The sequence below is a fragment of the Streptomyces sp. NPDC005202 genome, from assembly GCF_040608235.1.
Lineage (GTDB): Bacteria > Actinomycetota > Actinomycetes > Streptomycetales > Streptomycetaceae > Streptomyces.
On sequence record NZ_JBEXHW010000034.1, the window covers coordinates 1 to 55,796 of the forward strand.

Sequence of the window (55,796 nt, forward strand, 5' to 3'; positions counted from 1 at the left end):
GACACCGAACGCTGGCTCCGCGGCATGCGGCGCCTCCGCCGGCGCATCGACGAGGCCGCCAGCGGCTGAGCCGGAGCCGGCCGCTCACTCGTCCCCCGGGGTCCCGGGGTCTGCCCGCGGCGGGGGTGCGGGGTGGGGCGGGGATCAGCTCAAGCCGCTGTTGATGGCGCTCACCAGCTCGCCGTTGCTGGTGTCACCGCTGAACTCCCAGAAGAACGCGCCGCCCAGACCCTGGGTCTTGGCCCACGCCATCTTCGTCCCGATGGTGGCCGGGGTGTCGTAGGACCACCAGTTGCTGCCGCAGTGCGCGTACGCCGTGCCGGCGACGGTGCCGGTGGCCGGGCAGGACGTCTTGAGCACCTTGTAGTCCTCGATGCCCTGCTCGTACGTACCCGCCGCCGGGCCCGTGGCCGTGCCGCCCGGGGCGTCCTGGGTGACGCCGGTCCAGCCGCGGCCGTAGAAGCCGATGCCGATGAGCAGCTTGCTCGCGGGCACGCCCTTCGCCTTGTACTTGGCGATCGCGTCGGCCGTGGTGAAGCCGGCCTTCGGGATGCCGGTGTACGAGGTGAGCGGGGAGTGCGGGGCGGTCGGGCCCTGCGCGTCCCAGGCGCCGAAGAAGTCGTACGTCATCACGTTGTACCAGTCGACGTACTGGGCGGCCCCGGCGTAGTCGGCCGCGTCGACCTTGCCGCCGGAGGAGCCGTCAGCCGTGACGGCGGCCGTGACCAGGGCGCTGGAGCCGAACTTGGCGCGCAGCGCGGCCATCACGTTCTTGAAGGCCGCCGCCCCGCTGGTGTCGCAGCTCAGCCCGCAGGCGTTCGGGTACTCCCAGTCGATGTCGATGCCGTCGAACACGTCGGCCCAGCGCGGGTCCTTCACCAGGTCGTAGCAGGACTGCGCGAAGCCCGCCGGGTCCTTGGCCGCGTCGGGGAAGCCGCCGGACCAGGTCCAGCCGCCGAAGGACCACAGCACCTTGATGTTCGGGTACTTGGCCTTGAGCTCGCGCAGCTGGTTGAAGTTGCCGCGCAGCGGCTGGTCCCCCAGGTGTCGGCGACGCCGCTGACGGACTGGTCGGCGGTGAACGCCTTGTCGTAGTCGGCGTAGGAGTCGCCGATCGCGCACTTGCCGCCGGTGACGTTGCCGAAGGCGTAGTTGATGTGCGTGATCTTGGCTGCCGAGCCGGACGTCACCAGGTTCTTGACGTTGTAGTTGCGGCCGTAGATGCCCCACTCGGTGAAGTAGCCGAGCCTGACCTTGTTGCCGGAGGGCGGGGGAGTGGTCGTGCCGCCGGTGGTGTGCACGGCGACGGCGCCGCTGACCGGGCCGGTCTGGTCGGCGGTGTCGCGGGCCTGGACGGTGTAGGAGTAGTCGGTGCCGGCGGTCAGGCCGGTGTCCGTGTAGGACGTCGTGGTCACGGTCGCGACCGTCCTGCCGTCGCGCAGGACGTCGTAGTCCTTGACGCCCTTGTCGTCGGTGGCCGCGGCCCAGGAGAGCTTCACCGAGGCGTCGGTGATGCTCGACGCGGTCGGGGTACCGGGCGCCGAGGGCGGGTTGTCGCCGGGGACGGGCGTACTGCCGTCACAACCGGCGCCGTTGAGCTGGCAGTTGCTCGGGGATCCGGAGCCGGAGCCGTTGAAGCCGAAGGAGACGGAGGCGCCCGGGGCGAGGGTGCCGTTGTAGGACTTGTTCTTGGCGGTCCAGTGAGTGCCGGAGGACGTGACGTCCGCGTCCCAGGCCGAGGTGACGGACGTACCGGAGGGGAAGTCCCACTCGATCGTCCAGGAGTTGATGGTGGTGGTCCCGGTGTTCTTGACGGTCCACTTGCCTTCGAAGCCGGTGCCCCAGTCCTGGGTCTTGGTGTAGGTGGCGGTGGCGGTCGAGGCCTCTGCCGCGGCCTGGGCGTGGCCGGTGAGGCCGACCAGTCCGGCCAGCGGGAGCAACAGGGTCGCGAACCCTGCCGCGGCTCTGTGTCTGAAGCGCATGCTGCGCCTCCTTGTGGGGTTGTCGGGGGCATGACTGAGCCATCAGGCCCACAGTGCTGCGAGAGTAGAAAGGTCTGGACCTTAGGTCAATAGGTCTGGACCACTGCCCTTGTGGCTGGGCGGGATACCCAACTCCCGTGCGAGTACGGCCGCTTGGACCCGGCTGCGCAGCTCCAGCTTGCCCAGGAGACGGCTGACGTGCGTCTTCACCGTGGCCTCCGCCATGTCCAGGCGGGTGGCGATCTCCGCGTTGGACAGGCCCTCGCCGAGGCACGACAGCACCTCCCGCTCGCGGCGCGTGAGGCTGTCCAGGGCCGCCGGGGCGGCCCTCGTCTCCCGTACGGGCCTGGCGGCGAACTCGGCGATGAGGCGCCGGGTCACGGCCGGAGCGATCAGCCCCTCTCCGCGTGCCACAGTCCGCACCGCCGTGAGCAGATCTTTCGCGTCCGTGTTCTTGAGCAGGAACCCGGCGGCTCCGGCGCGCAGCGCCCCGAAGACGTACTCGTCGAGGTCGAAGGTGGTCAGCACGAGCACGTCGGCGAGGCCTTCGCCGACCACCTGCCGGGTGGCGGACACCCCGTCCAGCCGCGGCATCTGCACGTCCATCAGCACCAGATCCGGCCGCAGCTCCCGGGCCAGCGCCACCGCCTGCTCGCCGTCCGCCGCCTCGCCGACCACCTCGATGTCCGGTGCGCTGCGCAGGATGAGGACGAGGTCGGCGCGGAAGGCGGACTGGTCCTCGGCGACGAGGACACGGATCATGCCCGGTCTCCTTCGGTGAGGGGGAGGACGGCGCGGACGGTCCAGAACGCCCCGTCGGGCCCGGCGTCGAACGCGCCGCCCAGCAGCGCGGCCCGTTCCCGCATGCCGACAACTCCGGCGCCGGAGCCGGGGACGCGCGGGGCCTGCCGGTGCTCGTACGGGCTTCTCACCCGGACGTGCAGGGCGCCGTCGCGCTCGCCGACGAGGACGTGGACATGGCCCCGCGCGGCGTGCTTCAGGGCGTTGGTCAGCGACTCCTGCACGATCCGGTACGCGGCGAGCTCGACCGGGGCGGGGACGTCGCCGTGGTCGGTGACGAGGCAGACATCCAGGCCGTTGGCGCGGGCGCCGTCGACCAGGGCGCCGAGGTCGTCGAGGGTCGGGGTCGCGGTGGGGGCGCGGTCGGCGGCGCCCTCGCGCAGGATGCCGATCAGCCGGCGCATCTCGGCGAGCCCCTCGACGCTGTTCTCGCGGATGACGGCGAGAGCCTCCCGGGAGGTCTCCGGGTCGTCGAGGGAGAGCGCGGCGGTGGAGTGGAGGGAGATCGCGGACAGGTGGTTGGCGACCATGTCGTGCAACTTCCGTGCCACCCGGGCCCGCTCGGCGGTGACGGCCTGGGCGCGGTCCGTCTCGGCGAGCAGCGCGGTCTGTTCGGCGCGCAGCCGGGCGGCCTCGGCCACATCGCGGTGGTTGCGCACGACCCAGCCGGTGGCGGCGGGCGCGAGCGCGACCACACCGACCCCGACACCGATCAGCAGGGCCTGGGGGTCGCGCCACAGCGCGGCGGGCACCACCCCGCCAATCACGGTCAGCAGCCCGGTGACCCAGGGCAGGCGCCGGGCGGAGGCGGGGGTGCCGTACAGGACGGCCGCGTACATGAGGTCGGTGAACATCACGACGGTGACCACACTGCCCACGGTCACCGTGTCCGCGGCCAGCGCGGCCGTGCCGATCAGCGGGCCGCCTTCGGGCGGGTGCGGCGCAGCAGCTCGCAGCCCGCCGTCACGGCCAGTGGCACCAGCAGGGCCCAGTGGGCCGGCCACAGGACGAGGCTGTCCTCGGGGCGCCGGGGACTGAGCCCGAGGCCCCACAGCAGCAGCCCGCCGAGCAGGCCACCCGCCGCGATGCGCACGTCGTCGCGGTGCGGGCGGGGGAGTCGTACGGCCATGCCCCCATCCAACACGGCGCACCGGCCCGCCACATGCTCCCCGGGACGGGTCCCGAACTGCCTCTTTCGATGTACGGCGACTACGGCGACTTCGTCATCAGCGACGACGATGCGCGCGCCCCGGGAGGCGAGCCTGGAGAGGAGACCGAGGGGAGCGAGCCGTGATCGTAGGACTGGTCGTCGCGTGCGAGGTCGGCTTCTGGGTGCTGCTGGCGGCGGGACTGGCCGTCCGGTACCTGCTGAAGTGGCGCCGCACGAGCGTGGCACTGCTGCTGTGCGAGCCGTTACTGGAGGTGGTCCTGTTCGTGGCGACGGCGATCGACCTGAAGAACAGCGCCGACCCGGGCTGGGAGCACGGCCTGCCGGCCCTGTACATCGGCTTCACCGTGGCCTGTGGCCACTCCACGATCCGGTGGCTGGACGGCCATGCGGCCCACCGCCTCGCGGGCGCGCCGAAGCCGGCCGGACCGCCCCGCCAGGGCCTGGCGCGCGCCCGCCACGAGGGCCGCCTGTGGCTGCGCACCCTCCTCGCGGCCGCGGTCGCCTGCGCCCTGCTCCAGGCCGCGATCCGGTATGTCGACGGCGCCGGCGACACCTCCTCGCTCCGGTCGTTCCAGTGGACGGCGCTGCGGGCCGCCGGGATCCACGGCCTGGTCGCGCTGACGTATCTGCTGTGGCCCAAGAAGGCCCCGGCCGGCGCTGCCGACCGATCGGAGGAGAGTCGTACCCTGACCAGGCGGTGACCGGGGACGCGAGGAGGGGCGCATGAGCGAAGCGGGAGCGGTGCTGGTCGTGGACGACGACGCGGCCATCCGGCGCTCGCTGGAGCGCGGGCTGCGGCTGAGCGGCTTCGCGGTCCGCACCGCAGACAGCGGGTCCGAGGCGCTCACCGCGATCCAAAACGCCCCGCCGGACGTGCTCGTCCTCGATGTGTCGATGCCCGGCATGAGCGGCATCGAGGTGTGCACACGCCTCCGCGACGACGGCCAGGACCTGCCCGTCCTCATGCTCTCCGCGCTCGACGAGACCGCCGACCGCATCGCCGGGCTCCAGGCGGGCGGCGACGACTACCTGGTGAAGCCGTTCGCCCTGCAGGAGCTCGTGCTGCGGCTGCGCGCGCTGCTGCGCCGCAGGCCGCCCGCCGGCCGGGAGGTGCTGCGCGTGGCGGACCTGGTCGTCGACCCGGCGGCCCGCACCGCCCACCGGGACGGCAGACAGCTGGAGTTGACCCGGCGCGAGTTCGAGCTCCTCGAAGTGCTCGCCCGCAACGCGGGGCTCGTGCTCACCCGGGACCAGCTCCTGGAGCGCGTGTGGGGCTACGACTTCGACGTGCGCACCGACGCCGTCGACACGTTTGTCAGCTATCTACGCCGCAAGCTGGAGGCGGACGGCGGCTCACGCCTGGTCCACACCGTGCGCGGGGTGGGCTTCGTCCTGCGGGACGCGCCGTGAGACTCTCCGCCCGCATCGGCCTCGCGGTGGGGTGCACCGTGCCGCTCCTCGTCCTGGCCTGCGGTTGGCTGCTGCTGCACCTGGTCGCCCGCGATCTGCACCGCGAGGAGGACGACCACCTGCGGCAGCGGGCCGCGGCCGTGGTCCCGGACGCCCGCGCCCTGCTCCGGGCCAGTGCCGCCGACCGGCCCAGGGCGGCCGACACCCGGGAGCGCCGGCTCTACAGCGCGGCGCTCGACGTCGGCATCCGCGTGGCCGGCCCGGCGGCCACCTTCAGCGGCGGCCCGCAGCCCGCACCCTCGGTCCCGCTGCCGGACCGGGCCGCCGGGCCGGTCACGGTCCGGGACGACGACGGCAGCAGCTGGCGGGCGCTGCGCGTCCCGGTCCGAGGCACCCGCGTCTCGGGCACCCTGTGGGTCTTCTCGCCCGACACCGCGGACCAGGCCCAGGTGAAGCTCGTACGGCGGCGGGTCTTGATGACCGCGCTGCTCGCCGCACCCCTGTCCGGCCTGCTCGCCTGGGGCCTCGCCACCGGCGCGAGCGCCCCCCTGCGCCGCCTCACCCGGCGCACCGCCGGACTCGATCCGCGCACCAGCACCGCCCGGCTGCACCAGGAACCGACCGGAGTGACCGAGGTCGACGAACTGGCCACGACCCTGCAGACGGTCCTCGCACGCTACGACGAACAGGCCGCGCGCACCGCCGAGGCACTGGACACCGCTCGCTCCTTCTCGGCGGCCGCCTCGCACGAACTGCGCACCCCGCTGATGAGCATGGGCACCAACCTCGACATCCTCGCCGCCCACCCCGACCTGCCGGAACCCGACCGCACGGAGGTCCTGGCCGACCTGCGCCGCGAGCACGGGCGCCTGCTCGGCCTGCTGGTGATGCTGCGCGAACTGGGCCGCGGGGACCTGGTGGAGGCGGAGGCCTTCCAGGCACTGGACGTGACAGAAGCCGCCGATGCGGCGGTGGCCGAGGCCCGCCGCCGTGCCCCGGACGCCCGGATCACCCTGGACGCGGCTCCCGGGCTCGGCGTGCACGGCTGGGAGCCCGGCCTGCGGCTGCTGCTCGACAACCTGCTCGCCAACGCGCTGGCGCACGGCCGGGACCCGCAGGGGCGGGCGACGGTGACGGTCGGGGTGCGTCCGGCCGGCGATCAGGTCGTGATCACGGTGGACGACCGCGGACCGGGCGTGCCGGCCGAGGCCCGCGGCCGGATCTTCGAGCGCTTCCAGCGCGGGCCGGACAGCTCTGGTTCCGGTCTCGGCCTCACCCTGGTCGCCCAGCAGGCGGCCCTGCACCGGGGCAGCGTCACCGTGACGGACGGGCCGGGCGGCGTCGGGGCGCGTTTCGAGGTGCGGCTGCCACAGGCCGGCGGGGCGCTGCCCGACCGGCGGAACTGGCTCATCGGCACAGCCGGGACAAACCGGTCACAGAGTTCCCACAAAGACGGTTCCTAGCCTCCGTCGCGTCGGACGGACGACGAGACCGTCCGGGAACGGAGGAAGCGAAGATGTACGTACGACGGCGACGGCGCACGCTGCTCGTGGGGCTGGCCGCGGCCGCCATGCTCGCAGGCGGCACCGGAGCGGCGGCGGCCGACAGCACTCCCGCGGCCGCGCCCACCGGCGACGGCGCCAGGGCGCTGTGCAAGCGGGTGCCGAAGATCGACCGCAGGATCGACCGGGCGCTGAAGCGACTGGAGGCCGGCGCCGACCGGCGCGGCTCGATCGCCCGGCTGCAACAGCGCGTGGACAACGCAGAGAAGGCGGGCCACGCCGAGATCGCCACCTACCTCAAGGACCGGCTGGCCTTCCGCAAGTCGCTGGTGACGACGCTCAAGCAGCGGCAGAAGGACCTGGCCGGCGTCCGGACGTGGTGCAAGGACAACGACAACGGCGCGGGGGAGAGCTGATGCGCGGGCTGCGCGCCATGGCAGTGGCGGTGGCCCTCGTCGCGGGGCTCGCCGCGGGCTGCGCGCGGGACGACGGCTCGGCCGGTACGGCTCCGTCGTCGTCCGCGACTCCCTCCGGGCTCACACAGATGCAGAAGAAGGTGGCCGCCGCCGAGTCCGCGCTCGCCCAGGCGGACCGGGACGCCGCCCAGGACGCGGACCGCTGAGTGGGGCAGCGCCGGGCGGGGAGAAACGGTCAGCGCTCTCCGCCCGGTACCCACAGGACGTCGCCCATGTTCTTGTTGGCCGTCCGGGCCGGGATGCTGCGTTTTCCGGGGGACAACCCCCGGACCCCCGGCCGGGGGCGTTTCATGCGCGTTCGCCGCCCGGTACCCACAGGAGGTCGCCCACGTTCTTGTTGGCCGTCCGGGCCGGGACGCCGCTCAGGACGCGGACCGCTGAGTGGGGCAGCGCCGGGCGGGGAGAAACGGTCAGCGCTCTCCGCCCGGTACCCACAGGACGTCGCCCATGTTCTTGTTGGCCGTCCGGGCCAGGATGAACAGCAGGTCCGACAGCCGGTTGAGGTAGGTGGCCGTGAGCGGGTTCATCGTCTCGCCGTGCACCTCCAGGGCGGCCCACGTCGACCGCTCGGCCCGGCGGACCACCGTGCACGCCTGGTGCAGCAGCGCGGCACCCGGCGTACCTCCCGGGAGAATGAAGGAGCGCAGCTTCTCCAGCTTCTCGTTGAAGCGGTCGCAGTCCGCCTCCAGGCGGTCGATGTAGAACTGCTCGACGCGCAGCGGCGGGAACTGCGGGTTCTCCACCACCGGCGTCGACAGGTCCGCACCCACGTCGAACAGGTCGTTCTGCACGCGGGTGAGGACCTTGACGATCTCCTCCTCGAGGCCGCCCAGCGCGATCGCCGTGCCGATCACCGCGTTCGCCTCGTTGGCGTCGGCGTACGCGGCGATGCGCAGGTCGGTCTTGGTGACCCGGCTCATGTCGCCGAGGGCAGTCGTGCCCTGGTCGCCGGTCCTCGTGTAGATGCGCGTCAGATTGACCATGCGGCCAGCCTAGTTACGCTCCGGACGTCCGGAAGACCCGTGTGCCCACCGTCACGGCCAGCGCGGTGAAGCCGAGGGCCACCAGCACGCCGTAGAGCATGTGCGCCGTCGTGTACGAGCCGACGTACGCGTCCCGCACCGCGTCCACCAGATAGCGGAACGGGACGAAGTGGGAGAGCACGTTCAGCCAGGTGGGCGCCAGGGTCATCGGGAGCATCAGGCCGGACAGGAGCATGGACGGCATCGTCAGCGCGTTGACCGCCGGGCCAACTCCTGCGGGGTGCGGACCTTCATCGCCAGCGCATACGACAGCGAGCCCAGCGAGACCGTGAGCAGCGCGACGAACGCGAAACCGATCAGGATGCCGGCCAGCGGCGCCCGCAGGCCCATCGCCACCGCCGCCAGTACCAGCAGCACCGCCTGGAAGACGAAGACCGTGGCGTCGCGCAGCACGCGGCCGAGCAGCAGGGCGAGGCGGCTCACGGGCGTCACCCGCATGCGCTCCACCACCCCCTAACTGTTCTCGATGATGATCGTGAAGCCCGCAAAGGCGGCTCCGAACAGGCCGAGCTGGAGCAGCAGCCCGGGGACCAGGACCTGCCAGGAGCTGCCCCGCGCGCCGAGCGGCAGGTGCGTCAGCAGCGGGCCGAAGAACAGCAGGTACAGCAGCGGCATCGGCACACCGAAGAGCAGCGCGAAGCGGGAGCGCAGCGACTGGCGGATGTAGCGGCCGTAGAGGAGTGCGGTGTCGTGGAGGAGCATCTCTTCGTCTTCGTCCGGTTTCCTATACGGCTACGGGGGCGGCGTCGGCCGGGGCGGGGCCGCGGCCGGTGATGGCGAGGAACGTGTCCTGGAGGGAGGCGTCGATCGAGCCGCCGTAGCGGAGCTTGAGCGCGCTCGGGGTGCCCTCCGCGACGACCACGCCCTTGTCCACGACCACCAGCCGGTCGGAGAGGGCGTCGGCTTCGTCGAGGTAGTGGGTGGTCAGGAAGACCGTCGTGCCGTGCTCGTCGCGCAGGCGGCGGATCAGGTCCCAGAGGTCCGCGCGGCTGCCGGGGTCCAGGCCCGTCGTCGGCTCGTCGAGGAACAGGACCTTCGGGCGGTGGGTGAGGGCCATCGCGATGTCCAGGCGGCGTCGCTGGCCGCCGGAGAGCGCGGAGGTCTTGCGGTCGAGCAGTTCGGTCAGGTCCAGGTTTGGAGCACGGCTTCGGGACGGTGACGATCGCGGACGTCGCGGAGGCCGCCGACGTCTCCGTGAACACCGTCTACAACTACTTTCCGGCCAAGGAGGACCTCTTCTTCGACCGCTCCGCCGGGGTCGTCGACCGGCTGGCGCGCTGGGTGCGCGGCCGGGACGCGGGGGAGTGGGCCGCGCGGGCCGTGCTGCGCGAACTGCGCGAGGAGGTCGAGGCGGTCTCGCCGCGGGTCGGCCTGATGGAGGGCTACGACCGCTTCATGCGCGTCATCCACGAGGCGCCGGCCCTCCGCTCCCGGCTGTGGAGCATGCAGCAGGAGATCCACGACAATCTCGAGGCGGCCCTGCGCGAGGAGACGGGCGCGGCCGCGGACGACCCGCTGCCGGGTCTGATCGCGGGGCAGATCTGCTGGATCCACCAGACGGTCTTCGTCACCATCGGCCGCCGGATGATCGCCGGGCACAAACCGGCCGAAGTGTCACGAGAGGTACTCACGCTCCTCGACGACATAGAGGAGCTGTTGAGTGAAAAGGTACTCAACTACGCCGTCCGAGGCGCGGACTGACACTTGCCGGTGTGATGTCCGTCAATTGAGACGTGACGCGCATTACTTACCGGTCACACAGCCCCTCACGAGCGCTAGTGTCCGCCGAGAGGCTCCCCCGAACTCTCGGCTTCGCTCGAGCAGGGGGACCCCCGCGTAAACAGTACGCAATCGCTCGTGCAGTCGTTCAAAGGGGAGTCGGAGTGGCACGGAAGCTCGCCGTCATCGGGGCCGGTCTCATGGGGTCCGGCATCGCCCAGGTCTCCGCGCAGGCGGGCTGGGACGTCGTCCTGCGTGACGTCACCGACGAGGCACTCACGCGTGGCACCGACGGCATCAAGGCCTCGTACGACAAGTTCGTCAGCAAGGGCAAGCTGGAGGCGCACGACGCCGACGCCGCGCTCGCCCGCATCACCGCGACCACCGACCTGGACGCCGCCTGCGACGCCGACGTCGTCGTAGAGGCCGTCTTCGAGAAGCTCGACGTCAAGCACGAGATCTTCCGTACCCTCGACAAGCTCGTGCGCGAGGACGCCGTGCTCGCCTCCAACACCTCCGCCATCCCGATCACCAAGATCGCGGCCGCGACGGAGCGCCCGGAGCGCGTCGTGGGCACGCACTTCTTCTCGCCGGTCCCGATGATGCAGCTGTGCGAGCTCGTACGCGGCCACAAGACCAGCGACGAAACCCTCGCCAGGGCACGGGAGTTCGCCGAGTCCGTCGGCAAGACCTGCATCGTCGTCAACCGGGACGTCGCCGGCTTCGTGACGACCCGCCTCATCTCGGCCCTCGTCGTCGAGGCGACGAAGCTGTACGAGTCGGGCGTCGCCACCGCCGAGGACATCGACCTCGCCTGCAAGCTGGGCTTCGGCCACGCCATGGGCCCGCTCGCCACGGCGGACCTGACCGGCGTCGACATCCTTCTGCACGCCACGAGCAACATCTACACCGAAACCCAGGACGAGAAGTTCGCTCCGCCGGAGCTGATGCGCCGGATGGTTGACGCCGGTGACATCGGCCGGAAGAGCGGGCAGGGCTTCTACAAGCACTGAAACCGCACACGCCCCACTGACATCACCCTTCGGGGTGAATTCGGTATCGGTTCGCTTACAAGCAGCAACCGCGCTGCCACTCCAGCAGTCAGACGTTGCACAGCCACCGTCATGGAGCACGCCACCGCACTCACGGGGAGCGCATATGCACATCAGGGGCGACCACGCCGAGCTGGTCGTCGGGGGCCGCCTCGACGTCCGCAGCGCGGCGGACGCCCGTACGGTCCTGCACTCGGCCGTCGACAACGGTGTCGGCGACCTCGTGCTCGACCTGTCCGAACTCGACTCCTGGGACGCCACCGGACTCGGCGTCATCATGGGTGCCCACCGGCGAGCCGGCCGCTGCGGCCGGCGGCTGGTGCTGCGCGGCGTGCCGCCGCAGATGCAGCGCCTGCTGGTGGCCACCCGGCTGCACCGGATCCTGGCCATCGAGGGCGGCATCGGGGTGGAGTCCCTGCCCCGCGTGTGAGCCCTGGCGCGGATGCCCCTGGGTGCGCTCCGTACGGGTGTGAACCGGGCGACGGGGGAGACCCGGGCCCACATCCCCGAAACGTACGTCGCGTGCAATCCTCACGAGACCGTGACGTCTCGGACGGGGCGGTACCCCGGGCTGTCGTAGATACTGTGCGAAGGTTTAGGGTTCGGTCGCCCGCTGGCATGCAACCCTCGAGCGGGCCCGGACCAGAAGCGACAGCGCGGTGTGCGGCAAGGCCGGGAGGGGCTGGAAGAGCACACGACGCTTTTGGGGGGCTTGGAACCTATGGACTCGAACACCCGGGGACCCGAGGGCATGGGCCATGATGGCGACGGCAACGCGCCGCGCCAGCGCCCGCCCAGGGAATCCCTTTCACCCGACTTCGGACAGCACGCGCCCGCACTGGCCCGCACGGTGCAGCTTGTCACGGGCGACTTCCTGCTCACCGTCAACCCCGTCGACGGCAGCGAAATAGAGGCCTGCCCGCCCGGTGAGCGCCCCGGCCGGCCGCAGAAGTACACGGCTGCCGAGCGCGCCGAGACCGACCGCGCGGCCAAACCGCCCGTCCCGCCCGGCCCGGCACAGCCCGCGCTGCCGCTCCTCGAGCGCCAGGACGAACGCGAGCGGCTGGTACGGCTCCTGGCCCGCGGCCGCTCCGTGCGCCTCACCGGTCCCGCGGGCTCCGGCCGCACCAGTCTCCTCGACCTGGTCGCCGACGACTGCGCGGACCTCGCCCCGGACGGTGTCGTCCGCCTCACCGGCTACCGCCGCACGGCGACCGACCTGCTCCACGACCTCTTCTACGCCGTCTACAACGCGCCCCTGCACCGGCCGGACCGGGACGAACTGCTCGACCTGGTCCGCGAGATCGGCGCGGTCGTCGTCCTCGACGACATCGAGTTCGGCGGCAGCGCGCTCGACGAACTGCTCGACGCCACCCCTGAGTGCGCCTTCCTGATCAGCGCCACCCCCGACGTGCCCGCGCCGTCCGCCGACTCGGCCATCGAGGAGGTCTTCCTCAGCGGCCTGGACCGCGCCGGCGGCGTCGAACTGCTGGAGCGCACCGTCGGTCGCGTGCTCACCGAGGAGGAGGCCAACTGGGCCGGCGACCTCTGGTTCGAGTCCGAGGGCCTGCCCCTGCGCTTCGTCCAGGCCGGCGCCCTGCTGCGCCAGCGCGACCAGCTGCGCGCCAGCGTCAACGCCGTCGACGAGTTCGGCGTCTTCGAGGACGCGCCGCCCTCCGACGCACCCCTCGACACCGGCGACGGCGACGACGTACCCCTGCCCTCGCTCGGCGAGGCGGCCGCGCCTGCCCCGCTGCTCGCCTCCCGGCTGAGCGCCTCGGCCCGCGCCACCCTGCGGTTCGCCGTCGCGCTCGGCGGCGAGGTGCCGCACCAGGCGCACCTGCCCGCGCTGGTCGGCGACACCCACGCGGACGCCGCGCTCGGCGAGCTGGCGAGCTGCGGCCTGGTCTCCCCGGTCGGCTCCCGCTACCGGCTCGCCGCCGGGGTGCTGACCCAGCTGGAGGCCGCCGGATACGCCGACGACGTCGAGACGCAGGCCCTCACCGCCGCCCAGCACTACGCCTGGTGGGCCGGGCACCCCTCGGTCACGCCCGAGCGGGTGTGCGCCGAGGCGGACGCCGTGCTCGCCGCGCTGAGCGTCCTGGTGCCCATGACGCCTCCGGGCGAGGGCGAGCAGAGCACGGCCGTGCAGCTCGCCCGCACGGCCGCGCCCGCGTTCGCCGCCGGGCTGCACTGGAGCGCCTGGGAGCGCGCGCTGCGCTCCGGCGCCGAGGCCTCCCGGCTCGCCGGTGAGGTTGCCGAACAGGCCTACTTCCACCACGAGTTGGGCATCCTCGCGCTCTGCGGCGGCCGGCTCGACCGGGCCCGTGCCGAGCTGGAGGCCTCCATCGGCCTGCGCGGCGCGCTCGCCGACAAGCGCGGCACCGTGGCCGGACGCCGGGCGCTCGCCCTGGTCGCCGACCGTTCCGGCACGACGCCGGGCGTCGGCGCGACCGCGGGCGAGGAGGTGCCCGACGCGCGCACCGAGGAGTCGGCGTCGCCTCCCGGCGGGGTCCCCGCGGCCTTCCTGCCGCTCCAGCCGCCCGGCGGCGACACCTCGACGCTGGTCACGTACCAGTCCTCGGCCGCGGGCTCGCCGTCCTCGCCCTCCTCGGCGGCCCCGTCGAAGCACCGGGTCGGCCTCAAGGGCCTCGCCCGGCGCAACCTCGTGGCGGCCGGCGCGGGCGCCCTGCTCGCGGCCGTCCTCGGCACGGTGGTGACGCTCGGCGCCACCTCCCACAACGACGCCAACAACCCCTCCGACGAGGTCAGCGTCAATCCGTCCGCCAGCCAGGGAACGGACGACGGCAGCCTGGGCGCCGACACACCGAAGAAGGGCGACAACGGCAACGGCGACACCGGCACGGCCACCAGCCGCCCGACGGATCCGGGCCCCGACGGCACGTACGGCACGTCCGACGACCCGACACCGCCGGCGGACACGACCCGGCCTTCGGACGAACCGAGCGGCACGAAGGGGTCGGGGGGTGGCGGCGGTTCGTCGAGCAAGCCGTCGAAGTCGCCGTCCAAGCCTCCGACGTCGTCGAAGCCACCCACGTCCAAGCCGCCGACGTCCACCCCGCCGACCTCGAATCCGCCGACGTCCACCCCGCCGACGACGTCCGCGCCGCCGTCGTCGGGCCCTCCGTCGACCCCGTCGACCTCCGACTCGGCCAGCGGCCCGGCTTCGTCCAGCGCCCCGGCGGCGTCCAGCAGTTCGGCGAGCGCCCCGACGAGCGGCGGCGCGGGGAGCCCGAGCAGCTCGGGCGCCGAGATCTGAAGTCCCCGGGAACAACAGAAGGGCCACGTCCGTGATCGGACGTGGCCCTTCCTGTCGTAAGAGGTCCCCGTCAGAACAACCGCAGCTTGTCGTCCTCGATGCCCCTGAGCGCGTCGTAGTCCAGCACCTGGCACCCGATGCCCCGGTCGGTCGCGAGGACGCGGGCCTGCGGCTTGATCTCCTGGGCCGCGAAGATGCCGCGCACCGGCGCGAGATGGGGATCGCGATTCAACAGCTCGAGGTAGCGCGTGAGTTGTTCCACGCCGTCGATCTCCCCGCGCCGCTTGATCTCCACGGCGACGGTCTGGCCGTTGCCGTCCCGGCACAGGATGTCGACGGGGCCGATGGCGGTCGGGTACTCGCGGCGGATGAGCGTGTAGCCCTCGCCGAGCGTCTCGATGCGGTCGGCGAGGAGCTCCTGGAGGTGCGCTTCCACGCCGTCCTTGATCAGCCCTGGATCCACGCCGAGTTCGTGGGTGGAGTCGTGGAGGATCTCCTCCATCGTGATAATGAGCTTCTCGCCCGCCTTGTTGGTGACGGTCCACACGCCGTCTTCGTCGCCCGAGCCCTCCTTCAGCGTGCAGGGCGGCGACATCCAGTTCAGGGGCTTGTAGGCGCGGTCGTCCGCGTGGATCGAGACGCTGCCGTCCGCCTTCACCAGGATCAGACGGGGCGCTGACGGGAGGTGGGCGGTGAGCCGGCCCGCGTAGTCGACGGAGCATCGGGCAATGACGAGACGCATGGTCGGCAACGCTACTCGACGCGCGGCGGTGCGCGCGATTCGCCCGGTTGCCTCCCACCCCTGACTCTTGACCGACGGCCTGTGGACCGCCCCTTTTTTCCCTGGATAACCCTTGTTCACTCGTGGCCGATTGTGTGCCCAACCCGTCTTGCCTGTACGTACATTCGCCTGGTGGCCTCACGTTCTGATGCCTACCGTAGTGAACGGGAGGTCGCGATGTGTGTACGCAGCGTGTTCGATATCGCGAACCTTCTTACCTGTCCGGCAACCCCTGCTGTTCGGGGGTGCGAGAGGAGAACTCATGTCGCTCGACGTCTCACCGGCCCTACTCGAACAGGCCGAGCGAGGCGAGGTCGACGAAGCTGCCTTCGTCGACTGCGTCCGGACCTCCCTGCCCTACGCATGGGAGATGATCAGCTCCCTGGTGGCCCAGCTGAAGGTGGACGGCGGAGAGTTCGCCGACAACCAGACGCCCCCGCCGGACGAGCAGGCACGCGGTCAGTTGCTGCGTGCGCTCGCGAGTGACGCCATACGCGGTGCGCTGCAGCGGCACTTCGGTGTGCGGCTTGCCTTCCAGAACTGCCACCGGGTGGCGGTGTTCCCGCTGGACGCCTCGGCCGACGAGAGGCTGGCCCGCTTCACGTCGGTGCGCAGCCAGCTGCTCAACCAGTCCCCGGAGCTCAGGGACTGCTGACGCAGTAGGTGGCTTGCTTGCCGCTCCGCCCGCGGGAGGTGCATGGAGTGCTGGGGCGGCAAGCCTTCCGCGACGCGGCCCGCTCAGCCGAGGTGGGGCAGTACGTCGGCACCGAGTCGCCGTACGTTCTCCTCCGTCGCCGCGAGGTCCCCCGAGCCCTCGACGAGCAGGGCGAAGCGGGAGATGCCGGTCCGCTCGGAGGTCGCCGCGAGCCGGTCGGCGCACAGCCGCGGGGTGCCCACCGGGTGCAGCCCGCAGAGCAGTTCGGTGTACGCGAGCGGGTCGCGCATCGGCCGGGCGCGGCCGTCGACCGTGCCATGGGCGTCCAGGCCTTGCTTCAGCCACCCCGGCATCGCCTTCAGCAGCGTCTCCACCGCGTCGGAGCGCCGGTCGGCGATCTGGCAGACGCCGGCCGAGACATGGGCGGCGCCCCGGACCTGCTCGGCCGGCCGCCCCGCGGCATGCGCGCACCTTTGCCACAGGGCGACCATCTCGGCCTTCTCCTCGTCCCCGACGTGCATCCCCAGCAGCATCGGCAGTCCGTGCTCGGCGGCCAGCCGCACGCTTGCCGGGGAGGTGCAGGCGACGACGACCTCGGGGCCCGGGGCCTCCGTCAGTGCCTCCGACGGGCGGGGTACGACGGGGACCTCACGGAAGGTGAATCGTTCCCCCGAAGCGGACACCGACGCTTCGCGCAGCCAGCGAACCAGCAGATCGAGTGATTCCGGGAAGCCCTTCTCGTACGCCTCCAGCCCCGTCCCGAAGACCTCCAGGTCCACCCAGGGCCCCCCGCGCCCCACGCCCAGCGAGAACCGCCCGCCGCTCGTCACGTGCAGCAGCGCGGCCTGCTCGCCGAGCGCGACCGGGTGGGCGGTGGGCAGTACGCTGATCGCCGTACCGACCCGGATGCGGTGGGTGCGGCCAAGCAGCAGCGCGGCCAGGGTCACCGCCGACGGGCACGTCCCGTACGGCACGAAGTGGTGCTCGGCCAGCCAGACCGTGTCGAGCCCCGCATCCTCGGCGACCTCGGCCGAGCGGACCGCGCGGTGCAGCGCCTCCCCCTGGCCCTGACCCGGAAACTGGGCCGCCAACACGAAACTTCCTACGCGCATTGCATTTCCTGCTTCCTTGGCTCCGACACGGAGCTCCCCCACCGGGGATAACCGCCCGACACGTGCCGAGGACACGGCTTGGCGAAGAGATTTGCGGATTGTCTGTGGAATGGGTCGCCCCGGAGGGGACTTGTGGGGGTTGGCGCCCTACGCGTACCCCGGTCCGTGCCGCGTAGGCTGGACATGGCCCGTGCTTCCTGTACAGCTCCGTGAGGTGTCCTGTGTCCCCGCGTCGCAACCGACCCAAGGGTTCCTGCTCGTTCGGCCCGAGTGCCGAGGACGACCGCGCGGGCCGCTACGGCGGCTGGCGGTCCACGGAGAGCTGGCAGGGCGAGGACTGGAGCGTGCGCCACGTGGCGGGCGCGAGCGCGCAGGGCAAGACGTACCGCTGCCCGGGCTGTGACCAGGTGATCCCTTCCGGCGTCCCCCACGTGGTGGCCTGGCCCGAGTACGCGGGCGTGGACGACCGCCGGCACTGGCACAAGGCGTGCTGGAACGCGAAGGACCGCCGCACCACGCGGGTGCAGCGGTCCCGTAACGCGCCGAGGTTCTGAACCGGGCTTACACGTCCCGCTTCTGCAGCAGCGCCCAGGCGCCGGCGAAGGCGACGGCCGTCACGCCCAGGATGATCCACAGCGGATCCCAGCCCGACGGGCCGGAGCGGCTGAGGGAGTTGGAGTAGAAGACGCTCAGCTGGTTCGGGATCGAGTACTCGAACAGGGCGGTGCGCACCTGCTCCAGCGACTGCGTGAACATGAACAGCGCGATGACCAGTGGGGCGAGCACAACGCCGATCATGATGGTGATGGCGCCCGCCGAGTGCCGCAGGATCGAGCCGATGACGAGCGAGAGCAGCCCGAGCAGGGCCAGGTAGAGGCTGACGCCGACCGTGGCCTTGAACCACTCCCCGCCGGACGGCTGCCGGGCGCCGCTGCCCTCCAGCATGGCCACCTGCGCGAAGGCGACCAGGGCGGAGGACACCAGGGTGACCACGAACGCGACGAGGAAGAACACGATGGCCTTCGCCGCGAGCACCCGCCCCCGGGTGGGGCACGCCGTCATCGTGGTCCGGATCATGCCGGTGCCGTACTCCGAGGCCGTGGTCAGCACGCCGAGCGTGATGATGCAGATGCTGCCGAGGAGCAGCCCGAAGAAGCCCAGGGACAGCGGGTTCTCGCCACCCGAAAAGTCCGACGAGCCGACGACCACCGCGCCGGTCAGCAGCCCGATGCCGACCACGAGCAGGACGAACACGCCGAGCGTCCACATCGTGGAGCGCACCGACTTGATCTTCGTCCACTCCGAGGCGAGGGCGTGCCCGAGGTGCGTACGGACGACGGGGATCGGCGAGGTGTAACCGGGATACGGAGAACCGGCCGCCGCCTGCCAGGCGGGCGCGGCCTGCGGCATCGGAGTCTGGGGCGAGCTCATCGGGCGTCCTCGGGCTTGGTCGAGTCGGGGGCGGAGTCGGAGTCGGAGCGCTGCGCGGGCGGCTGTGGGGGCGCGGCGGCCGGGGCGGGCGGCTGGTCCTGTGCGGGGGCGGCGGGCTGTGCGGGCACCTGCGGCGCCTGGGGCGCCGGCTGCGCGTACGGGTTCGCCTGACCCGCGACGGGCGGCCCGGCAGGCGCGGACGGAGCACCGTACGGGTTCGGCTCTGCCGTGCCCGGAGCGGCGGAGGGCGCGGACGGAGCACCGTACGGGTTCGGCTGACTCGCGCCCGGGGCGGTACCGGGCGCGGCCGGGGCGCCGTAGGGCCTCGCGGGCGCCTGGGCGGGCCGCACCGGCTGACCGGGCTGTCCCTGCGGCGGCGCGAACGGCTGCCCGCCCTGCTGGGGCGGCGGTGGGGCGTACCAGCCGGGCTGGCCCTGCCCCGGCACCGGCACCGGCGGCTCGGCGCCGGGCGGCAGGGGCTGCATCAGCCCTGCCTTCTGGTCGGTCGTCGAGCGGTAGTCGACGGCGGCCTGCGTCATCCGCATGTACGCCTCCTCCAGCGAGGCCTGGTGCGGCGACAGCTCCCACAGGCGTACGTCGGCGTCGTGCGCGATGTCGCTGATGCGGGGGAGCGGCAGCCCGGTCACCCGCAGCGCGCCGTCCTGCTCCGGCAGCACGTGCCCGCCCGCCTCGGTGAGCGCGGACGTCAGCTTCTCCCGCAGCTGCGGCTCGGTGTCGGGCGTGCGGACGCGCGCGAAGTCCGCGGAGTTGGCCGAGATGAAGTCCTTCACGCTCATGTCGGCCAGCAGTTGTCCGCGGCCGATGACGATCAGGTGGTCGGCGGTCAGCGCCATCTCGCTCATGAGGTGACTCGACACGAACACCGTCCGTCCCTCCGCCGCGAGGGACTTCATCAGGTTCCGCACCCAGAGGATGCCCTCGGGGTCCAGGCCGTTGACCGGCTCGTCGAACAGCAGCACCTGCGGGTCGCCGAGCAGCGCCGCGGCGATGCCGAGGCGCTGGCCCATGCCGAGCGAGAAGCCCTTGGACCGTCTCCTGGCCACGTCCTGGAGGCCGACGACACCGAGCACCTCGTCGACGCGCCGGGCCGGGATGCCCGACAGCTGGGCCAGGCACAGCAGGTGGTTGCGGGCGGACCGGCCGCCGTGGACGGCCTTGGCGTCCAGCAGGGCGCCGACCTGGCGGGGGGCGTTCGGCAGCTTGCGGTAGGGGTAGCCGCCGATCGTCACCGAGCCCGCGGTGGGGTTGTCCAGGCCGAGGATCATCCGCATGGTCGTCGACTTGCCCGAGCCGTTCGGCCCGAGGAAGCCGGTGACGGCACCTGGCCGCACTTGGAAGGAGAGGTTGTACACGGCGGTCTTGTCGCCATAGCGCTTGGTCAGGCCGACTGCCTCGATCATGCTCCGCACCCATCGAAAGGTTCAGGACAGCGGGGCACACGCCCCCGTAAGGGATAGGAGGATATCGGGGCGCTGACGGTTCCACCCAAGGGAAGTAAAAGCACGCGGAGGACGGCCGGTGTCAGGCGTCCCGTTTCTTCAGCAGCACGTAGCCGCCGGCGAGCGCCGCGATCACCCACAGGGCCATGATGCCGAGTCCGCCCCACGGGCCGTACGGGGTGTCGTCGTCAACCAGGGGGACCACCTGCATGATCCGGCTGCCGGCCTGGTCGGGCAGGAAGCGGCCGACCTTCTTCGTCGCCGAGACGTTGCCGAGGATGTTGGAGATCAGGAAGAAGAACGGCATCAGGATGCCGAGCGACAGCATCGGCGAGCGCAGCATCGCGGCGACCCCCATCGAGAACATCGCGATGAGGGTCATGTAGAGGCCGCCGCCGATGACCGCGCGTAGCACGCCCTGGTCGCCGATCGACGCCCGGTGGGGGCCGAGCACCGCCTGCCCGAGGAAGAAGGCGGCGAAGCTGGTGGCCATGCCGACGACGAGGGCGAGGCCGGTGGCGACCGCCACCTTGCTGAACAGGAAGGCGCCGCGCTGCGGGACGGCGGCCAGCGAGGTGCGGATCATGCCGGTGCTGTACTCGTTCGACACCACCAGCACCCCGAACACGATCATTGCGAGCTGCCCGAGCGTCATGCCCGCGAAGCTGACGAACGTCGGGTCGAAGGAGAGCCGGTCCGGCGGGCCCATCCGGTCGAACTCGTTCTTCGACAGAGCAGAGATCAGCATGCCGAGGGCGACGGTGACGACCACGGCGAGGGACAGCGTCCACACGGTGGACGCCACAGACCGGATCTTGGTCCACTCGGACCTGATGACCTGGGTCGCCGCCATGCCTCAGCCCTCCTTCTTCCAGTTGCCGCCCCACTGCCGGCCGGGCGCGTCCGCGTGGGCGTGGTACTCCACCGACTCGGCGGTGAGCCGCATGAAAGCCTCCTCCAGCGAGGACTGCCGGCTGCTCAGCTCGTGCAGCACGATGTGGTGCTGTGCGGCCAGCTCGCCGATGTGCTCCGGCTTGCCCCCGTCGACCTCGAGCAGTCCGCCGCCGGTCTCGACGACCGTGATCCCCGCCCCGTGCAGCACGTCGCGCAGCTTCTCGCGCTGCGGGGTGCGGATCCGGACGTAGGAGCGGGAGTTCTGCTCGATGAAGTCGGCCATGGAGGTGTCGGCGAGCAGCCGGCCCTGTCCGATGACGACGAGATGGTCGGCGGTCAGTGCCATCTCGCTCATCAGATGGGAGGAGACGAAGACCGTACGGCCCTGGGACGCGAGGGACTTCATCAGGCTGCGGATCCAGTGGATGCCCTCGGGGTCGAGCCCGTTGACCGGCTCGTCGAACATCAGGATCCGCGGGTCGCCGAGCAGTGCGGCGGCGATGCCGAGCCGCTGGCTCATGCCGAGCGAGAAGGCCTTCTCCTTCTTCCGGGCGACCGCGGTGAGACCGACCGTGTCGAGGACCTCGTGGACCCGGCTCTTCGGGATGCCGTTGCTCTGGGCCAGGCACAGCAGGTGGTTGAAGGCGCTGCGCCCGCCGTGCACGGCCTTGGCATCCAGCAGCGCGCCGATGTACGTCAGCGGGTCCCTGAGCCGGTCGTAGTGCCGGCCGTCGATGCGGACGTCGCCGGCGGTGGGGCGGTCGAGGCCGAGGATCATCCGCATGGTCGTGGACTTCCCGGCGCCGTTGGGCCCGAGGAAGCCCGTGACGGTGCCCGGTACGACGGTGAAGGTGAGGCGGTTGACCGCCAGTTTCTCGCCGTACCGCTTGGTCAGCCCCTCGAGCTCGATCATGCGGCCACGCTAAAACGGCACAAAGCCCCCCGCCACCTGAGGTGGCGGAGGGCTTCGCGCGGATGTTCAGCCGCCGTACGCCCCGGTGTTACCGGGACTGCTGGGCCGGAACGCCGCGGGAGATCGGCTCGTCCTCGGCCGGCGAGCCCGTGGCGGCCACCGCGGCACCGGTGAGGGTCGCCAGCATCTCGCGCACGTTCGTCAGCTGGGCGTTGATCGAGTCGCGGCGGTTGGTCAGCGCAGCCAGCTCGCGCTCGGACTCCGAACGGATACGGTCCGCCTTGGCGTTGGCGTCGGCCACGATGTCCTCGGCCTGACGCTGGGCCGTCTCGACGGTCTGGCGGGCGCGGCGCTCGGCGTCGGTGCGCAGCTTCTCGGCCTCCAGGCGCAGCTGCTCGGCGCGGTGCTCGATCTCGGCGAGCCGCTTCTCGGCCTTGGCCTGACGGGACGCCAGGTCGCGCTCGGACTGCTCGCGGCGCTTGGCGAGGTTCGTCTCGAAGTCGGCGGCGGCCTGCGCGGCCTTGGCGCGGGTTTCCTCGAAGAGGGCGTCGGCCTCCTCGCGCTTGGACTGCGCGTCCTTCTGCGCCTCGGCCCGCAGCTGGGCCGCGTCGCTCTTGGCCTTCTCGACGATCCGGATGCCCTCTTCCTCGGCCTTCGCCTTGCGCTCCGCGGCGAAGGACTCGGCGTCGTTGCGGACCTGCTGGGCCGCCGACTCGGCGAGTTCGCGGTGCTGCTCGGCCGCGCGCCGGGCCTCCTCACGCAGATCCTTGGCCTCTTCCTCGGCGAGGCGGAGGATCTTCTCGACCCGCGCGCCGAGACCCGCGTACGACGGCTCGGCGTCGCCGATCTGGGCCTGGGCGTTCTGCGTCTCGAGGTGGAGCTCCTCGATGCGCTTCTCCAGGGCGGTGATGCGGGCGAGAGCACTGTCACGGTCGGAGACGAGCTTGGAGATACGTTCGTCCACCTGAGCGCGGTCGTACCCACGCCGCACAAGCTCGAAGCCGTAGGGGGAAGTGTCGCTCATGGGGTTCCTGTCGAATGAGACCGGTGAGGTGATAGGTGGAATCCTAGGGGCCGAAGCGGTGTGTCATCGAGCGGATACGTGTTTGATCTGGAGAATGACACCTCTTTTGAGTGGCTGACCGCCGGAAAGCTTGCCAAAGACTTGGTCAAATCCCCCAGAAGACACCGAATACGCCCTCCACGCTAGCTCTCTGACGGCTTGCCACCCGAACGGGGTGCGCCCACGGTCGCTCCCGCCTTGACGCCGGCGTCCTTGCCGGCCGACGGGGCCTCGAAAGACTCCAACGCTTCCAGGACGTCCTGGACACGGGAGATCTCGGCATTGATGTCCTCGCGGCGCCGCATCAGGATCTCCAGCTCCCGCTTGCCCTCCTCGACCGTGCGCCTGGCCTCGCGGATCGCCTCGGCCTTGAGCTCCTCGGCCTCCTTGACCAGCGCGGCCTTCTTCTGCTCGGCCTCCTTGAGCAGCCCCTCGGCCTTCTTGACCGCGGCGATGCGCACCTTGCCCGCCTCGGAGTTGGCCTCCGAGACGATCTCCTTGGCCTTGGCCTGCGCCTTGGCGAGCTGCTCCTCGGCGGCCTTGATGAGCGCGTCGCAGCGGTCGCCCGTGGACTTCATCGTCTCGGCGGCCTCGCGCCGGGCGCGCTCGTGCAGCTCCTCGATCTCGGCCGTGATGCGCTCGCGCAGCTCCTCCGCGCGCTCGCGGATCGCGGTGGCGTCCCGGCGGGCGCCGACGAGCAGCTCGTCCGCGTCCGTACGGGCCTTCTCCACCAGCGCGTTGCCCTCGACGGTCGCCTCGGACAGGATCCGGTTGGCCTCCTGGCGGGCCGCGCCCACCATCGTGTCGGCCTGGGACTCCGCGTCCGCCTTCGTCTTGACCGCGCTCTGCTGCGCCTCGGTGAGCAGCTTGTCGGCCTCGGCCGTGGTCTCGGTGATGAGCTTGTCGACCTGCTCGGCCGCCTCCGAGCGCCGCTTGTTGGCGTCCTTGCGGGCCTCGTCCAGCGTCCGCTCGGCCTCCTCGCGCGCGGCGGCCACCAGGCGCTCGGCCTCCGCCTGCGCCTCGGCCCTGACCCGCTCGGCCTCGGTGCGCAGCCGCTCGGCGTGCTGCTGGGCCGAGCCGACCGTCTCGGCGGCCTCGGCGCGCAGCCGCTCCGCGTCCCCGGTGGCGTCCGTGATCAGCTTCTCGGCCTTGGCGATCGCCTCGGTGCGGACCCGGTCGGCCTCGGCGACCGTCTCCGACTGCAGGCGCTCGGCCTCGGCCCGCGCCTCGGAGATGAGCGTGTCCGCCTGCGTCGCCGCGTCCGACCGGATGCGGTTGGCGTCCTCGCGGGCCTCCGCGCGGGTGCGGGCGGCGTCCTGGTCGGCCTGCGCGATGGTGTCGGAGGCCTCGGTCCGCACCCGCTGGGCGTGCTCGGCGGCGTCCGCGCGGATCCGGTCCGACTCGGCGATCGCCTCGGACACCGTGCGCTCCGCGAGCGCCTTGGCGGCCTCGGACTCCTCCTGGGCCTCGCGCCGCAGCCGGCCGGCGTCCTCACTCGCCCGCTCGCGCTCGGCGTAGGCGTCGGCGCGGACCCGGTCCGCCTCTTCCTGGGCCTCCCGGCGCGTACGGTCCGCGGCGTGCTCGGCGGCGGAGCGCAGGCCGGCGATCTCCTCCTGCGCCTGCTCGTGCAGCCCGGCGACGGAGTCCCGTACCTGCTGGGCGTGCTGCTCGGCGGCCGACACCATCTCGGTGGCGCGCCGGTCGGCCTCCTCCAGCAGGCGGGTGGCCTCGGCCTGCGCCTCCTCCACACGCCTGCGCGCGGAGGCCAGCAGCTCCTCGCTCTGCTCGCGGGCCCGCTCGCGCTCCTGGTCGGCCTCCTGCCGTGCGGCGCCGAGGAGTTCCTCGGCCTCGCGGCGGCGCCGGGCGGCCTCCTCCTGGGCGGCGGCCAGCGTCTCGGAGGCTTCGGTGCCGAGCCGCTCGGCGGCGGCCTGCGCCTCCGCACGGACCCGGTCGGCGGTGTCCTGGGCCTCCGCCTTGAGCCGCTCGGCCTCGGCCGCGGCCTCCGAGCGCAGCCGTACGGCGATGGCCTCGCCCTCGGCGCGGGAGGCGGACGCGTCGGAGGCGGCCTCGGTGCGCAGCCGCTCGGCCTCCTCCTCCGCCTGCTGCTGCAGGGTGCGGATGCGCTCGGCGGCCTCGGTGCGCAGCCGGTCCGTCTCCTCGGCGGCCTCGCGGCGGATGCGCGCGGCCTCCTCGCGGGCGTCGGTCAGTGCCTGCTCCGCGGCGGCGAGCCGCTGCTCGACCTCGGTGTGCAGCCGCGTCAGCTCGTCGGCGGCCTCCGCCTGCCGGGCCGCGACCGCCCGCTCGGTCTCCTCGCGCAGCTCGCGCGCGGCCCGCTCGGCGTCCGTCTTGATGGCCTCGGCCTGCTCGGCGGCCTCCGCGCGGTGCCGCTCGGCCTCCTTGCGGGTGCGTTCCAGGGTTTCCTCGGCCTGCCGGCGCAGCGTGGTGGCCCGCTCGATGGCCTCGGTGCGGACCTTCTCACTGTCCGTCTGGGCGGTGGTGCGCAGCTCGTCGGCGTCGGCCTTCGCCTTGGCCAGCAGCTCCTCGGCGGACCTGGCCGCCTCCTCGATCTGCGCCACGGCCTCGCGCCGGGCCTCCGCGCGGATCTTCTCGCCCTCGGCGACCGCGTCGGCTCGCAGCTGCTCGGCCTCGCCGCGCAGCCGGCGGGCCTCCTCCTGCAGCTCGACCGTCTTGGCGCGGTACTCCTTGGTGTCGTCCTTGGCCGCGCCCTTGAGCTGCTCGGCGATGTCGTGCGCCTCGGCCCGCAGCCGGTCGGCCTCGGCCTCGGCCTCCCGGCGGATCCGCTCGGCCTCCTCGGCCGCGGCCTTGGTGGTCTTCTTGGCGTCCTCCGACGCCTTGTTGAGCACGTCCTCGGCGGTCTTGGCCGCCTTCGACAGCTGGGTGGCCGTCTCCTCGGCGGTGATGCTGCGGGCCTTCTCCGCCGCCTCGGCGACGATCTTCTCGGCCTCGGCGCGGGCGTCCGCGACCAGCTGCTCGGCCTCGGACTTGGTGTTCTCGGCCTCCTTCGTGGCCTCTTCGACCAGCCGGGCGACCTGCTCCTTCGCCGTCCGCGTACGTGTCTCGTTCGCCGCCTCGGCGCTCGCGAGGGCCTTGGCGGCGGCCTCCCTGGCCTCGGCGACCAGCTTCTCCGCCTCGGCCCGCGCCTCGCGCAGCGCCGCCTCGGCCTCCGCCATGCGCTGCTCGGCGGCCCGGCTCAGCTCGGCGGCCTGGCGGCGGGCGGCGTCCGACTCGGTGGCGGTGGAGGTGCGCAGCTGCTCGGCGTGGTCGGTGGCCTCCTGGGCCTGGGTGGAGGCCGCGTTCAGCAGCCGCTCGGCGTCCGTGCGGGCGCGGCGCAGGATCTGCTCGGCCTCCGCGCGGGCCGCCTCGGCCTCGCTCTGCAGGCGCTGCCGGGCCTCGGCGGTCAGCCGCTCGGCCTCCGCGCGGGCGGCCGCAATGGCTTGCTCGGCCTCGGCACGGGACTCGTCGAGGAGGCGGCGGGCCTGCTGTTCGGTGCGGGCGCGCAGCTGCTCCGCCCACGCCACGTTCTCGTTGACGTGCGACTCGACGGTCTGCCGGCGCTCGGCGAGCTCCTGGTCCAGCTGCTGGCGGCGGGCCACGGCCTCGGCGTGCAGCTCGGCCTGCAGGCGGGCGGCCTGCTCGGCGTGCTCCTGGAGGATGCGCTGGGTCTGCGCCCGGGCCTGGCTCAGCTCGCGCTCGGCGTCGGCGCGGATCTGGTCGGCCTGCATCTGCGCGTTGCGCAGCAACTGCTCGGCCTGGTAGCCGATGTCGGCGCTGTCGTAGGCGGGCCGGGACATGATGGTGCGGCGCGCCTCGTGCAGCTTGGCGCGCAGCACCTCGACCTGGTAGCCGAGGTCTTCGGCGTGCTGGATCGCCTTTTCCCGCTCGGTCTTCAGCCGATCCATCTCGGCCTCGAACCGAGAGAGGTGGTCGACGTCAGCCGCCGGCTCTCGCTCCTGGCGTTCGTAGCCCCGCACTGCGCGGTCCCATCCGTCCCCTGGTCGCAAGCTTCTCCGAACGAGCTCCGTCCATCCGCCGAACGGGGCCCCCGGGGAATGGTGTCAGATCAACGACGGAGCATGGGCTGTTGCCCCGACGCTCGTCCCCCGAAACCCGGACCCCGGAATGCGGTCGCCCTGCACCGCAGAGACGACCGCCCCCAACCCTACCGGCCCTTATGTACGAGGGTCAGTGCTCGGCCGACTCAACAGGCGCCGAAGTGACCAGTTCTGTCAGGACGCCGTGACAGTCCTTTGGGTGCAGGAAGGTGATCCGTGACCCCATGGAGCCGCGTCGCGGCTCCTCGTACAGAACGCGTACGCCCTTGTCGCGGATGTCGGCGGCGTCGGAGTCGACATCCGCCGTACCGAAAGCGATGTGGTGGACGCCCTCCCCGTTCTTGGCCAGCCACTTCGCGACGGTGGAGTCCTCGCGGGTCGGCTCGAGGAGTTGCAGGTACGACGAGCCGCCGTCGGACGTATCGTTGATCTTGAGCATGGCCTCGCGGACGCCCTGCTCCTCGTTGACCTCCGTGTGGAAGACCTCGAAACCGTAGGTGGCCTTGTAGAACTCGACGGTCGCGTCGAGGTCGTGGCAGGCGATCCCGATGTGGTCGATTCGCGTCAGCATGGATTCAGTGCAGCGCTCCGGAGGTGGTTACGCAACGTGCGCGCGATCACACCGACGGCCCGATGACGGGGCGGACTACCCCTCAGTACATTCGAAGTAAACCCTCGTTCACTCCTCGGCTGTGCAAGCCGGTAAGGGGATCGCAGCTCATGTCTTCTGGAACGAACAGCTCTGTGATCGTCGCGGGCGCGCGTACGCCCATGGGGCGGTTGCTGGGCTCGCTGAAGCCCTTCTCGGGAGCCGACCTCGGCGGCTTCGCGATCAAGGCCGCTCTCGACCGTGCGGGGATCGGGGGCGACCAGGTGCAGTACGTGATCATGGGCCAGGTGCTGCAGGCCGGGGCGGGGCAGATCCCGGCCCGCCAGGCCGCGGTCAAGGCCGGCATCCCGATGAGCGTCCCGGCGCTCACCATCAACAAGGTCTGCCTGTCGGGCCTCGACGCGATCGCGCTGGCCGACCAGCTGATCCGCGCGGGCGAGTTCGACGTGATCGTCGCGGGCGGCCAGGAGTCCATGACCAACGCGCCCCACCTGCTGCCGAAGTCCCGCGAGGGCTTCAAGTACGGCGCCATCGAGATGCTCGACGCGATGGCCTACGACGGCCTGACCGACTCCTTCGAGGGCATCGCCATGGGCGAGTCGACCGAGAAGCACAACACGCGCCTCGGCATCGGCCGCCAGGAGCAGGACGAGATCGCCGCCCTGTCCCACCAGCGCGCCGCCGCCGCGCAGAAGAACGGCATCTTCGAGGCCGAGATCACCCCGGTCGAGATCCCGCAGCGCAAGGGCGACCCGGTCCTGTTCAGCAAGGACGAGGGCATCCGCGGCGACACCACGGTGGAGTCGCTGGCCAAGCTGCGCCCGGCCTTCGCCAAGGACGGCACGATCACCGCCGGCACCTCCTCGCAGATTTCGGACGGTGCGGCGGCCGTGGTCGTGATGAGCAAGGCCAAGGCGCAGGAGCTGGGCCTGGACTGGATCGCCGAGATCGGCGCCCACGGCAACGTGGCCGGCCCGGACAACTCCCTGCAGTCGCAGCCGTCGAACGCGATCCTGCACGCCCTGAAGAAGGAGGGCCTGGAGGTCTCCGACCTGGACCTCATCGAGATCAACGAGGCCTTCGCCGCCGTGGCCGTCCAGTCAATGAAGGACCTCGGCGTGTCCACGGAAAAGGTGAATGTCAACGGCGGTGCCATCGCCCTGGGTCACCCGATCGGTATGTCCGGCGCCCGCCTCGTGCTGCACCTGGCGCTGGAACTCAAGCGCCGCGGCGGCGGCGTCGGCACGGCCGCCCTGTGCGGTGGCGGCGGCCAGGGCGACGCGCTGATCGTCCGGGTGCCCAAGGCCTGAACACCGGGCAAAAGCACCCTTGACCGACCTCTTTACGTGAACGTTTACGTGAACGGAGCTGTGATGCAGGACGTCTCCTCTCTGGTGGCCCAGGCCAGGGAAGGCCGGCCGCGGGCCGTGGCCCGGCTGATCTCCCTGGTGGAGGGGGCGTCCCCGCAGCTGAGGGAGGTCATGGAGACACTGGCGCCGCTGACCGGGAACGCGTACGTCGTCGGCCTGACGGGCTCGCCCGGCGTCGGCAAGTCGACGTCCACGTCGGCACTGGTGACGGCGTACCGCAAGCAGGGCAGGCGGGTCGGCGTCCTGGCCGTCGACCCCTCGTCCCCCTTCTCCGGCGGCGCCCTGCTCGGCGACCGGGTGCGGATGTCGGAGCACGCCTCCGACCCTGGCGTCTACATCCGTTCCATGGCGACGCGCGGCCACCTGGGCGGCCTCGCGTGGGCCGCCCCGCAGGCGATCCGGGTGCTGGACGCGGCGGGCTGCGACGTGATCCTCGTCGAGACGGTGGGCGTGGGCCAGTCGGAGGTGGAGATCGCCTCCCAGGCGGACACCTCGGTGGTGCTGCTGGCCCCGGGCATGGGTGACGGCATCCAGGCGGCGAAGGCCGGAATCCTCGAGATCGGCGATGTGTACGTCGTCAACAAGGCGGACCGGGACGGTGCGGACGCGACCGCCCGTGAGCTGAACCACATGCTGGGCCTCGGCGAGGCCCGCGGACCCGGTGACTGGCGCCCGCCCATCGTCAAGACGGTGGCGGCGCGGGGCGAGGGCGTCGACGAGGTCGTCGAGGCCCTGGAGAAGCACCGTGCCTGGATGGAGGAGCACGGTGTCCTGGCCGAACGCCGCCTGGCCCGGGCGGCCCGCGAGGTGGAGACGATCGCGGTCACGGCCCTGCGGGAGCGGATCGGCGACCTGCACGGCGACCGCCGCCTCAGCGCCCTCGCGGAGCGGATCGTGGCGGGTGACCTGGACCCGTACCGGGCGGCGGACGAACTGGTGGCGGGACTGACGGAGGCCTGAGCGCCCCTCGTGACACAGCGGAAGGCGGAGCCCTCAGGGGCTCCGCCTTCCGCTGCACGGGTGGCAGGGTCTGTGCGAGGCTACGGACGCCCTCGCTGCCCCCGCAGATGCTCGGCGATCGGCTTGAGGGCCTTGTCGAGCTCCACCAGCGCCTCGTGCGACAGCAGGTCGATGAAGTGCCTCCGTACGGACGCCACGTGGTGCGGCGCGACCTTCTGCATCGTCTCCATGCCGTGCTCGGTCAGGACCGCGTACAGCCCCCGGCGGTCGGACTCGCAGTTCTCACGGCGCACCAGGTTCGCGTTCTCCATGCGGGTGATCTGGTGCGAGAGGCGGCTCTTGGACTGGAGGGTGGCGGACGCGAGGTCGCTCATCCGCATCCGTAGGTCCTCCGACTCGGAGAGATTCACCAGGATCTCGTAGTCGTTCATCGTCAGGCCGAACGGCTGCAGGTCCTTCTCGAGTTGGTACGTCAACAGCCTGTTGACCTCCAGGTGGGTGCGCCAGGCGCACTGCTCCGCATCGGTCAGCCAGCGCGTGGCCGTCTCGGTCTCCATGAATGAAGTCTACCTAAGAAGTTGAAAGGTGAACTAGTGAGGGTCGTGTGACTGTGCGCACGCGTTCGACGTCACACTCCGCAGACTACCGCTCACAGCCCGAAGCGACGCTGGAGGTCCCCCAGCTGTCCGGGAAGGCGCGGTGTTCCCGGCTGCTGTCCGTGGCTTCCGGACACCCCTGCGCCACCGGGTACCCCGGGCTCCTGCGGAAGCACCCCCGTGGCCTGCTCGGGCATGAGGATCTCGGTCGACTGGAGCAGGACCGTGCCGGCTCCCACGAACTCGAACTGATGCTCCTCCCCGGAGGCCCCGCCGAGGCCCGTCACTGCACGTAGACCGCCCATTACGCCCGTCATGTAGCCGTGGTCGTAGTGGTGGCACGGCGACGGGCAGTCGGCCCAGCCGACGAGCGCCTGCGGGTCCACCCGGATCGGGGGTTCCATGAACACCACCGGACCGTTGGACGCGGCCACGAACTTTCCGGTTCCGATGAGTGTCAGAAAGCCCGGCACGATCGACTGCTTGAGAGCAAGACTTGGCTGAAAAGCGAGCAGGTTGCCGGAGCGAATGGTCAGATTGCCGTCGTCCAAGTCGTAGGAGTTGACGTCGAAGGCCCGGTCGGCGAGCAGCATCTTGCCCGAGCCCTCCGCCACGACCCAGCCGCTCGCGTGCAGAGGCGAATGAAAGGACGTGCGGACAAGGCGGTCCAGCCGGCCGTGCCCGATGCCGTTGAACTCGATCGCCCCGTAGTAGGCGATCATCTTCCCCTTCTGCAGGAACCACTGGCTCCCCTTGAGCTCCACGCAGAAGGTGTACTTGTTGACGTTGTCGTCGACGGGCAGCGTCATCGGGTCGTAGACCACCGGACCGGCGCCCGGAGTTCCGTACGTGCTCACAGCTTTTCCTCCGAGGCCTGGACGTACACCGCACCGCTGCCGCTCAGCTCCAGCTGGAACGCCTCCCCGGAGCCCCGTCCGACCATGTCGCGCCAGCCCAGAGCGGCGGACAGCTTGTTGCGGACGTCGCCGTGGTGGGCGACGTAGGCATGCGGGTCGACGTGCACCGGGCGCTGCGGGGTGATCGGGATCTCGAACACGCCTCCGTGCGCCATCACGGCCACCGAGCCGTGCCCCTTGAGGGTGGTGGTGAACAACCCTTGACCCGTCACCTGGCCCCGGACCATGCCCATGATCCCGCCCTGCGAGCCCATGAACATCGTGCCCTGCTGCAGGGTGCCCTCGAAGGCGAGCACGCGGTCCGCCTCCACGTGCAGGGTGTCGCCGGTGAGGTTGATGACCTGGACGTGGTGGCCGCCGTGCCCGAAGAAGACGGTCCCGCTGCCCTCCACCGTCATCAAAGGCGTGGCCTCACCCGCGACCCGGCGCCCGATCATCGACATCAGGCCGCCCTGGCCGCCCTGGATGTTCGGGGTGAAGGAGACGTCGCCCTTGTACGCGAGCATCGCGCCGCGCTGACTGAACAGCCTCTGGCCGGGCACCACCGTCGCCTCGACCATCTTCGAGTTGAGCTCCCGGAACGCCATGTCAGACATCCCCCGCGATCGTGTTCCGCTCGCTCGGCTGCACGTAGACCAGCCCGTCCCCCTCGAACCGGATCTGGAAGGCTTCCCCTCCGCCCTCCCCGAGGAACGTGCGGAACGTCACCCCGGACTGGAAGGATTGCCGGACGTTCCCCTGGTGGGCGATGTACGCGCCCGGGTCGACGATCAGGGGATACTGCGGGCTGACCCGCAGCACCACCGCCGGCCCGTCCGACATGATCGCCGCCTGGCCGTGCCCCTCGACGGTCGTCGTGAACAGCCCGTTGCCCTGCGAGGCCCCGCGCAGCCCCGTGAACGTCGTGCCCGTCCGCAGCCCGGCGTCCGTCGCCAGCAGATTGCTCGACTCCACGTACAGCTTGTCCCCCTGGAGATGGACGAGGTTGATCTCGGAGGCACGGTCGGCGAACCAGCAGGTCCCGTGCCCCCGTACCTCCATCACGGTCATCTGCTCGCCGGTGAGCCGCCGGGTCACCATCCCGCGCAGCCCCTCACCGCCACCGGTCAGCTTCTTGAAGGCCATCTGCCCGTCGTATGCGACCATCGAGCCGTTCTTCGCCTTCACGGCGTCCCCGGTCATGTCGACGGCGAGCACCTTGCTGCCTTGAAGTCGGAACATCGCCACGCTGCGAAGGTAGCGGCGGACGGGTCCCGCCGACAGGTCCGTGGGTGGAGTCGGACCCTGATCACACCCTTAGGGGCCCGGCGACCCGGCCCCCCTCCCGCCGACCGGACGGCGGTTTGCCACAATGGACGAACGTTTTGTGCTTCCGTTCACAAATGACGTCTCTCCCCCCCGAAGGTGACCCGTGGACATCAAGACCGCCACCGCCCTCCGCCGCCTCCGCCTGGTCTCCGCCCCCGAGGCCATCTCCTTCCTCCTCCTGCTGGTCTGCTCGGTCCTGAAGCGGACCACGGACTTCAACGCGGTGCCCGTGATGGGCTCGATCCACGGTGTCCTGTTCATCCTGTATGTGATCTTCTGGGCGGACGCCTGGAACCGCACCAAGTGGCCCCTGAAGACCGCCGCCTTCTACTTCGTCCTCTCCGTCCTGCCCACCGGCGGCTTCTTCGCCGAGCGCAGGCTCAAGCGCGCCGCCGAGGACGCGGTGATCGCCTCCCGTGCCCGCCGCGAAGGGATCGTGAACGCATGATCGTCGCCTTTTCCGTGACGCCGCTGGGCGTCGGGGAGGACGTGGGGGAGTACGTCGCCGACGCCGTCCGCGTGGTCCGCGAGTCGGGCCTGCCCAACCGCACCGACGCGATGTTCACCTCGATCGAGGGCGAGTGGGACGAGGTCATGGACGTAGTCAAACGCGCCGTCGCCGCGGTCGAGGCGCGCGCCCCGCGCGTGTCCCTGGTGCTCAAGGCGGACATCCGGCCCGGGGTGACCGACGGTCTCACCTCCAAGGTGGAGACGGTGGAGCGCCACCTGGCCGAGTAGGCCGCCGACTGCGGAAAACCCCGACCCGCGCGGGTCGGGGTTTTCTCATGCCCTCTGTTTGAGCGATCGCTCAAACGGGTGTACGTTCCTGCCCAGACTGTTTGAGCATTCGCTCAAACTCTCTGCTGAACAGGGGGATTCGCATGGTGCTCTACATAGAGGCACGGATCCGCGCCGACCTCGACGAGCTGTGGGCACGCACCCAGGAGCCGTCGCAGCACCAGCGCTGGGACGTCCGCTTCACCGAGATCGACCACCTCCCGCGCGCGGAGGGCGAACCGCAGCGCTTCCGCTACGCCACACGGGTCCTGCCGTTCCTCCGGGTCGCCGGCACGGGCACGTCCGCAGGGGAGAAGGAGCGCCCGGACGGTACGCGCACCTCCGCCCTGCGCTTCTCCTCCCACCCGCTCTCGCTGCTCGCGGAGGGCAGCGGCTACTGGCGCTACGTCCCCGACGGCGACGGCGTCCGCTTCCTCACCGGCTACGACTACCGCCCCCGTTGGGGCGCCTTCGGCGCGCTCGCCGACCGCGTGCTGTTCCGTCCGCTGATGGGCTGGGCGACGGCCTGGTCCTTCGACCGCCTGCGCCTGTGGCTGGAGCTGGGCATCACCCCCGAACGGGCCCGCTGGAACTGGATCAGGGAACTGCTCCTGCGCACCCTGATGATCACCGCCGCCTGCACGGGCTTCGGCTACGGCCGCCTGCTGCGCCTCACCGGCCCCTTGGCGCCCCTCTTCTTCTACGCCACACCCCTGCTGGCGCTGGTCTCCCTCTCCCTGGCCGTTCTCGCACCCCCACTGCCCGGCACCCCGGCCGCTCGCCGCTGCCGCCGCACCCCCAGCGTGTCCGTGCGGGCGCCCCGTGTTCCGCGCACCCTGGAGAACCCGCGATGACCTCGATCTTCCGCACGGTGATGGGCCGCGACTTCGAGCGCCTGCACCCCCAGCTGCGGCGCCGCTTCTCGGTCGGCCTGGCAACCGGCGAGGCATGCACCGGCCGGGGCGTGATGCACCGCATCTGGCACGGCCGCCCCTTCGTGAAGCCGTTTCTGTCTCTCGGCGCCACCCGCAACATCCTGGTCCCCGAAGCCGGCCGCCACGTCCCCTTCACCATCGAGAACGTCCCGTACACCGACACGTTCGGCCGTGAGACGGTGACCTTCGTGCGCACCTTCGACCTGCCCGGCCGCTCACGCCGCTTCGACGCCCAGATGGTGCTGAGCTCCCAGGGCGACCGCGTCCTCGACTACCTGGGCACCCACCAGCACCTCGCCACCGACCTCCACTTCCGCGCCGAGCCCGACGGCTCCCTCCTCATCCGCTCCGGCGAACACCGCTTCCGGGAGGGCGTGGTGGACGTCCGTGTCCCCGAACTCATCGGCGCCACCGCCGAAGTACGGGAGTCCTACGACGACGGCACCGGCCGCTTCCGCATCCAGGTCCGCGTCGTCAACAGGTACTTCGGCCCCCTCTTCGGCTACGAGGGCACCTTCACGGCGACGTACACGGACGTCCGGAGCTGTGGCGTGCGCCCCGGCCTCCGGCCCGTCCGCGAGGAGCGCCGCGCATGAGCCCGGAGACGGCCAAGTCCCAGGAGACGAAGACCAAACTCCTCGAGGGCGCGCTGCGGACGCTCACCGAGCAGGGCATCGCGAAGACCTCGGCCCGTACGGTGGCGGCGGCGGCCGGGGTCAATCAGGCGCTGGTCTTCTACCACTTCGGCTCCGTGGACGAACTCCTCGCGGCGGCCTGCCGGTACGGGGCGGAGCAACGCGTGTCCCGCTACCGGGCCCGCCTCTCCACGATCACCTCCCTGACCGAACTCCTCGCCTTCGGGCGCGAGATGCACGAGGAGGAGCGCGCGGGCGGGTACGTCGCCCTCCTCGGCCAACTGCTCGCCGGCGCCCAGACCCACGCCGGCCTCAAACCGGCCACGGCAGCGGGGCTCGACCTGTGGATCGCCGAGATCGAGAAGGTCCTCAGCAGGGTGCTTGCGGGGACACCGTTCGGGGAGTTCACCGATCCGGCGGGGCTTGCGCGGGCGGTCGCGGCGTCTTTCGTGGGGATCGAGCTGTACGAGGGGGTGGATCCGGCGGCTGCGCATGCGGCCCTGGACGCCCTGGAACAGCTCGGCGCCCTGGCGGCCGCGTTGGACGAACTCGGCCCTGTGGCCCAGCGGGCGGTCCGTCACCGTCTACGCCGGTCCAGCCGCCGTTGACAGCCAGGTACGCGGTGTCGTTGCGGGCGTTCCGCGGCTCACCCGCGCACCCGTGGGCGCCCCGGCCCAACCGCCGGAGGCCTCAGCCTCCCGACGCCAGCGCCATCCCCAGCGGCGTCCGCTCGTACAGCACCTGATGCCCGTATCGCCGCGACGTGAGCAGCCCCGCATCGCGCAGCACCGTCAGATGCGCGGAGACCGAGGACGGGGCGAGTCCCAGCCGGTGGGCCAGAGCCGTCGTCGTCGCGGGGTCGGACAGCGCGGCGATCACGGCGGCCCGCCCCCGGCCCAGCAGCCGTACGAGGGCCTCGGGCGCCTGGTCGCCGGGCTCCGCCCACAGGCCTGCGAGGCCCCGGGCCGGGTAGACGAGCGTCGGTTGCCACGGCGGATCGAAACCGCTGATCACGTCCGGCCACGAGAAGACGCTCGGCATCAGGACCAGCCCCTGACCGCCGAGGTCGCGCCCGTGTTCGCTCCGCCAGTCGACGGTCAGCGTCCGCCCGTCCCAGGACAGCCGCCGGTCGAGTTCGGGCAGCAGCGCCCCCAGCCCCACCTCGGCCAGCCGCCGCGAGTGGAACGCGACGTCGGCCTCCAGCAGCGCCCGCAACCGCGGCCAGTCCGGCTCGACCAGCGTGTGCCACGCGGCCTCCATCAGGTCGGCCAACTCCCGCACCGCACGTGCCGGATCGGCGAGCAGCGCCCGCCCCCGCGCCGACTCCAGCGCACCCGGCGTATCGGCGAGCGCCCGCGCGATGTCGTCCCGGGCCGCGTCGGGATCGGCGGCCCGCACCCCCGCGATCTCCTCCTCGAACGTGGCCGCCGGACCGATGGGCGGCGGCCCCAGGAAGTCCGGGCTGTGCCCGCGCCGCGGCATGAGCAGCCACAGTGGCGCGAGATCCAGCGCACGAGCGGCCTGCCGAATGCGCCGCAGCCAGTGCGGGTGATACCCGTGCCGGTCCGGCCGGCTCAGCGTCCGCACCGCCTCCTGGGTCTCCCACAGCGGCGACACGGCGAACCGGCAGCGCATGAGGTCGTCGTCCCGGAAGTGCAGACGGAACGGCATGAGAGACCACCAGGGGGAAGATTCGGCTGACGCCGAAACTCTAGGCCGCCCGGCACGCCGGTGGGCACTCTGCCGCCCATGCAGCAAGAGCCCGACGGCACCCCGACCCTGCCCGCACCACCTCCCAGCACCCCACCATCACCCACCCCGGGCTACGCCCAAGCCCTCGCCGTCCCCGAGTTCCGCGCCGTCTTCGCCGCCCACGCCCTCTCCCTGCTCGGCGTGATCGTCTGCGAGATCGCCCTGTCGGTCCTCGTCTACGACCTCACCGGCTCCCCCCTGCTGAGCGCCCTCACCTTCGCACTCGGCTTCCTGCCGTACCTCGTCGGCGGCACCCTGCTCGCCGGGATCGCCGACCGCTACCCGGCCCGGCGGGTGCTCGTGGTGTGCGATCTGGTGTGCGCGGGATGCGTCGCGCCGATGGTGGCGCCGGGGGCGCACATCGCCGTCCTGCTCGCCCTGCGCTGCGCGCTCGCCGTGGTCTCACCGGTGTTCCAGGGAACGCGGATGGCGACTCTCGCCGACATCCTGGGCGACGGGGAGCTGTTCGTGCTGGGCCGCTCCCTGCTGCGGATCGTCTCGCAGAGCGCGCTGCTGGTCGGCTACGGACTGGGCGGCCTGCTGCTCACCGCGGTCACCCCCCGGCACGCCCTGCTGATCACCGTGAGCACCTTCCTGGCCTCGGCCGCCCTCCTCCGCTTCGGCACCCGACGCCGGCCCGCGCGGGCGCGCGAGCCGGGCGCCCTGGTGGGGGACTCGCTCCAGGGCGCCCGGCTGGTGCTCGCCGACCGGCGGGTCCGCGTGCTCCTCCTGCTGTTCTGGGTGCCGCCGATGTTCGCGGTTGCGCCGGAGGCGCTGGCAGCCCCGTACGCCGATGCGCTCGGCGCCGGATCGACCGGCCTCGGCCTGCTGATGTGCGCGCTGCCCATCGGCACGATCGCGGGCGAGCTGTACGCCGGCTCCCGGCTGCGGCCCGCCACCCGGGAGCGGATCGCCCTCCCCATGGTCTGCCTCACCCTGCTGCCGTACCTCGGCTACGTCCTCCACCCGGGCCTCATGCTCTCGCTCCTGCTCCTCCTGTGCTCGGGCGCCGGGTCCGCGTACACGCTGGGCCTGGACCAGTGGTTCGTGCGGGCCGTGCCCGAGGAACTGCGGGGGCGGGCCATGATCCTGCTCACCGCCGGGCTGATGACGATCCAGGGCGTGGGCATGGCGCTGGCCGGAATCGCGGCTCAGTTCGCGGGCGTGAGGGCGACCGTCGCGGGAGCCGGGGCCCTGGGCACGGCATCCTGCGTCCTGCTGGCCGTGGCGGCCCGGTGGACCGAAAGGCGAGACGGGGCTGACCACGATATGACCGACAGGTAGGGTCTGATGACGTGCCGAAGCCCCTCCGTCTTCCCTTCGACCCCATCGCCCGCGCCGACGAGCTCTGGAAGCAGCGCTGGGGAAACGTGCCGCCCATGGCCGCGATCACCTCGATCATGCGCGCGCACCAGATCCTGCTGGCCGAGGTCGACGCGGTGGTCAAGCCGTACGGACTGACGTTCGCGCGGTACGAGGCCCTGGTGCTGCTCACCTTCTCCAAGGCCGGCGAGTTGCCGATGTCCAAGATCGGCGAGCGGCTCATGGTGCACCCCACGTCCGTGACGAACACCGTGGACCGGCTGGTCAGGTCCGGTCTGGTGGACAAGCGGCCCAACCCCAACGACGGGCGCGGCACGCTCGCCGTCATCACCGACAAGGGCCGCGAGGTGGTCGAGGCGGCCACCCGTGACCTGATGGCGATGGACTTCGGGCTCGGGGTCTACGACGCCGAGGAGTGCGCGGAGATCTTCGCGATGCTGCGGCCGCTGCGGATCGCGGCGCACGACTTCGAAGAGGAGTGACCCGAGGCAAGACCTCCCGGAACGGGCGGTTACGCTCGTCGGCATGAAGAAGAGCGTGCTGACCCGCTACCGCGTCATGGCCTACGTCACCGGTGTGCTGCTGGTCCTGCTGACCCTCGGCGTGATCGCCAAGTACGTGCTCGACATCAACGGCGCGGCGGACTTCACGCGCGTCGTCGGCATCGCGCACGGCTGGCTGTACGTCGTCTACCTGGTCTTCGCCTTCGACCTGGGCTCCAAGGCGAAGTGGCCGGTCGGCAAGCAGCTGTGGGTCCTGCTGGCCGGGACCCTCCCGACCGCGGCCTTCTTCGTGGAGCGCAAGGTCACCCACGAGCTCGAGTCCAGGATCGCCGAGGGCTCGCCCGCGGTCGTCAAGGCCTAGCCCCACCGCCGTACGGATGCGCGTACGGCGGTTTGCCATCGACATTTACTAGGACGTCCAAGTAAATTCGAGGGTATGGACGCTGACGCCATCGAGGAGGGCCGCCGTCGCTGGCAGGCCCGGTACGACGCCGCGCGCAAGCGCAACGCAGACTTCACCACGCTCTCCGGCGACCCCGTGGAGCCGGTGTACGGACCCCGGCCGGGGGACAGGTACGAGGGCTTCGAACGGATCGGCTGGCCCGGGGAGTACCCCTTCACGCGCGGGCTGTATCCGACCGGCTACCGAGGGCGTACGTGGACCATCCGGCAGTTCGCCGGGTTCGGCAACGCCGAGCAGACCAACGAGCGCTACAAGATGATCCTCGCGGCCGGCGGGGGCGGTCTGTCGGTCGCCTTCGACATGCCGACGCTCATGGGCCGTGACTCCGACGACCCGCGCTCGCTGGGCGAGGTCGGGCACTGCGGGGTCGCGATCGACTCGGCGGCCGACATGGAGGTCCTCTTCAAGGACATCCCGCTCGGTGACGTCACGACGTCGATGACGATCAGCGGGCCGGCGGTGCCGGTCTTCTGCATGTACCTGGTCGCCGCCGAGCGCCAGGGCGTGGACACCTCCGTCCTCAACGGCACGCTACAGACCGACATCTTCAAGGAGTACATCGCCCAAAAGGAGTGGCTCTTCCAGCCCGAGCCCCATCTGCGGCTGATCGGCGACCTGATGGAGTACTGCGCGGCCCGCATCCCCGCGTACAAGCCTCTGTCGGTCTCCGGCTACCACATCCGCGAGGCCGGGGCGACGGCCGCGCAGGAGCTGGCGTACACGCTCGCGGACGGCTTCGGGTACGTGGAGCTTGGGCTGTCGCGCGGCCTCGACGTGGATGTCTTCGCGCCCGGCCTGTCCTTCTTCTTCGACGCGCACGTGGACTTCTTCGAGGAGATCGCCAAGTTCCGCGCGGCGCGCCGCATCTGGGCGCGGTGGATGCGGGACGTGTACGGGGCGAAGTCCGAGAAGGCCCAGTGGCTGCGCTTCCACACGCAGACCGCCGGTGTCTCGCTCACGGCCCAGCAGCCGTACAACAACGTGGTGCGTACGGCGGTCGAGGCGCTGGCGGCGGTACTGGGCGGGACGAACTCGCTGCACACCAACGCGCTCGACGAGACGCTGGCGCTGCCCTCCGAGCAGGCGGCGGAGATCGCGCTGCGCACGCAGCAGGTGCTGATGGAGGAGACCGGGGTCGCCAACGTCGCCGACCCGCTCGGCGGATCGTGGTACGTCGAGCAGCTGACGGACCGGATCGAGGCGGACGCGGAGAAGATCTTCGACCGGATCAAGGAGCGGGGCCTGCGGGCCCACCCCGACGGGCAGCACCCGATCGGGCCGATGACCTCCGGAATCCTGCGGGGGATCGAGGACGGGTGGTTCACGGGCGAGATCGCCGAGTCCGCGTTCCGCTACCAGCAGGCGCTGGAGAAGGGCGACAAGAAGGTCGTCGGCGTGAACGTCCACACCGGCTCCGTGACCGGGGACCTGGAGATCCTGCGGGTGAGCCACGAGGTGGAGCGCGAGCAGGTCCGGGTGCTCGGGGAGCGGAAGGCCGCGCGGGACGACGCGGCGGTGCGCTCCGCGCTGGACACCCTGCTTGCCGCCGCGCGGGACGGTTCCAACCTGATCGAGCCGATGCTGGACGCCGTACGGGCTGAGGCGACGCTCGGCGAGATCTGCGGGGCGCTGCGGGACGAGTGGGGGGTCTACACCGAGCCCGCCGGTTTCTGACGCTCAGGCGGACGAGGTGAGGCCCAGCAGCAGCACCCGCGTGAAGCTGCGTACCCACTCCTCGTCCGCCGGTTCCGCGCTCACCAGGGTGCGGTGCACCACCGCGCCCGCCACCATGTCGAAGATGAGGTCGACCGTGCGGGCCGCCTCCTCCGGGTCCGTCTCCGCGGGGAGTTCGCCGCGGGCCTGTGCCCGTGCCCTGCCCTCCACAACCAGCCGTTTCTGGCGTTCCACGATCGAGGTGCGGATGCGTTCGCGCAGCGCCTCGTCGCGGGTCGACTCGGCGACCACCGCCATGAGACCGCTCCTGGCCTCCGGGCGGGCCAGGAGCGCCGCGAACTGCAGGACCACGCCCTCGATGTCGGCGGCGAGGCTGCCGCGGTCGGGGAGGCGGAGTTCGTCGAAGAGTTCGGCCACCGCGTCCACGACGAGCTCGTTCTTGCCCGCCCAGCGGCGATAGAGCGTCGTCTTCGCAACCCCGGCCCGCGTCGCCACGTCTCCCAACGTGAGCTTGGACCAGCCCAGCTCGACCAGGGCCGCCCTCGTCGCGGCCAGGATCGCGGTGTCCGCGGCGGCGCTGCGCGGACGGCCGGGGCGGGCGGCGGTGGTGTGGCTCTGCATCCCATGACCATAACCGGCGGTTCCTGTGTGGCCGTGAGGGAGATCACCGGGCGGTGGTTTCGCCGAGGCACTCCGTGCCATTACGCTACGGGTCGTATCGAAAGCGCGTGCGCGAGCCCGCGCTTCGAGCGACGACCACACAGCATCACCACCTGGCGCCCGGTGGGGACCCGGCGCCGAACCGCATTCTTTGCCCGGCTTCAGCATGTCCGGCCGGGGCTCCGGGGATTGTCCCCGGGGGTACACAGCACACGCGCGCGCAGAACGGGGGAGGATAGACGCATGCAGCCACGGAACATGTCCATGAGCGGTGTCGTCGACCTCGCCGCGGTGAAGGCGGCCCAGGAGGCCAAGGCGAAGGCGGAGCAGGCGCGCGCCCAAGCGGCCCGGCAGGGCGGGTCGGGGGCGATCTCCCCGGCCGACCTCATCATCGACGTCGACGAGGCCTCCTTCGAGCGCGACGTCCTGCAGCGCTCCGCCGAGGTGCCCGTCGTCATCGACTTCTGGGCCGAATGGTGTCAGCCCTGCAAGCAGCTGAGCCCGGTCCTGGAGCGACTGGCCGTCGAGTACAACGGACGCTTCCTCCTCGCCAAGATCGACGTCGACGCCAACCAGCTGCTGATGCAGCAGTTCGGGATCCAGGGGATTCCGGCGGTCTTCGCGGTGGTCGCGGGCCAGGCCCTGCCCCTGTTCCAGGGGGCCGCCGGCGAGACGCAGATCCGGCAGACCCTGGACCAGCTGGTCCAGGTCGCCGAGCAGCGCTTCGGGCTGACCGGCCTGACCGTCGACCCGGAGGCCGAGCCGGGCGGCCAGGCGGCGCCCACGGCCCCGGCCGGTCCCTACGACGCGGCGCTGAGCGCGGCCGCGCAGGCCCTGGACGCCGGCGACCTGGGCGGCGCCATCCAGGCCTACAAGAACGTGCTGGCCGACGACCCGGCCAACCCCGAGGCCAAACTCGGCCTCACCCAGGCCGAGTTGCTCCAGCGGGTGCAGGGCCTGGACCCGCAGCAGGTGCGCAAGGACGCCGCGGAGCGGCCGGCCGACGTACAGGCGCAGATCGCCGCCGCCGACCTGGACCTGGCGGGCGGGCACGTGGAAGACGCGTTCGGTCGGCTCATCGAGACCGTGCGGCGCACGGCGGGTGAGGACCGGGACGCGGCGCGGCTGCGGCTGCTGGAGCTCTTCGAGGTCGTCGGGGCCGAGGACCCGCGGGTGACGGGGGCGCGCCGGGCGCTGGCGCGGGCGCTGTTCTGAACCGGGCCGCGAGCCCCGTTGTGACCAGTCGCTAAACGCCAGGGCCTGTGATGCCCGAGTGAAAGATTTGCCGACATGGCGCCAGTGCGGCCGCGCTTTACCAAATCTTGGTAATCGCGGCCGCTGTTACTGGGAGTAAGTCGCGGGCGTTGATCTGTCTGATTCCATCCAAGATCAACAGTTTTGTTCTGTCCCAAGTTGCCACCGAGCGTCGCCGTCCGAGACCGGCGAGTCGTTTCTCGGTTATCCGGCCGTTACTAGTGAGTAACGACCCCCCTTGTGCGGGCGGCGAGAATGCACCACGATCGGCGACGCTCGGTCCGTTCCCGTACCCCGACAGCCGGTCGGGTCACGGGGTGTCTGGGTCCCCACCGAGCAGAGCCGACGGCAGTGGCGCCGGCTCTTGGGCAGGGGGGTCTTCGCCGACCGGCGAAGCCTGTCCAGAAAGGTTGTGCGTGATGCGTGTCAGGCGCGACCAGTGGTTGTCGCTCGGGGGTGATCGCCGGTGATTCGGGCGCGGTTCGCGCCACCGAGCGCGGGCGCTCTCCTTCCCGAGGACGTAGCACTTCTCCCATCCCTGCCCGGCTGAGCCGCCGACTCGGAGGCGAGCCAGGGCCAGGAGATGTACGTCCGAGAAGGAGGAAACATGGAGTCCCAGGTGCGTGGCGGGACCAGATGGAAGCGGTTCGCCGTGGTCATGGTGCCCAGCGTGGCCGCCACGGCAGCGATAGGTGTGGCCCTCGCGCAGGGCGCTCTCGCCGCGTCGTTCAGCGTCTCCGGTCAGTCGTTCAAGGTGACGGCGGACCGACTCGACGGTACGGGCTTCTCGCAGTACGGGGCCATCGACTCGGGCTACACCCTTGACGGCAAGAAGACGGCTCACCCCGTCGCCGTCTCGGCGTTCAAGTCCGCGTCGATCAAGGGCATGTGCCAGTCCGTGGTCACCCCGGACATCCCGCTGCTCGGCTCGGTCAGCCTGATGCTCAAGGCGGGCGGCGGCGACACGCCGGTCCAGGCCGAGAACCTGTACATCGACGTCGCCGACCTCAACGCCGACGCGACGTTCCACAACATCGACATCGGTGTGGCCGCCAAGGACGCCAGCAAGGGTCCGGGCATCAAGAGCGGTGACCAGACGAACCCCTACGGGTTCGCCCAGCAGGCCGACTCGGCCACGCTGACCGACGTGAAGCAGACGGCGTGGGCGACCACCGCCGGAACCTTCAAGCTCAGCGGCCTGAAGATGTCGCTGTCGACGGGTGTCAAGGAGTGCTACTAGGCACTCGGTGACGGGCGGGGGAGCCGATGGCGCCCCCGCCCTTTCCACCTTCCACCCGCTTCTTCACACCCCCCACACCACACCTGCATCGCAGTACCACCCTCACCACAGCAACGCCTTCCAGGGAGCTTTCCATGAGCGCCGAGACTCCTGCCGCACCCGGCCAGTTCACCCGCCGGAGGCTGCAGTTCCGCACCTGGCGGGGCATGCGTCCGTTCTGGGCCGGCCTGTTCGTCATGCTCGGCGGACTCCCCATCGCCTACTTCCCCTACGCCCACCTCCAGGTGGGCCATCTGACGCTGGCGATGGCCACCACCGCGGGCGCCGGCTCCCTGATCATCGGCGTGCTGCTCGTCGTCCTCGGCTTCAGCCTCTGGTTCCAGAAGCACGTACGGGTCTTCGCGGGCGTCGCGGCGATCCTGCTGGCGCTGGTGTCCATCCCCGTGTCCAACCTCGGCGGCTTCCTCATCGGCTTCCTGTTCGCGCTGCTCGGCGGGGCCATGGCCGTCGCCTGGGCGCCGGGCGAGCCCGAGCCGCAGCCGGCCGAGGCCGCCGGGACGGGAGAGGGCGCCGCCCCCGAGAGCGCGGTCACCAAGGCGACGGACGGGGTGGGCGACCCGAACGATCTGTCAGGAACGAGCCCGGCCAACGGGGCGAACGGGAGGCACAGTGCCGGCTGACGAGGTGACCCACGGGGCTGATGTGGACGAGTCCCGTGTGAGAACCGGGCCGCGCCATGCGGCACCCAAGAAGCCGCTGTTCACCAGGTTCCACATGCCGGCAGGCAAGGCGATAGCCATGGCGGCGATGCCGACGGCGGTCCTCATGGGGATGGGGTTCACGTCCACGCTCGCCCTCGCGGACAACAACAACTCCTCGCCCTCGTCCGCCAAGAGCCTGACGGCCGACGAGTACAAGGACTGCGTGGCGGCGCTGGACGGCTCCCAGGACAAGGCCTCGGCCTCGCCCACGCCGTCCGCCTCCGCGAGCGCCAGTGACTCCGCCAAGGACGGCAAGGACAGCACGGCGGAGCCGACCCCGTCGGCGACGTCGTCCTCGGAGAAGGACTCCTCGGGCAAGGCCTCTTCGTCGGATTCAGGTTCCGGCGACAAGGCCACGCCCAAGCCGTCCTCCACCGCCTCGCAGAGCACGTCGGGGTCCTCCGGCTCCGGCAGCGGCGACACCGCCACGGCGGCCCCGTCGGCGTCGGCGAGCAGCGGCGGCGGCCTGCTGGACGGCATCGGCGACACGATCACGGGCATCTTCACCGGCGGCTCCAAGTCCGGCTCCGGGTCCGGCTCCGGGTCCGGCTCGTCCGCGAGCTCCAGTCCCACGCCGTCCGCCTCCGCCACGCCCTCGGCGACCGCGAGCAAGGGCAGCTCGTCCGGCTCCTCCGGCACGAGCGCGTCCGACACCGTCAAGGACACGGCCAAGAAGGTCACCGACACGGTCAAGGACACCGTGAAGGACACGACCGACACGGCGACCAAGGCGGCCGAGGACACCGCCAGGACCGTCAAGGACGCGGCCGACGCGGCCACCGCCTCGCCCAGCCCGTCCGCGAGCTCCACCACGGACCCGCAGAACTGCCCGGCCGCCACCGCCGACGAGGGCGGCGTCGACAACAAGGTGCCCGTGGCGGACGACCCCTGGTACCTGGACGCCAGTTCGCTGCTGCTGAAGGGCGCCGACTACAAGGGTGTCGTGAAGGTGCGCACGGCCAACGGCACCGTCAAGAAGGTCCTGAAGTACGTCATTTCGGGCGGCACCGACATCGGCGACCTGCACCAGACGGTGAAGGACAAGCAGTCCGGCAAGACCTACCACGTGCAGGCGGCCAAGGGCTCGACGTCCACGATCCGCGACGGTGACACGGTGATGTACACCGAGAGCATCTCCGGCAACCTGCTCGGGCTGATCCCGGTGACGTTCACCCCGGACAGCCCGCCGCCGCTGAACATCCCGCTGATCTACTTCACCAAGGTCAAGGTGGTCCAGGCGGCCCAGTTCGGCGGGACGCTGCACGTGCCCGGGATGCATGTGTACACGACCGACTGAGCGTCTCTGCAAGCCCGTTCGGGAGCCGCACACCCCCCAGTGCCCTTCAGCACCTGGGGGGACGCCCAGAGGGCGCCCCCTGTTCGCAGGGGGCGCCCTCAGCGCCGTACAGGACCTTCCGCGGGTCAGTCGCGGGCGCCGCCGCCCAGGTGGTGGACGCGAACCATGTTGGTGGTGCCGGGAACGCCGGGGGGCGAGCCGGCGGTGATGATGACCGTGTCGCCGGGGTTGAAGCGGTTGAGCTTGACGAGCTCCTGGTCGACGAGGTCGACCATCTCGTCGGTGCTCTTGACGAACGGCACGACGTGCGGCTCAACGCCCCAGCTCAGCGTCAGCTGGTTGCGGGTGGACTCGTCCGTGGTGAACGCCAGGATCGGCTGGCACGCGCGGTAGCGGGACAGCCGGCGGGCGGTGTCGCCGGACTGGGTGAAGGCCACCAGCCCCTTGGCGCCCAGGAAGTCGGCGATCTCGCAGGCGGCACGGGCCACCGAACCGCCCTGGGTGCGCGGCTTCTTGCCCGGGACCAGCGGCTGCAGGCCCTTGGACAGCAGCTCCTCCTCGGCCGCCTGGACGATCTTCGACATCGTCTTGACGGTCTCGATCGGGTACGCGCCCACGCTCGACTCGGCCGACAGCATGACCGCGTCGGCGCCGTCCAGGATCGCGTTGGCCACGTCGGAGGCCTCGGCGCGGGTGGGCCGGGAGTTGGTGATCATCGACTCCATCATCTGGGTCGCCACGATCACCGGCTTGGCGTTGCGCCGGCACAGCTCGATCAGGCGCTTCTGCACCATGGGGACCTTCTCGAGCGGGTACTCGACGGCCAGGTCGCCGCGGGCGACCATCACGCCGTCGAACGCCATCACGACGTCCTCCATGTTCTCCACCGCCTGCGGCTTCTCCACCTTGGCGATGACCGGGACGCGGCGGCCCTCCTCGTCCATCACACGGTGGACGTCGGCGATGTCCTTGGCGTCACGGACGAAGGACAGGGCGACCAGGTCGCAGCCCATGCGCAGGGCGAAGCGCAGGTCCTCGACGTCCTTCTCGGACAGCGCCGGGACGTTCACGGCCGCGCCGGGCAGGTTGATGCCCTTGTGGTCGGAGACCACGCCGCCCTCGATGACGATCGTCTTCACCCGCGGGCCCTCGACGTCCAGGACCTTCAGTTCGACGTTGCCGTCGTTGATCAGGATCTGGTCGCCGCGCGAGACGTCGCCCGGCAGCCCCTTGTACGTCGTACCGCAGATGTGCTTGTCGCCCGGGACGTCCTCGGTGGTGATGGTGAACTCGTCACCTCGCTCGAGCTCGACCGGACCCTCGGCGAAGGTCTCCAGACGGATCTTCGGGCCCTGCAGGTCGGCGAGGACACCGATGGCCCGGCCGGTCTCCTTGGAGGCGGCGCGGACGCGGTCGTACCGCCCCTGATGCTCGGCGTGCGTGCCGTGGCTGAAGTTGAAGCGGGCCACGTTCATGCCGGCCTCTATCAGGGAGACGAGCATCTCGTGGGAGTCGACCGCGGGGCCGAGAGTGCAGACGATTTTCGAACGGCGCATGGGGCGATCCTATCGGTTTGTTTCGCTACGGAATATTCCGTCTGGTGGAAGATACAAATGGGCGGGTTCGCGCTCAGGCGAGTGCCAGTCGAATTCCTCAGGTGCCCTTTCCGACCAGTGCGTAGGTCTGCGTGGCGATCTCCTTTTCCTCGTCCGTCGGGACCACGGCGACCGCGACCTTCGCACCCTCGGGCGAGATCAGCCGCGGCTCGTCGCTGCGTACGGCGTTCCGTGCGCTGTCCACCACCAGGCCCAGCTCCTCCAGGCCCGCGACGGCGGCCTCACGCACGAAGGCCGCGTTCTCGCCGACCCCGGCCGTGAAGGCGACTGCGTCCACCTTGCCGAGTACCGCGTAGTAGGCGCCGATGTACTTCTTCAGCCGATGGGTGTAGATGCCGACGGCGAGCCGCGCCTCCTTGTCGCCCTCGTCCATCCGGCGCTGAATCTCCCGCATGTCGTTGTCGCCGCACAGACCGAACAGACCGCTCCTCTTGTTGAGGAGAGTGTCGATCTCGTCCATGGACATTCCGCCAACCCGCTGCAAATGGAAGATGACGGCGGGGTCCAGGTCACCGGAGCGCGTCCCCATCACGAGCCCCTCCAGGGGCGTGAGCCCCATGGAGGTGTCCACGCACCGGCCGCCCCTGACCGCCGAGGCGGATGCCCCGTTGCCCAGATGCAGCACGATGACGTTGACCTCCTCCGGCTCCTTGCCCAGCAGCTCCGCGGTCGCCCGGGAGACGTACGCGTGCGAGGTGCCGTGGAACCCGTACCGCCGGACCCGGTAACGGTCCGCGATCTTCACGTCGATCGCGTAGCGTGCCGCCGACTCGGGCATGGTCGTGTGGAACGCCGTGTCGAAGACGGCGACCTGCGGCAGGTCCGGGCGCAGCGCCATCGCCGTGCGAATGCCGGTGAGATTGGCCGGGTTGTGCAGCGGCGCGACGGGGATCAGCCGCTCGATCTCGGTCAGCACGGCGTCGTCGATGACGGTGGGCTCGGTGAAGAACATGCCGCCGTGCACCACGCGGTGCCCGATCGCGGCCAGCTCCGGTGAGTCCAGGCCGAGACCGTCCCTGGCGAGCTCCGCGGCGACGGCCTTGAGGGCGGCGTCGTGATCGGCGATCGGCCCGTTCTGCTCACGGGTGCGGCCCGTGGCGAGGCAGGTGTGCTTCAGCCGGGAGGTCTGCTCGCCGATGCGCTCGACCAGGCCGACGGCGAGGCGGCCGGCGTCGCGCATGTCGAGCAGCTGGTACTTCAACGACGAGGAGCCGGAGTTCAGAACGAGGACGCGAGTCGCCGCGCGGGTTGCGGTCACGGTGTTCAAGTGCTCTCTCTACGACGTCAGTTGGCGGGCGTCTGGGCCTGGATCGCCGTGATGGCGACGGTGTTGACGATGTCCTGGACGAGGGCGCCCCGGGACAGGTCGTTGACCGGCTTGCGCAGACCCTGCAGCACCGGGCCGACCGCGATCGCGCCGGCCGAGCGCTGCACGGCCTTGTAGGTGTTGTTGCCGGTGTTCAGGTCGGGGAAGATCAGCACGCTGGCCTGCCCGGCGACCTCGGAGCCCGGCAGCTTGGTGGCGGCGACCGACGGCTCGACGGCGGCGTCGTACTGGATCGGCCCCTCGATCTTCAGGTCGGGGCGCCGCAGCCGCACCAGCTCGGTCGCCTCCCGCACCTTGTCCACGTCGGCGCCCGAGCCGGACGTACCGGTGGAGTACGACAGCATCGCGATCCGCGGCTCCACGCCGAACCGCGCGGCGGTGGCCGCCGACTGGACGGCGATGTCGGCGAGCTGCTCGGCGTCCGGATCGGGGTTGACGGCGCAGTCGCCGTAGACGAGCACCTTGTCGGCCAGGCACATGAAGAACACGGACGACACGATCGACGCGTCCGGCTTGGTCTTGATGATCTCGAAGGCGGGGCGGATCGTGGCGGCCGTGGAGTGCACGGAGCCGGACACCATGCCGTCGGCGAGGCCCTCCTGGACCATCAGCGTGCCGAAGTAGTTCACGTCGGAGACGACGTCGTAGGCCAGCTCGACGGTGACGCCCTTGTGGGCGCGCAGCTGGGCGTACTGCTCGGCGAAGGAGTCGCGCAGCTCGGAGACGGTCGGGTCGATCAGCTGGGAGTCGGCGAGGTCGATGCCGAGGTCGGCGGCCTTCTTGCGGATCTGCTCCACCGGCCCGAGCAGCGTCAGGTCGCACACGCCCCGGCGCAGCAGCACCTCGGCCGCGTGCAGCACGCGGTCCTCGGTGCCCTCCGGCAGGACGACCCGCCGCTTGTCGGAGCGGGCCTGCTCGAGCAGCTTGTGCTCGAACATCATCGGCGTGACCCGGTCGCTGCTCGGCGCGGAGACGCGCTTGTTGAGGTCGGCGGTGTCGACGTACCGCTCGAACAGGCCGAGCGCGGTCTCCGCCTTGCGCGGGGTGGCCGCGTTCAGCTTCCCCTCCAGGGAGAACAGCTGCTCGGCGGTGGGGAAGCTGTTGCCGGACACCGAGACCACCGGGGTGCCCGGGGCGAGGCGGGCGGCGAGGGTGAGGATCTCGTTGCTGGGCACCTCGTTCAGGGTGAGCAGCACGCCGGCTATCGGCGGGGTGCCGGCGCTGTGCGCGGCGAGCGAGCCGACGACCAGGTCGGCGCGGTCGCCCGGGGTGACGACCAGGCAGCCCGGGGTCAGCGCGTTGAGGAGGTTGGGCAGCATGGCGCCGCCGAAGACGAAGTCGAGCGCGTCCCGGGCCAGCCCCGAGTCGTCGCCCAGCAGGACCTTGCCGCCGAGGGTCTGGGTGATCTGCGCGACCGTCGGGGCGGACAGCGCGGGCTCGTCGGGCAGCACGTAGCAGGGCACCGGAAGCCGGGAGGCCAGCCGCTCGGCGATCTCGTCGCGGTGCTCGCGGGCCACCCGGTTGGTGACCACGGCGAGGACGTCGCAGCCCAGTCCGTCGTAGGCGCGGAAGGCGTTGCGGGTCTCGGCGAGCACCGCCTCGGCGGTCTGCTTGCGCCCGCCCACCACCGGGATCACCGAGGCGCCGAACTCGTTGGCGAGCCGGGCGTTGAGGGACAGCTCGTCCGGGAGCTGGGTGTCGGCGAAGTCGGTGCCGAGGACGAGGACGACGTCGTAGTCCCGGGCGACGAGGTGGAAACGGTCGACGAGCGCCGACACCAGCTCGTCCGTCCCCTGCTCGGCCTGCAGGGCGGACGCCTCCTGGTAGTCCATGCCGTAGACGGTCGCCGGGTCCTGGGACAGCCGGTAGCGGGCGCACAGCAGGTCGAAGAGGCGGTCCGGCCCGTCGTGGACGAGGGGGCGGAAGACGCCCACCCGGTCGACCTGCCGGGTCAGGAGCTCCATGAGTCCCAGCTCGACGACCTGACGGCCGTCGCCGCGGTCGATACCGGTCACGTACACGCTGCGGGTCACGCGTGCTCTCCGTTTCGTCGGGGGCGGGAGGCCGTGGGCGTCTCGGGCGATTTCGTGCAGGTGGCGCCTGCTGCCGGGGAATAAAAATGGCCCACCGAGGTGAGCAGAACCCACTTGACAATACCTCCGATGGTAGATAGGGGGCCCGTCAGTGTCGAAGGGCCGAAGGGGCCAACCGGGACAGAGGGGACGGAGGCCTCGTCCGTCCGGGGGACGTGAAACAATCGGACTGGGGGACTGGCTCACCGGTATCCACAGCGAGCAGGAGACACAGCACGATGCGTATCGGAGTTCTCACGGCAGGCGGCGACTGCCCGGGGCTGAACGCGGTGATCCGGTCGGTCGTGCACCGAGCGGTCACGATGTACGGCGACGAGGTCATCGGCTTCGAGGACGGCTACGCGGGTCTGCTGGACGGCCGGTACCGCACCCTGGACCTCAACGCGGTGAGCGGCATCCTCGCCCGCGGCGGAACCATCCTCGGCTCCTCCCGCCTGGAACGCGACCGGCTGCGCGAGGCCTGCGAGAACGCCTCCGACATGATCCACGAGTTCGGCATCGACGCGCTGATCCCGATCGGCGGCGAGGGCACGCTGACGGCCGCGCGGATGCTGTCGGACGCCGGGCTGCCGGTGGTGGGCGTGCCGAAGACGATCGACAACGACATCTCCTCCACCGACCGCACCTTCGGCTTCGACACCGCGGTCGGTGTGGCCACCGAGGCCATGGACCGCCTGAAGACGACCGCCGAGTCCCACCAGCGCGTGATGGTCGTCGAGGTCATGGGCCGTCACGCGGGCTGGATCGCCCTGGAGTCCGGCATGGCGGCCGGCGCCCACGGCATCTGCCTGCCCGAGCGCCCCTTCGACCCGGCCGACGTGGTCAAGATGGTCGAGGAGCGCTTCGCCCGCGGCAAGAAGTTCGCCGTGATCTGCGTCGCCGAGGGCGCCCATCCCGCCGAGGGCACCATGGACTACAGCAAGGGCGAGATCGACCAGTTCGGCCACGAGCGCTTCCAGGGCATCGGCACGGCGCTGGCGTTCGAGCTGGAGACGCGGCTCGGCAAGGAGGCCAAGCCGGTCATCCTCGGCCACGTCCAGCGCGGCGGGGTGCCGACCCCGTACGACCGGGTGCTCGCCACGCGCTTCGGCTGGCACGCGGTGGAGGCCGCGCACCGGGGCGACTTCGGCAGGATGACCGCGCTGCGCGGCATCGACATCGTGATGGTGCCGCTGGCCGAGGCGGTCACCGAGCTGAAGAGGGTGCCGAAGTACCGCATGGACGAGGCGGAGTCGGTGTTCTAGGCGAGTTCTAGGCGAGTTCTAGGCGAGTTCTAGGCGCGTCCTACGGGGTGCCCTCGACCGTGGCCCAGAAGTGCTCGACGATCCGGTCGAGGAAGTCGCGGCCGGCGTCGCCGGCGCCGTTGGCGGCGCTCCCGGTGCCCCAGCTCAGCGTGGCGACCATCCGCCCCTGGTAGTCCTGGTGCAGCCGCTGGAGCGCGTCCTCCAGCAGGCGCCGGTCCAGCGGCACCACCTTGGCCACCGGGCGGACGTACGCCTGCCAGCGCGTGCTGACGGCGCTGCGCAGCAGCTCTGCGAGTCCGTCCTCGCGTCCCGTGACGGTGACGAAGTCGGGCAGGGACAGATCGAGCAGCTCCGCCAGAGCGGCGGACTGCCGCTCGGTGCCCCGCCACTGACCGCTCTCCTCCATCCGCAGATACGCGGCGAGTTCGTACCCGACGGCACGTGCCACGTCCTCCGGCGCGAGGCCGCGGGCGGTCCGGTGTTCGCGCAGCGTTCGCGGCCTGCCGATCAGCTCGCCCGGCGAGCACCACAACACCCCCGCGAGGGCGGTGAGTTCGGGGTTGGACGGGGAGGTGAGCCCGCGTTCCCAGGCGATGACGAGGTCAGGGGTGACGTACGGCAGTCCGTAGGAGGCCCGCATGCCGTGGGCGACGTGCTCGGGTGCCATGCCGAGAGCGGCACGGATCCTGCGGGCGGCGGGGGCGTTGAAGGGGGGACCCGGCTGGTTCGGTGAAGCTGAGGGTTGGCGCACGGGCCACAAGGTAGGGGTACGCGAGCCGATTGACCACGGTCTGTTCCACCAGGATCACGCATGGTGGGAACGTACGGTTTCGGCTGTGTCACCCCTTGACCGCCCCGCCCAGCGCGAACCCTCCCCCCAGCCGCCGGGCGATCAGCACGTACAGCAGGATCACCGGCGTGGAGTACACGACCGAGAACGCCGCCAGCTGACCGTAGGCCACCATCCCCCGGTTCCCGAAGAACTCGTTGATGCTCACCGACGCCGGCATCTGGTCCGGCGTCAGCAGCAGCATGAAGGGGACGAAGAAGTTCCCCCACATCATCACGAACGAGAAGACGGTCACCACCGACACGCCCGGCCCCATCAGCGGCAGCACGATGCGGACGAGGGACTGCAGGGCCGACGCGCCGTCCGTCCAGGCCGCCTCCTCCAGCTCCTTCGGCACGCCGTCCATGAAGTTCTTCATCAGCCAGATGGCGAAGGGGAGTTGGGACGCGGCGAAGAACAGGATCGTGCCCTGCAGGGTGTCGATCAGGTTGACCCGCACGAACAGTGCGTACACCGGCACCATGATCGCCGTGATCGGCAGGCTCGTCGCGAACAGGATCGTCAGCAGGAACGGCCGGTTGAGACGGGAGCGGAAGCGGGACAGGGGGTAGGCCGCGAGCGCCGCGCACACCACGGTCAGCGCCGTGGCGCCGCCGCACAGGATCAGGCTGTTGAGCAGCGGTGTGAAGGTGACGTCCTGATTGAGGATCGCGCGGAAGTTGCCGAGGGTCAGGCCGTCGGGGGCCTTCACCCGGAGGTCCGCGTGCGGGTCGAGGGAGGAGAGCACCACCCAGGCGAGCGGCAGTGCGAAGGCCGCGGCGACGACCAGGAGCCCCGCGTCCGCGGCCAGACGCCGGGTCGTACGTCGGGAGGCGGGCGTGAGTGCCATGGTGTCCTCAGACCTCCGTCCGCAGCAGGCGCATGTACACGAGGGAGAACAGGGAACCGACCAGGAGCAGCAGGAGGGCGACTGCGGTGCCGTAGCCGATCATGCTGTTCTGGAAGGCCTGCTCGTACATGAACAGGGGCAGGGTCTGGCTGCGGTTGCCGGGGCCGCCTCGTGTCATCACCCAGATCAGCCCGAAGACGGACAGGGTCTGGAGGGTGTTGAGCATGAGGTTCGTGCCGATCGAGCGGCGGATCATCGGCAGCGTGATGTGCCACAGCCGGCGCCAGCCGCCCGCCCCGTCGACCTCCGCGGCCTCGGTGATCTCCTTCGGGATCTCACCCAGGGCGGCCGAGTACACGAGCATCGAGAAGGCCGTCCCCCGCCAGACGTTGGCGAACGACACGGCCAGGATCGGCAGCGTGAACAGCCAGTTCTGGGCGGGCAGGTGCAGCCAGTGGAGGATGGCGTTCAGGGTGCCCTCACGGCGGAAGAAGGCGTAGAGCAGGAAGCCGGCCACGACCTCCGGAAGCACCCAGGCGGTGATCACGATCCCGCCCGTGAGGGTACGGACCGGCTTCGACGCGCGCTGCATGAGGGCGGCCAGGGCGAGCCCGAGCGTGTTCTGCCCCACGAGGGACGACAGGACCGTGAACACCAGCGTCAGCCATACGGCGTTGAGGAACGCCTCGTCGTGGAAGGCCGTACGGAAGTTGTCGAAGCCGACGAAGGAGGAGTGCGCCTGACCGGTCAACTGCAGGTCGGTGAAGGCGATGTAGGCGCAGTAGGCGATGGGCCCGGCGAGAAAGAGGATCAGGAGGGCCAGGGCCGGGGAGAGGGGCAGGGCCCGGGTGAGGGAGCGGAGCAGGCGGCGGCCGGCTGCCGGCGCAGCGGGCCGGCCGGCCGCCGGGCCCGGGGAGGTCGTGGGCGCGACGTCCGGGGCCGGCCGGTGCGGTGCGGCGGCGGTCATGGGCGGTCGCCGCCGTTCACTTCTCGACGACCTGGTTGTCCGTGGCCGCCTTGAGCGCGTCGTCGTAGCCGCTCGCCGCCTTGTCGACGGACATGTCGCCGGTCGTGACCCCCTCCATGGTCTCCTGGATGGCGGTGGAGACCTTCGGGTACGCCGGATAGGCGGGCCGGTAGTGCGTGCTGGCGACCAGATCGGTGAAGAACTTGATGCCGGGCTGGGCCTTGGCGTACGAGGGGTCGCTCGCGACGTCCCTGCGCACCGCGATGCCGGAGTTGGCGATGTACCACTTCTCGGCGTTGGCCTTGGTCTGCATCGTCCTGACGAAGTCGAAGGCGAGGTCGGGGTGGGCGGCCTTGGCCGGGACGGCCCAGGTCCAGCCGCCGGACATGCTGACCTTGCCAGGAGCCTGCCCGTGCTGGGTGGGCATGTATGCGAGGCCGAGTTCCTGCGACCACTGCGGCCACTCGTGTCCACTGCCGGGCAGCCAGTCCTGCGGGAGCCAGGAGCCGTCCAGGTTGATGCCGAGCTTGCCCTGGGGGAGCAGTTCACCGCGGATGCGGGTGCTGAAGTTGGGGTCCAGGGCGTCGGAGACGTCCGGGCCGAGCTTCTCCTTGTAGACCGTCTCGACGAAGGACAGGGCGTCCTTGAAACCCTGGCTGCCGGCGACCCACTTCTTGGACGTCCTGTCGTACAGGGGATCGGACGTTGCGTCGCCCGTGCCGTAGAGCAGCATCTCGAAGCCCTGCATGGTGGCGGTCTCGCCGGCGGGTTTGCCGGTGTAGACGTTCAGGGGCGTGACGCCGGGGACCTTCTGCTTGATGGTACGGGCGGCGGAGAGGATGTCGTCCCAGGTCCTGGGCTGCCAGTCGGTGGGAAGTCCGGCCTTCTTGAAGACGCGCTTGTCGAACCACAGGCCGCGGGTGTCGGTCCCGTCCGGCACGCCGTACGTCTTGCCGTCCTCCCCCTGGGCGGCGGCCTTCGCGGTGTCGATGAACTGACCCCAGTCCTTCCAGCGGG

General features: G+C 71.0%; 51 protein-coding genes and 4 pseudogenes (1 of these 55 running past the window's edge). 27 read left to right on the forward strand and 28 right to left on the reverse strand.

Annotation, left to right across the window (positions count from 1 at the left end):
* Positions 1-144 precede the first annotated feature (144 nt).
* The 3 genes and pseudogenes from ABZV31_RS31755 to ABZV31_RS31765 all read right to left on the reverse strand — a co-directional run bounded on the left by ABZV31_RS31755 (position 145) and on the right by ABZV31_RS31765 (position 3,912).
* Positions 145-1,982 (reverse strand): annotated as a pseudogene (locus ABZV31_RS31755) (glycoside hydrolase family 18 chitinase).
* Between the two features lie 81 nt (positions 1,983-2,063).
* The gene (locus tag ABZV31_RS31760) at positions 2,064-2,744 is read right to left on the reverse strand and encodes a response regulator transcription factor (RefSeq protein ID WP_355900342.1); all 681 of its coding nucleotides are present in this window, start codon (positions 2,742-2,744) and stop codon (positions 2,064-2,066) included.
* Positions 2,741-3,912, reverse strand: a pseudogene (locus tag ABZV31_RS31765) (histidine kinase). Before ABZV31_RS31765 ends, ABZV31_RS31760 begins: the two are co-directional and overlap by 4 nt.
* A gap of 161 nt (positions 3,913-4,073) precedes the next feature.
* On the opposite strand from ABZV31_RS31765, the gene ABZV31_RS31770 reads away from it, so the two are divergent.
* From ABZV31_RS31770 to ABZV31_RS31790, 5 genes are read left to right on the forward strand one after another with little or no spacing between them, the layout of a single operon-like run.
* A complete protein-coding gene (locus ABZV31_RS31770; RefSeq protein ID WP_355900343.1) occupies positions 4,074-4,655 on the forward strand; it encodes a hypothetical protein in 582 nt (193 codons plus the stop codon).
* Positions 4,656-4,677: 22 nt separating this feature from the next.
* On the forward strand, positions 4,678-5,364 hold the full coding sequence (locus ABZV31_RS31775; RefSeq protein WP_355900344.1) for a response regulator transcription factor: 687 nt from the start codon (positions 4,678-4,680) through the stop codon (positions 5,362-5,364).
* Positions 5,361-6,827 carry a HAMP domain-containing sensor histidine kinase gene (locus tag ABZV31_RS31780; protein WP_355900345.1) on the forward strand — a complete coding sequence of 489 codons (1,467 nt, stop codon included), beginning with the start codon at positions 5,361-5,363 and terminating at the stop codon, positions 6,825-6,827. The genes ABZV31_RS31775 and ABZV31_RS31780 overlap by 4 nt, the downstream gene beginning before the upstream one ends.
* 53 nt (positions 6,828-6,880) lie before the next feature.
* Positions 6,881-7,282 (forward strand): hypothetical protein, encoded by a 402-nt coding sequence (locus ABZV31_RS31785; RefSeq protein WP_355900346.1) that lies wholly within the window; start codon positions 6,881-6,883, stop codon positions 7,280-7,282.
* Positions 7,282-7,488 carry a hypothetical protein gene (locus tag ABZV31_RS31790; protein ID WP_355900347.1) on the forward strand — a complete coding sequence of 69 codons (207 nt, stop codon included), beginning with the start codon at positions 7,282-7,284 and terminating at the stop codon, positions 7,486-7,488. The genes ABZV31_RS31785 and ABZV31_RS31790 overlap by 1 nt, the downstream gene beginning before the upstream one ends.
* A 264-nt stretch (positions 7,489-7,752) precedes the next feature.
* On the opposite strand, the gene ABZV31_RS31795 is transcribed toward ABZV31_RS31790, so the two are convergent.
* The 3 genes and pseudogenes from ABZV31_RS31795 to ABZV31_RS31805 form a co-directional block, all read right to left on the reverse strand.
* Positions 7,753-8,325, reverse strand: coding sequence for a cob(I)yrinic acid a,c-diamide adenosyltransferase (locus ABZV31_RS31795; protein WP_355900348.1), 573 nt, complete (start codon positions 8,323-8,325; stop codon positions 7,753-7,755).
* A gap of 13 nt (positions 8,326-8,338) precedes the next feature.
* A pseudogene (locus ABZV31_RS31800) lies at positions 8,339-9,087 on the reverse strand (ABC transporter permease).
* A 22-nt stretch (positions 9,088-9,109) separates the two neighbouring features.
* Positions 9,110-9,520: pseudogene (locus tag ABZV31_RS31805) on the reverse strand (ATP-binding cassette domain-containing protein); the annotation flags it as partial.
* On the opposite strand from ABZV31_RS31805, the gene ABZV31_RS31810 reads away from it, so the two are divergent.
* The 4 genes from ABZV31_RS31810 (at position 9,520) to ABZV31_RS31825 (ending at position 14,436) form a co-directional block, all read left to right on the forward strand.
* Entirely contained in the window at positions 9,520-10,086 is a 567-nt protein-coding gene (locus tag ABZV31_RS31810; protein WP_355900349.1) for a TetR/AcrR family transcriptional regulator, read from the forward strand. The pseudogene ABZV31_RS31805 and the gene ABZV31_RS31810 sit on opposite strands and share 1 nt — an antisense overlap.
* 182 nt (positions 10,087-10,268) lie before the next feature.
* Positions 10,269-11,117, forward strand: a complete 849-nt coding sequence (locus ABZV31_RS31815; RefSeq protein ID WP_355900350.1) for a 3-hydroxyacyl-CoA dehydrogenase family protein — start codon at positions 10,269-10,271, stop codon at positions 11,115-11,117.
* A gap of 145 nt (positions 11,118-11,262) precedes the next feature.
* Positions 11,263-11,586 carry an STAS domain-containing protein gene (locus ABZV31_RS31820; RefSeq protein ID WP_355900351.1) on the forward strand — a complete coding sequence of 108 codons (324 nt, stop codon included), beginning with the start codon at positions 11,263-11,265 and terminating at the stop codon, positions 11,584-11,586.
* Positions 11,587-11,877: 291 nt separating this feature from the next.
* Positions 11,878-14,436: an ATP-binding protein gene (locus ABZV31_RS31825; RefSeq protein ID WP_355900352.1), complete on the forward strand. Its 2,559-nt coding sequence runs from the start codon at positions 11,878-11,880 to the stop codon at positions 14,434-14,436.
* A 70-nt stretch (positions 14,437-14,506) separates the two neighbouring features.
* Here the strand turns inward: ABZV31_RS31825 and nucS are convergent, their stop codons facing one another.
* Entirely contained in the window at positions 14,507-15,178 is a 672-nt protein-coding gene (gene nucS / locus ABZV31_RS31830) for an endonuclease NucS (protein WP_355900353.1), read from the reverse strand.
* Positions 15,179-15,479: 301 nt separating this feature from the next.
* Here nucS and ABZV31_RS31835 point away from each other — a divergent pair, with 301 nt between their 5' ends.
* Positions 15,480-15,872 (forward strand): SCO5389 family protein, encoded by a 393-nt coding sequence (locus ABZV31_RS31835; RefSeq protein WP_355900354.1) that lies wholly within the window; start codon positions 15,480-15,482, stop codon positions 15,870-15,872.
* A gap of 83 nt (positions 15,873-15,955) precedes the next feature.
* Here ABZV31_RS31835 and ABZV31_RS31840 read toward each other — a convergent pair whose 3' ends face one another.
* Positions 15,956-16,984, reverse strand: a complete 1,029-nt coding sequence (locus ABZV31_RS31840; protein WP_355900355.1) for an LLM class flavin-dependent oxidoreductase — start codon at positions 16,982-16,984, stop codon at positions 15,956-15,958.
* A 221-nt stretch (positions 16,985-17,205) separates the two neighbouring features.
* On the opposite strand from ABZV31_RS31840, the gene ABZV31_RS31845 reads away from it, so the two are divergent.
* Entirely contained in the window at positions 17,206-17,538 is a 333-nt protein-coding gene (locus tag ABZV31_RS31845; RefSeq protein WP_355900356.1) for an ATP/GTP-binding protein, read from the forward strand.
* A 7-nt stretch (positions 17,539-17,545) separates the two neighbouring features.
* Here ABZV31_RS31845 and ABZV31_RS31850 read toward each other — a convergent pair whose 3' ends face one another.
* From ABZV31_RS31850 to mce, 7 genes are all read right to left on the reverse strand, one after another.
* Positions 17,546-18,415 (reverse strand): ABC transporter permease subunit, encoded by an 870-nt coding sequence (locus ABZV31_RS31850; RefSeq protein WP_355900357.1) that lies wholly within the window; start codon positions 18,413-18,415, stop codon positions 17,546-17,548.
* A complete protein-coding gene (locus tag ABZV31_RS31855; RefSeq protein ID WP_355900358.1) occupies positions 18,412-19,836 on the reverse strand; it encodes an ATP-binding cassette domain-containing protein in 1,425 nt (474 codons plus the stop codon). The genes ABZV31_RS31850 and ABZV31_RS31855 overlap by 4 nt, the downstream gene beginning before the upstream one ends.
* A 121-nt stretch (positions 19,837-19,957) precedes the next feature.
* The gene (locus ABZV31_RS31860; RefSeq protein WP_355900359.1) at positions 19,958-20,728 is read right to left on the reverse strand and encodes an ABC transporter permease; all 771 of its coding nucleotides are present in this window, start codon (positions 20,726-20,728) and stop codon (positions 19,958-19,960) included.
* 3 nt (positions 20,729-20,731) lie between these two features.
* Positions 20,732-21,682 carry an ATP-binding cassette domain-containing protein gene (locus ABZV31_RS31865; protein ID WP_355900360.1) on the reverse strand — a complete coding sequence of 317 codons (951 nt, stop codon included), beginning with the start codon at positions 21,680-21,682 and terminating at the stop codon, positions 20,732-20,734.
* Positions 21,683-21,770: 88 nt separating this feature from the next.
* Positions 21,771-22,706 (reverse strand): cellulose-binding protein, encoded by a 936-nt coding sequence (locus ABZV31_RS31870; protein WP_355900361.1) that lies wholly within the window; start codon positions 22,704-22,706, stop codon positions 21,771-21,773.
* A 182-nt stretch (positions 22,707-22,888) separates the two neighbouring features.
* Positions 22,889-26,737 carry a polarized growth protein Scy gene (gene scy / locus ABZV31_RS31875; protein ID WP_355900362.1) on the reverse strand — a complete coding sequence of 1,283 codons (3,849 nt, stop codon included), beginning with the start codon at positions 26,735-26,737 and terminating at the stop codon, positions 22,889-22,891.
* Positions 26,738-26,948: 211 nt separating this feature from the next.
* Complete coding sequence (gene mce, locus ABZV31_RS31880; protein WP_355900363.1) at positions 26,949-27,389, reverse strand: methylmalonyl-CoA epimerase; 441 nt, start codon at positions 27,387-27,389, stop codon at positions 26,949-26,951.
* A gap of 149 nt (positions 27,390-27,538) precedes the next feature.
* Between mce and ABZV31_RS31885 the strand changes: the two genes are divergently transcribed.
* Entirely contained in the window at positions 27,539-28,738 is a 1,200-nt protein-coding gene (locus tag ABZV31_RS31885; RefSeq protein WP_355900364.1) for an acetyl-CoA C-acetyltransferase, read from the forward strand.
* Between the two features lie 63 nt (positions 28,739-28,801).
* Entirely contained in the window at positions 28,802-29,758 is a 957-nt protein-coding gene (gene meaB, locus ABZV31_RS31890) for a methylmalonyl Co-A mutase-associated GTPase MeaB (protein WP_355900365.1), read from the forward strand.
* Positions 29,759-29,838: 80 nt separating this feature from the next.
* On the opposite strand, the gene ABZV31_RS31895 is transcribed toward meaB, so the two are convergent.
* From ABZV31_RS31895 to ABZV31_RS31910, 4 genes are all read right to left on the reverse strand, one after another.
* Positions 29,839-30,315 (reverse strand): MarR family transcriptional regulator, encoded by a 477-nt coding sequence (locus ABZV31_RS31895; protein WP_355900366.1) that lies wholly within the window; start codon positions 30,313-30,315, stop codon positions 29,839-29,841.
* A gap of 92 nt (positions 30,316-30,407) precedes the next feature.
* Positions 30,408-31,211 carry an AIM24 family protein gene (locus ABZV31_RS31900; RefSeq protein ID WP_355900367.1) on the reverse strand — a complete coding sequence of 268 codons (804 nt, stop codon included), beginning with the start codon at positions 31,209-31,211 and terminating at the stop codon, positions 30,408-30,410.
* Positions 31,208-31,858, reverse strand: coding sequence for an AIM24 family protein (locus ABZV31_RS31905; protein WP_355900402.1), 651 nt, complete (start codon positions 31,856-31,858; stop codon positions 31,208-31,210). The genes ABZV31_RS31900 and ABZV31_RS31905 overlap by 4 nt, the downstream gene beginning before the upstream one ends.
* 1 nt (position 31,859) lies before the next feature.
* Complete coding sequence (locus ABZV31_RS31910) at positions 31,860-32,492, reverse strand: AIM24 family protein (protein WP_355900403.1); 633 nt, start codon at positions 32,490-32,492, stop codon at positions 31,860-31,862.
* Positions 32,493-32,682: 190 nt separating this feature from the next.
* Between ABZV31_RS31910 and ABZV31_RS31915 the strand changes: the two genes are divergently transcribed.
* The 5 genes from ABZV31_RS31915 (at position 32,683) to ABZV31_RS31935 (ending at position 35,534) form a co-directional block, all read left to right on the forward strand.
* The gene (locus tag ABZV31_RS31915) at positions 32,683-33,027 is read left to right on the forward strand and encodes a DUF3817 domain-containing protein (protein WP_355900368.1); all 345 of its coding nucleotides are present in this window, start codon (positions 32,683-32,685) and stop codon (positions 33,025-33,027) included.
* Complete coding sequence (locus tag ABZV31_RS31920; protein WP_109496024.1) at positions 33,024-33,317, forward strand: MTH1187 family thiamine-binding protein; 294 nt, start codon at positions 33,024-33,026, stop codon at positions 33,315-33,317. Before ABZV31_RS31915 ends, ABZV31_RS31920 begins: the two co-directional genes overlap by 4 nt.
* A gap of 143 nt (positions 33,318-33,460) precedes the next feature.
* The gene (locus ABZV31_RS31925) at positions 33,461-34,210 is read left to right on the forward strand and encodes a hypothetical protein (RefSeq protein ID WP_355900369.1); all 750 of its coding nucleotides are present in this window, start codon (positions 33,461-33,463) and stop codon (positions 34,208-34,210) included.
* Positions 34,207-34,887, forward strand: a complete 681-nt coding sequence (locus ABZV31_RS31930; RefSeq protein WP_355900370.1) for a DUF4166 domain-containing protein — start codon at positions 34,207-34,209, stop codon at positions 34,885-34,887. Before ABZV31_RS31925 ends, ABZV31_RS31930 begins: the two co-directional genes overlap by 4 nt.
* On the forward strand, positions 34,884-35,534 hold the full coding sequence (locus ABZV31_RS31935) for a TetR/AcrR family transcriptional regulator (protein ID WP_355900371.1): 651 nt from the start codon (positions 34,884-34,886) through the stop codon (positions 35,532-35,534). Before ABZV31_RS31930 ends, ABZV31_RS31935 begins: the two co-directional genes overlap by 4 nt.
* Positions 35,535-35,616: 82 nt before the next feature.
* Here the strand turns inward: ABZV31_RS31935 and ABZV31_RS31940 are convergent, their stop codons facing one another.
* Entirely contained in the window at positions 35,617-36,597 is a 981-nt protein-coding gene (locus ABZV31_RS31940) for a DUF5937 family protein (protein WP_355900372.1), read from the reverse strand.
* Positions 36,598-36,675: 78 nt separating this feature from the next.
* On the opposite strand from ABZV31_RS31940, the gene ABZV31_RS31945 reads away from it, so the two are divergent.
* The 4 genes from ABZV31_RS31945 (at position 36,676) to ABZV31_RS31960 (ending at position 40,641) form a co-directional block, all read left to right on the forward strand.
* Positions 36,676-37,962 carry an MFS transporter gene (locus tag ABZV31_RS31945; protein ID WP_355900373.1) on the forward strand — a complete coding sequence of 429 codons (1,287 nt, stop codon included), beginning with the start codon at positions 36,676-36,678 and terminating at the stop codon, positions 37,960-37,962.
* 11 nt (positions 37,963-37,973) lie between these two features.
* Complete coding sequence (locus ABZV31_RS31950) at positions 37,974-38,483, forward strand: MarR family transcriptional regulator (protein ID WP_355900374.1); 510 nt, start codon at positions 37,974-37,976, stop codon at positions 38,481-38,483.
* A gap of 43 nt (positions 38,484-38,526) precedes the next feature.
* A complete protein-coding gene (locus ABZV31_RS31955; RefSeq protein WP_355900375.1) occupies positions 38,527-38,865 on the forward strand; it encodes a DUF3817 domain-containing protein in 339 nt (112 codons plus the stop codon).
* A gap of 75 nt (positions 38,866-38,940) precedes the next feature.
* Positions 38,941-40,641, forward strand: coding sequence for a methylmalonyl-CoA mutase family protein (locus ABZV31_RS31960; protein WP_355900376.1), 1,701 nt, complete (start codon positions 38,941-38,943; stop codon positions 40,639-40,641).
* Between the two features lie 3 nt (positions 40,642-40,644).
* Here the strand turns inward: ABZV31_RS31960 and ABZV31_RS31965 are convergent, their stop codons facing one another.
* Positions 40,645-41,262, reverse strand: coding sequence for a TetR/AcrR family transcriptional regulator (locus tag ABZV31_RS31965; protein WP_355900377.1), 618 nt, complete (start codon positions 41,260-41,262; stop codon positions 40,645-40,647).
* Between the two features lie 282 nt (positions 41,263-41,544).
* Here ABZV31_RS31965 and ABZV31_RS31970 point away from each other — a divergent pair, with 282 nt between their 5' ends.
* From ABZV31_RS31970 to ABZV31_RS31985, 4 genes are all read left to right on the forward strand, one after another.
* A complete protein-coding gene (locus ABZV31_RS31970; RefSeq protein WP_355900378.1) occupies positions 41,545-42,516 on the forward strand; it encodes a tetratricopeptide repeat protein in 972 nt (323 codons plus the stop codon).
* 646 nt (positions 42,517-43,162) lie between these two features.
* The gene (locus ABZV31_RS31975) at positions 43,163-43,795 is read left to right on the forward strand and encodes a DUF6230 family protein (protein WP_355900379.1); all 633 of its coding nucleotides are present in this window, start codon (positions 43,163-43,165) and stop codon (positions 43,793-43,795) included.
* A 134-nt stretch (positions 43,796-43,929) separates the two neighbouring features.
* The gene (locus ABZV31_RS31980; RefSeq protein ID WP_355900380.1) at positions 43,930-44,475 is read left to right on the forward strand and encodes a DUF6114 domain-containing protein; all 546 of its coding nucleotides are present in this window, start codon (positions 43,930-43,932) and stop codon (positions 44,473-44,475) included.
* On the forward strand, positions 44,465-45,853 hold the full coding sequence (locus ABZV31_RS31985) for a hypothetical protein (protein ID WP_355900381.1): 1,389 nt from the start codon (positions 44,465-44,467) through the stop codon (positions 45,851-45,853). The genes ABZV31_RS31980 and ABZV31_RS31985 overlap by 11 nt, the downstream gene beginning before the upstream one ends.
* Positions 45,854-45,978: 125 nt before the next feature.
* Here the strand turns inward: ABZV31_RS31985 and pyk are convergent, their stop codons facing one another.
* From pyk to pta, 3 genes are all read right to left on the reverse strand, one after another.
* Positions 45,979-47,409, reverse strand: coding sequence for a pyruvate kinase (pyk, locus tag ABZV31_RS31990; RefSeq protein WP_355900382.1), 1,431 nt, complete (start codon positions 47,407-47,409; stop codon positions 45,979-45,981).
* 97 nt (positions 47,410-47,506) lie between these two features.
* Positions 47,507-48,727: an acetate kinase gene (locus tag ABZV31_RS31995; RefSeq protein ID WP_355900383.1), complete on the reverse strand. Its 1,221-nt coding sequence runs from the start codon at positions 48,725-48,727 to the stop codon at positions 47,507-47,509.
* A 26-nt stretch (positions 48,728-48,753) separates the two neighbouring features.
* Complete coding sequence (gene pta, locus ABZV31_RS32000) at positions 48,754-50,829, reverse strand: phosphate acetyltransferase (protein ID WP_355900384.1); 2,076 nt, start codon at positions 50,827-50,829, stop codon at positions 48,754-48,756.
* A 278-nt stretch (positions 50,830-51,107) separates the two neighbouring features.
* On the opposite strand from pta, the gene ABZV31_RS32005 reads away from it, so the two are divergent.
* Entirely contained in the window at positions 51,108-52,133 is a 1,026-nt protein-coding gene (locus ABZV31_RS32005; protein ID WP_355900385.1) for an ATP-dependent 6-phosphofructokinase, read from the forward strand.
* A gap of 40 nt (positions 52,134-52,173) precedes the next feature.
* On the opposite strand, the gene ABZV31_RS32010 is transcribed toward ABZV31_RS32005, so the two are convergent.
* The 4 genes from ABZV31_RS32010 to ABZV31_RS32025 all read right to left on the reverse strand — a co-directional run.
* Positions 52,174-52,893, reverse strand: a complete 720-nt coding sequence (locus ABZV31_RS32010; protein WP_355900386.1) for a helix-turn-helix transcriptional regulator — start codon at positions 52,891-52,893, stop codon at positions 52,174-52,176.
* A 79-nt stretch (positions 52,894-52,972) separates the two neighbouring features.
* Positions 52,973-53,812, reverse strand: a complete 840-nt coding sequence (locus ABZV31_RS32015; protein ID WP_355900387.1) for a carbohydrate ABC transporter permease — start codon at positions 53,810-53,812, stop codon at positions 52,973-52,975.
* Between the two features lie 7 nt (positions 53,813-53,819).
* A complete protein-coding gene (locus ABZV31_RS32020; RefSeq protein ID WP_355900388.1) occupies positions 53,820-54,779 on the reverse strand; it encodes a sugar ABC transporter permease in 960 nt (319 codons plus the stop codon).
* Between the two features lie 16 nt (positions 54,780-54,795).
* Positions 54,796-55,796, reverse strand: partial view of an extracellular solute-binding protein gene (locus ABZV31_RS32025; RefSeq protein ID WP_355900389.1) — the 3' portion only. The gene runs 394 nt beyond the window's last position; the window shows 1,001 of its 1,395 coding nt (coding positions 395-1,395); the start codon falls outside the window, past its right edge; it ends in the stop codon at positions 54,796-54,798.

What these genes read in the sequence shown, in the direction of transcription:
- ABZV31_RS31760 (WP_355900342.1), bottom strand. Translation starts at nt 2,744, where the DNA reads ATGATCCGTGTCCTCGTCGCCGAGGACCAGTCCGCCTTCCGCGCCGAC.
- ABZV31_RS31775 (WP_355900344.1), top strand. Translation starts at nt 4,678, where the DNA reads ATGAGCGAAGCGGGAGCGGTGCTGGTCGTGGACGACGACGCGGCCATC.
- ABZV31_RS31785 (WP_355900346.1), top strand. Translation starts at nt 6,881, where the DNA reads ATGTACGTACGACGGCGACGGCGCACGCTGCTCGTGGGGCTGGCCGCG.
- ABZV31_RS31790 (WP_355900347.1), top strand. Translation starts at nt 7,282, where the DNA reads ATGCGCGGGCTGCGCGCCATGGCAGTGGCGGTGGCCCTCGTCGCGGGG.
- ABZV31_RS31795 (WP_355900348.1), bottom strand. Translation starts at nt 8,325, where the DNA reads ATGGTCAATCTGACGCGCATCTACACGAGGACCGGCGACCAGGGCACG.
- ABZV31_RS31820 (WP_355900351.1), top strand. Translation starts at nt 11,263, where the DNA reads ATGCACATCAGGGGCGACCACGCCGAGCTGGTCGTCGGGGGCCGCCTC.
- ABZV31_RS31825 (WP_355900352.1), top strand. Translation starts at nt 11,878, where the DNA reads ATGGACTCGAACACCCGGGGACCCGAGGGCATGGGCCATGATGGCGAC.
- nucS (WP_355900353.1), bottom strand. Translation starts at nt 15,178, where the DNA reads ATGCGTCTCGTCATTGCCCGATGCTCCGTCGACTACGCGGGCCGGCTC.
- ABZV31_RS31835 (WP_355900354.1), top strand. Translation starts at nt 15,480, where the DNA reads ATGTCGCTCGACGTCTCACCGGCCCTACTCGAACAGGCCGAGCGAGGC.
- ABZV31_RS31840 (WP_355900355.1), bottom strand. Translation starts at nt 16,984, where the DNA reads ATGCGCGTAGGAAGTTTCGTGTTGGCGGCCCAGTTTCCGGGTCAGGGC.
- ABZV31_RS31850 (WP_355900357.1), bottom strand. Translation starts at nt 18,415, where the DNA reads ATGAGCTCGCCCCAGACTCCGATGCCGCAGGCCGCGCCCGCCTGGCAG.
- ABZV31_RS31855 (WP_355900358.1), bottom strand. Translation starts at nt 19,836, where the DNA reads ATGATCGAGGCAGTCGGCCTGACCAAGCGCTATGGCGACAAGACCGCC.
- ABZV31_RS31860 (WP_355900359.1), bottom strand. Translation starts at nt 20,728, where the DNA reads ATGGCGGCGACCCAGGTCATCAGGTCCGAGTGGACCAAGATCCGGTCT.
- ABZV31_RS31865 (WP_355900360.1), bottom strand. Translation starts at nt 21,682, where the DNA reads ATGATCGAGCTCGAGGGGCTGACCAAGCGGTACGGCGAGAAACTGGCG.
- ABZV31_RS31870 (WP_355900361.1), bottom strand. Translation starts at nt 22,706, where the DNA reads ATGAGCGACACTTCCCCCTACGGCTTCGAGCTTGTGCGGCGTGGGTAC.
- mce (WP_355900363.1), bottom strand. Translation starts at nt 27,389, where the DNA reads ATGCTGACGCGAATCGACCACATCGGGATCGCCTGCCACGACCTCGAC.
- ABZV31_RS31885 (WP_355900364.1), top strand. Translation starts at nt 27,539, where the DNA reads ATGTCTTCTGGAACGAACAGCTCTGTGATCGTCGCGGGCGCGCGTACG.
- meaB (WP_355900365.1), top strand. Translation starts at nt 28,802, where the DNA reads ATGCAGGACGTCTCCTCTCTGGTGGCCCAGGCCAGGGAAGGCCGGCCG.
- ABZV31_RS31895 (WP_355900366.1), bottom strand. Translation starts at nt 30,315, where the DNA reads ATGGAGACCGAGACGGCCACGCGCTGGCTGACCGATGCGGAGCAGTGC.
- ABZV31_RS31905 (WP_355900402.1), bottom strand. Translation starts at nt 31,858, where the DNA reads ATGGCGTTCCGGGAGCTCAACTCGAAGATGGTCGAGGCGACGGTGGTG.
- ABZV31_RS31910 (WP_355900403.1), bottom strand. Translation starts at nt 32,492, where the DNA reads ATGTTCCGACTTCAAGGCAGCAAGGTGCTCGCCGTCGACATGACCGGG.
- ABZV31_RS31920 (WP_109496024.1), top strand. Translation starts at nt 33,024, where the DNA reads ATGATCGTCGCCTTTTCCGTGACGCCGCTGGGCGTCGGGGAGGACGTG.
- ABZV31_RS31925 (WP_355900369.1), top strand. Translation starts at nt 33,461, where the DNA reads ATGGTGCTCTACATAGAGGCACGGATCCGCGCCGACCTCGACGAGCTG.
- ABZV31_RS31930 (WP_355900370.1), top strand. Translation starts at nt 34,207, where the DNA reads ATGACCTCGATCTTCCGCACGGTGATGGGCCGCGACTTCGAGCGCCTG.
- ABZV31_RS31935 (WP_355900371.1), top strand. Translation starts at nt 34,884, where the DNA reads ATGAGCCCGGAGACGGCCAAGTCCCAGGAGACGAAGACCAAACTCCTC.
- ABZV31_RS31940 (WP_355900372.1), bottom strand. Translation starts at nt 36,597, where the DNA reads ATGCCGTTCCGTCTGCACTTCCGGGACGACGACCTCATGCGCTGCCGG.
- ABZV31_RS31945 (WP_355900373.1), top strand. Translation starts at nt 36,676, where the DNA reads ATGCAGCAAGAGCCCGACGGCACCCCGACCCTGCCCGCACCACCTCCC.
- ABZV31_RS31955 (WP_355900375.1), top strand. Translation starts at nt 38,527, where the DNA reads ATGAAGAAGAGCGTGCTGACCCGCTACCGCGTCATGGCCTACGTCACC.
- ABZV31_RS31960 (WP_355900376.1), top strand. Translation starts at nt 38,941, where the DNA reads ATGGACGCTGACGCCATCGAGGAGGGCCGCCGTCGCTGGCAGGCCCGG.
- ABZV31_RS31965 (WP_355900377.1), bottom strand. Translation starts at nt 41,262, where the DNA reads ATGCAGAGCCACACCACCGCCGCCCGCCCCGGCCGTCCGCGCAGCGCC.
- ABZV31_RS31970 (WP_355900378.1), top strand. Translation starts at nt 41,545, where the DNA reads ATGCAGCCACGGAACATGTCCATGAGCGGTGTCGTCGACCTCGCCGCG.
- ABZV31_RS31975 (WP_355900379.1), top strand. Translation starts at nt 43,163, where the DNA reads ATGGAGTCCCAGGTGCGTGGCGGGACCAGATGGAAGCGGTTCGCCGTG.
- ABZV31_RS31980 (WP_355900380.1), top strand. Translation starts at nt 43,930, where the DNA reads ATGAGCGCCGAGACTCCTGCCGCACCCGGCCAGTTCACCCGCCGGAGG.
- pyk (WP_355900382.1), bottom strand. Translation starts at nt 47,409, where the DNA reads ATGCGCCGTTCGAAAATCGTCTGCACTCTCGGCCCCGCGGTCGACTCC.
- ABZV31_RS32005 (WP_355900385.1), top strand. Translation starts at nt 51,108, where the DNA reads ATGCGTATCGGAGTTCTCACGGCAGGCGGCGACTGCCCGGGGCTGAAC.
- ABZV31_RS32015 (WP_355900387.1), bottom strand. Translation starts at nt 53,812, where the DNA reads ATGGCACTCACGCCCGCCTCCCGACGTACGACCCGGCGTCTGGCCGCG.
- ABZV31_RS32020 (WP_355900388.1), bottom strand. Translation starts at nt 54,779, where the DNA reads ATGACCGCCGCCGCACCGCACCGGCCGGCCCCGGACGTCGCGCCCACG.